Below are 56,525 nucleotides of genomic sequence, written 5' to 3'. Positions count from 1 at the left end.
TGCGCCTAAAGCTCTGGCTGGGCATCGCCGACGGCTGGCTTTCGGCTGATGGCGAGATTATCTATCGCGCCAAGGATTTGAGGGTGGGACTCTTGAAGCAGGGTGCCGCACTGCCGGGAGCGTAGGTCCGGCGAATCGGACGGCGTTCGGTTTTGACGCCGGCCATCACAAAAGAACGTAACGACAAGAACGTAACGACAAGGCGAGGCGATCATGAGGCGGGTTGTCATCACGGGGATGGGCATCGTCTCGTCCATCGGAAACAACACCCAGGAAGTACTTGCGAGCCTCCACGAGGCGAAGTCCGGAATCACGCGCGCGGATAAATATGCCGAGCTCGGCTTCCGCTCCCAGGTGCAGGGCGCCCCCACGCTCGATCCGGCCGGCGTCATCGATCGCCGCGCGATGCGCTTCCTCGGCGAGGGGGCGGCGTGGAATCACATCGCGATGGAGCAGGCGATCCAGGATTCCGGCCTCGAGCCCACCGAAGTTTCCAACATTCGCACCGGCATCATCATGGGCTCCGGCGGACCGTCGGCGCGCACCATCGTGGAGGCCGCCGACATCACCCGCACCAAGGGACCGAAGCGGGTCGGGCCGTTCGCGGTGCCGAAAGCGATGTCGTCGACGGCGTCGGCAACGCTCGCCACCTGGTTCAAGATCAAGGGCGTCAACTATTCGATCTCATCGGCCTGCGCGACGTCGAACCATTGCATCGGTAACGCCTACGAAACCATCCAGATCGGCAAGCAGGACATTATCTTCGCCGGCGGCTGCGAGGAACTCGACTGGTCGCTGTCGGTGCTGTTCGACGCGATGGGCGCGATGTCGTCGAAATACAACGATACGCCCGCGACCGCCTCGCGCCCCTATGACGTCAGCCGCGACGGTTTTGTTATCGCCGGCGGCGCCGGCGTGGTCGTGCTCGAGGAACTCGAGCATGCCAAGGCGCGCGGCGCGAAAATCTACGGCGAAATCGTCGGCTATGGCGCCACCTCGGACGGTTACGACATGGTGGCGCCGTCGGGCGAGGGCGCCGAGCGCTGCATGAGAATGGCGATGGCGACCGTCGACACCAGGATCGACTACATCAACCCGCACGCGACCTCGACGCCGGCGGGCGATCCGCCGGAGATCGAGGCGATCCGCAAGGTGTTCGGCACCGGCGACAAGTGCCCGCCGATTTCGGCGACCAAGGCGCTGACCGGACATTCGCTCGGCGCCACCGGCGTGCAGGAGGCGATCTATTCGCTCTTGATGATGCAAAACGGCTTCATCTGCGAAAGCGCCAACATCACCGAGCTCGATCCCGTGTTCGCCGACATGCCGATCGTGCGCAAGCGCATCGACAATGCCAGGCTCGGCACCGTGCTGTCGAATTCCTTCGGCTTCGGCGGCACCAACGCCACGCTGGTGTTCAAGCGGATGGATGCGTAATCTTGTCATGCCCCGCGCAGGCGGGGCATCCAGTACGCCGCAGCCTCTCAATTCAACTGCTGACGCCTCTGGAATACTGGATCACCCGCATTCGCGGGTGATGACGGTTGAGGGTGAGTGGAGCACTAAACGATGCAGGACCTGATGAAGGGCAAGCGCGGGCTGATCATGGGCGTCGCCAATGATCATTCGATTGCCTGGGGCATTGCCAAGGCGGTGGCGGCGCAGGGCGCCGAGCTTGCCTTCACTTTTCAGGGCGAGGCGCAAGCCAAGCGCGTCAAGCCGCTGGCGCAGTCGCTTGGCGTCGACACCGTGCTGCCTTGCGATGTCGAGGACATTGCCAGCGTCGATTCGGTGTTCGAGGCGCTGCGGGCGAAATGGGGACGGCTGGATTTCCTGGTTCACGCCATCGGCTTCTCGGACAAGAATGAGCTGAAGGGCCGCTACGCCGACACCAGCCGCGAGAATTTTTCGCGTACCATGCTGATCTCCTGCTTTTCATTCACCGAGATTGCCAGGCGCGCCGCCGAGCTGATGCCGGAATCCGGCGGCAGCATGATCACGCTGACCTTCGGGGCCTCGATGCGGGCAATGCCGAACTACAACGTGATGGGCGTGGCGAAAGCCGCGCTGGAATCCTCCGTGCGCTATCTCGCTTTCGATTTCGGCGCACGCGGCATCCGCGTCAACGCGATTTCCGCCGGTCCGATCCGCACGCTCGCCGGCTCCGGCATCGGCGAGGCGCGCGCGATGTTCGGCTTCATGCAAAAGCATTCGCCGCTCGGCCGCGGCGTGACGCTGGATGAGCTCGGCGGCTCGGCGCTCTATTTGTTGTCGGATCTGTCCGGCGGCGTCACCGGCGAAATTCATTACGTCGATTCCGGCTACAACATCGTCCTGATGCCGCGGCCGGACGAATTGAAGGCGGAGTAGCGCCGTCACCCCGCCGCGAGCTTCTCGGCCCGCTGGAACGCCGGGCGCTCCACGCACCGGGCGATATAGGCGTCGAACGACGGCCGCGACGGCACCATCTTGAACAGCCGCACCGCGAAATTCAGCCCCGAGCCGATCATGATATCCGCGGCCGAGAAGGTTTCGCCGAGGATCCAGGGGCCCTTGGCGAGCGCGGCATCGAGCACGTCGAAGACCTGCGCGGCGCTTCCCCACGCGGCGGTGCTGGTCGGCACCTCGATCTTGGTGAAGATCTGGATCAGCGCCGGCTCGATGCAAGCAGGCGAAAAGAACAGCCATTGCAGGTATTTCGCACGCAGCGGATCGGCCGGGCCGGGGGCCAGCCCGGTCTCCGGATAGCGGTCGGCGACATAGGCGCAGATCGCCGCGGCTTCCCCGAGCGCGGCCTCACCGTCCTGCAGCGCCGGCACCTTGCCCATCGGGTTGATGGCAAGGAATTCGGGCGACTTCTGCGCGCCGGTCGTGATGTCGGTCAGCACCCGCTGATACGGCAGCCCGCTTTCCTCCAGCAGCCATATCCCGGAAAACGAACGCGAGCGCGGCGACCAATAGAGTTTTATCACCTGGCGTTTTCCTCTTTCTTCCATCGGTAATACTTCATCATGAAGCCGGTCATCGGTTCGACCGCTTCCTTTTCGAACACGAAACCCTCGCGCTCATACCAGCGCCACGCCTTTTCATTTTCGCGCACGCAGCGCAGCCAGATTTCATCCGGCAGATGCTGGCGCGTGAATGCGAGCAGTCTCCGTCCGAGATTCCGGCCCTGATATTCCGGCGCCACGAACAGCTGGTCGAGATACCTGTCGGGCAGATGCAGCGCCAGCATGGCCGCAAGATGACCGTCATCGTCGGCGACGAACAGGCTCCAGCCCTTCTCGATTTCCATCGGGATGCGCGCGCGCAATTGCGCCAGCAGAAAATTGCTGGCTTCCGCGAGCCCGGTCGAGACCCAGCTGTTCATCCACACGCGACCGATCTCGTCATATTCGTCGGGGCGAGCGGGTCGGATGATGGGCGTCGGCATTTCGATTGGACTGCTACGGCTCTGGAATACTGGATCGCCCGCTTTCGTGGGCGATGACAGTCATTGCGGCGGAGAAGCGCCCCCGCGCATTCAGGAAGGCGGCACTCACACTCCCAGCGTGCCGGCCTTCGCGGCGGCGTAACGCTCGGCGATCTTGCTCCAGTTCACCGTGTTCCACCACGCCTTGAGGTAATCGGCGCGGCGGTTCTGGTAGTTGAGATAATAGGCGTGCTCCCAGACATCGTTGCCCATCAGGACGCGCCGGCCGTCCATGATCGGGCTGTCCTGGTTCGGACGGGTCTCGATCGCGAGCTTGCCGTCCTTGGTGACGGTCACGAACACCCAGCCTGAGCCGAACTGGCGCCCGCCCGCGGCGTTGAAGTCGTTCTGGAATTTTTCCAGGCCGCCGAGGTCCTTGTCGATCGCGGCCAGCACCTCGCCCTCCGGCTTGCCGCCGTTCGGTCCCATGATCTCCCAGAACATGGTGTGGTTGGCGTGGCCGCCGAGATTGTTGCGCACCGCGAATTTGATGTCGTCGTTCAGGGCGTTCAGGTTGCCGAGCACGTCGGTAATGGCGCGGGTGCCGAGCTGCGGATTGGCCTTGGCGAGATTGTTGAGGTTGCCGACATAGGCGGCATGATGCCGGTCATGGTGGATTTCCATGGTCCTGGCGTCGATGTGGGGTTCGAACGCATTGAAGGCATAGCCGAGCGGCGGAACCGCGAATGGTCCGGCCGCGGCGGGTGCTGCGGCTTGCGCGAATACGAGGCGCGGCATGGCCGCGACGGCGGCGGCGCCCGCGGCAGCACTGAAGAAACGACGGCGCGATAATGACGGCATGAAAACCCTCCCTGGCGTGAGACGAGCCCTGCATCGCTCGATTCGGATGGATCGTAGCGGCACCGGCCCGAAACTTAAATGCGAATTCAAACCGGTCCTGGTTTCATTTTTTTCGGCCGGGGCGCTGCGGCGTATGCGCGCATCGCCGCATCTCGCGGCAAACAAAAAGGGCGGCTGAAAAGCCGCCCTTTCGTTATTGGCAATGGATGATCCGATCCTACTCGGCGGCGCTGACGCCCTCGGCTTTCTGCTTGGCCTCGAGGTCCTCGCCGGTCGCCTGGTCGACCGCCTTCATCGACAGCCGCGTCTTGCCGCGGTCGTCGAAGCCGAGCAGCTTGACCTTGACCTTGTCGCCTTCCTTGACGACGTCGGAGGTCTTCTGGACGCGGCTGGCCGCGAGCTGGCTGATGTGGACGAGGCCGTCCTTGGCGCCGAAGAAGTTCACGAACGCGCCGAACTCCATCACCTTGACCACGGTACCGTCATAGATCTGGCCGATCTCCGGGTCGGAGGCGATCGACTTGATCCACTTGATTGCGGCCTTGATCGATTCGCCGTCGGCGGAAGCGACCTTCACGGTGCCGTCGTCGTCGATGTTGACCTTGGCGCCGGTCTTCTCGACGATCTCGCGGATCACCTTGCCGCCGGTGCCGATCACTTCGCGGATCTTATCGGTCGGGATCTTGAAGGTCTCGATGCGCGGCGCGTACTCGCCGAGTTCGGCGCGCGCAGCGGTCAGGGCCTTCGACATTTCGCCGAGGATGTGGATGCGTCCGTCCCGGGCCTGGCCGAGCGCGACCTTCATGATCTCCTCGGTGATGCCGGCGATCTTGATGTCCATCTGCAGCGAGGTGATGCCCGCCTCGGTGCCGGCCACCTTGAAGTCCATGTCGCCGAGATGATCCTCGTCGCCGAGGATGTCGGACAGCACGGCAAAGCGCGAGCCTTCCAGAATGAGGCCCATGGCGATGCCCGCCGTCGGCCGCTTCAGCGGAACGCCGGCATCCATCAGCGACAGCGAGGCGCCGCAGACCGACGCCATCGAAGACGATCCGTTCGACTCGGTGATCTCGGAGACCACGCGCACGGTGTAGGGGAACTCGTGATGCGGCGGCAGGACGGGATGGATCGCGCGCCAGGCCAGCTTGCCGTGGCCGATTTCACGCCGCTTGGTGCCGCCCATGCGCCCGGTTTCACCGACCGAGTAGGGAGGGAAGTTGTAGTGCAGCAGGAACTGTTCCTTGTAGGTCCCCGACAGCGAGTCGATGTACTGCTCGTCCTCGCCGGTGCCGAGCGTGGTCACCACCATCGCCTGGGTTTCGCCGCGGGTGAACAGCGCCGAACCATGGGCGCGGGGCAGCACGCCGACTTCGGCAATGATCTGGCGCACGGTCTTGGAATCGCGGCCGTCGATGCGCTTGCCGGTGTCGAGGATGTTCCAGCGCACGATCTTGGCCTCGAGCTCCTTGAAGACGCCGGCGATACGCAGCTTGTCGTATTTCGGCTCCTGGCCTTCCGGGAAGTAATAGGCCATGACCTTTTCCTTGGCCTTGCCGACCGCGGCGTAGCGATCCTGCTTGACCGGAATGGCGTAGGCGGCGCGCAGATCGGTTTCGATCAGCCCCAGGATTTCCTTCTCCAGCACGCTCTCGTCGACGATCTTGACTTCGCGCGGCTCCTTGGCGGCCTTCTCGGCGAGCTCGATGATCGCGTTGACCACCGGCTGGAAATGCCGGTGTCCGAACATCACGGCGCCGAGCATGATGTCTTCATTGAGTTCCTTGGCTTCCGATTCCACCATCAGCACGGCGTCGGCGGTGCCGGCGACCACGAGGTCGAGCTGGGTTTCGACCATTTCGTCGAGCGTCGGGTTGAGCACGTATTCGTCGTTGATGAAGCCGACCCGGGCGGCGCCGATCGGACCCTTGAACGGCGCGCCGGAAATGGTCAGTGCCGCGGAGGCGGCAACCAGCGCCAGAATGTCGGGATCGTTCTCCATGTCATGCGACAGCACGGTGACGATGACCTGGGTCTCGTTGCGCCAGCCGTCGACGAACAGCGGACGGATCGGGCGATCGATCAGGCGGGAGACCAGCGTCTCCTTCTCGGTCGGCCGGCCCTCGCGCTTGAAATAGCCGCCGGGAATGCGGCCCGCGGCGTAGGTCTTCTCGATGTAATCGACGGTCAGCGGCAGGAAGTCGACGCCCTCGCGGGCCGTCTTCGCCGCGACGACGGTGGCGAGCACGACGGTCTCGCCATAGGTGGCGACGACGGCGCCGTCGGCCTGACGGGCGATCTTGCCGGTTTCCAGCCTGAGGGGACGGCCACCCCAGTCGATTTCGACTGAATGAATATTGAACATCTTATTCGTCTTTCATGGTTTCACGAAAGCACGGACGCCGAAACGAAAAGACCATGCGCAAGATTGCGGGACGCTGATCGCGAAAGCTTCGCGGTCCCAGCGCCCGGCGATCCTGCCATGGTCTTCATGTTTCGAATGGCGTCCATCCTTCCGATGGTACGGGCGTCTTACCCGTTATCGCCCAGCTGCCGGATTGCGGCTGGACACGCCGCGCGGACATTTCAAGGTCCGCGCGCTTAGGCACATGATCTGATCGGAAAACCGGAACGATGCTTTTCCGGACCATGCGAAAACGCGCGCGAGATGCGCGCGTGAACTGTACTCAGCGGCGAATGTTGTGCTTTTCGAGCAGCGCCTTGTAACGCGCCTCGTCCTTCTTCTTGATGTAATCGAGAAGCGAACGGCGCGTCGACACGAGCTTCAGGAGGCCGCGCCGCGAATGGTTGTCCTTCACGTGGGTCTTGAAGTGCCCGGTGAGGTTATTGATGCGTTCCGACAGGATCGCGACCTGAACCTCGGGCGAGCCGGTGTCGCCGGCCTTGTTGGCATTCGTCTTGATGACTTCCGCTTTGCGTTCGGCGGTAATCGACATCGTCAAACTCTCTCATTGCTGCGAGCCGGACTGGCAGTCAGTCCGGTCAGGTTGAACACGCGCTTGGGGATGAGTTCGCCATTGCCAATTTCGGCGAGGGCCAGAAGCCGGCCTGCCACCGTGACATAGACTGTGCCGCTACAATTGGGCGCATCCCGTCCGCGCAACAAAACGGCCTGGCCCCTGTGGAGCCTTGCCGCATCAGCCCGTGTGACGGCCAGTGCCGGGATGTCGTCCAGCGCGGTCTCAACGGGCAAAAGCGCGTCGGCGAGGCTGCCCTCGCCAGACGCGGCTCTATCGCACAAAGCCTCCAACTGTTCCAGCGGAATCATGTCTTTCTCGCCGAACGGACCGACCAGGGTCCGCCGCAGCGCGCAGATATGGCCGTAACAGCCCAAAATTCTTCCGATATCGCGGGCCAGCGCCCGCACATAGGTTCCCTTGCCGCATTCGGCCTCGAATACCGAATGGCTGCTATCCGGTTGTTCTACAAGGGTTAAATGGTGAATCTCGACCGGCCGCGGCTTCAGTTCGACGGTCTCGCCGTCGCGGGCGAGGTCATAGGCGCGCTCGCCCTGGACCTTGATGGCGGAGTATTGCGGCGGGATCTGCTCGATCAGGCCGGTAAACTGCGGCAGCAGGTCCTGAATCGCCTCGACGGAGGGCCTGAGATCGCTGGTCCGGGTCACCCGGCCCTCGGTATCGTCGGTGTCGCGTTCCTCGCCCCAGGCGACGGTAAAGCGATAGCGCTTGCGGCCGTCCATCACGAACGGAACCGTCTTGGTGGCTTCCCCGAGCGCGATCGGCAGGCCGCCGGAGGCGAGCGGATCGAGCGTGCCGGCGTGGCCGGCCCGCTTGGCCTGGAACAGCCGCTTCACCACCGCGACGGCTTGCGTCGAGGTCATGCCGATCGGCTTGTCGAGCACCACCCAGCCGTGGACGTCGCGCTTGTCGCGCCGGGGCTGGTTGTTCTGGCGCGGCTGCTTGCCCGAGCGCGGGCGATTCTCGTCGCGCTGCGGAGCCGGAGAAATATTTTTTTCCGTAGCGTTCGAATCGCCGGCCGGCGGCTCGATAACGCTGTTGGCGGTGGTCTCGATCATCAGTTCACTCTTCCGTATCTTGCGAATCGGCTGCGAGGTCTCTTTGCACCGCAGGTGTTCGCAGTAATTTCTCTATTCGTTCCGCTTCGTCGAATCGTTCGTCAACGCGGAAGCGAAGATCAGGCGCAAATTTTAAGTTAACGCGGTGCGCGATCTCGCCGCGCAGGAACTTCTTGTTGCGCTCCAGCGCCGCAACCACGACGGCGGTGTCGCGTCCGCCGAGCGGCATCACATAGACGGTCGCGAGCTTGAGGTCCGGCGACATCCGCACCTCGGGCACGGTGACGATGTGGCCCTCGAGGTCCGGATCATGCACGCTGCCCTGCGAAAGAATGTCCGCGACGGCGTGACGCACCACCTCGCCGACGCGCAACTGACGCTGCGAGCCGCCGGAGGCGGAGCTTTTCTTCTGGTGTTGGCGAGGCATTGCGGTCTCTCGAAAACGATTCGCCATGGCCGGGATTGTCCCGGCCATTGACGTCCTTATTGCGGCTGAATTCCTGAAGACGTGGATGCCCGGCACATCCGGTGCGAAGACGCGCTTCGCACTTTTGGCCGGGCAGGACGTCGAACTACTTCATGATCCTTCTGACGAAGCCGTAAGGTTCAGACTTACAGGCTGCGCTGGATGGTTTCCACGCGGTAACATTCGATAACGTCGCCGACACGCATGTCGCCGTAGTTCTCGAATGCCATGCCGCATTCCTGGCCGGACTGCACTTCCTTCACTTCGTCCTTGAAGCGTTTCAAGGTCGACAGCTTGCCTTCATGCACGACGACGTTGTCGCGAATCAGGCGGACATTGGCGCCGCGTTCCACGGTGCCGTCGGTGACGCGGCAACCTGCGACCTTGCCGACCTTGGAGATGTTGAACACTTCCAGGATCTGGGCGTTGCCGAGCATGGTTTCGCGCAGCGTCGGCGCCAGCAGGCCGGACATCGCCTTCTTCACGTCATCCACGAGGTCGTAGATGATGTTGTAGTAGCGGATTTCGATGCCGTTGCGCTTGGCGGCGGCGGCCGCTTCCTTGTTGGCGCGAACGCTGAAGCCGATGATGGCGGCATTGAAGCCTTCCGCCAGCGTCACGTCGGATTCCGAGATGCCGCCGACGCCGGCATGCAGGATGCGGGCGGCGACTTCCTCGGTGCCGAGCTTCTCCAGCGAGCCGAGAATCGCTTCCAGCGAGCCCTGCACGTCGGCCTTGATGATGAGCGGAAAATCCTTGCGGCCCGAAGTCTTGAGCTGCGACATCATCTGTTCAAGCGAGCCGCGCATGCCGGAAATCGAGGCAGCCGCGTTTTCGCGCTTCTGATGCGCGCGGTAGCTCGTGATCTGGCGGGCGCGGGCTTCGTTCTCGACGACGGCGAGGCGGTCGCCCGCTTCCGGCGGCCCGTTGAAGCCCAATACTTCGACCGGCACCGACGGACCCGCCTCCTCGACGGTTTCGCCCTGGTCGTTGATCAGCGCGCGGACGCGGCCCATCTCGGCGCCGGCGACGATGATGTCGCCCACGCGCAGGGTTCCGCGCTGCACCAGCACGGTCGCGACCGGACCGCGGCCGCGGTCGAGCTTGGCTTCGATCACGGTGCCTTCGGCGGGACGCGCGGCATTGGTCTTGAGGTCGAGCAATTCGGCCTGCAGCGCGATCATTTCCAGGAGCTTGTCGAGGTTGGTCTTGTTCTTGGCGGAGACCTCGACATCGACGACTTCGCCGCCGAGCGATTCGACCTGAACCTCGTACTGCAGCAGCTCGGTGCGGACCCGTTCCGGCTTGGCGTCGGGCTTGTCGATCTTGTTGATCGCCACGATCATCGGAACCTTGGCCGCCTTGGCGTGATTGATCGCCTCTACGGTCTGCGGCATGACGCCGTCGTCGGCTGCGACCACCAGCACCACGATATCGGTGACCTTGGCGCCGCGCGCGCGCATCGCGGTGAAGGCGGCGTGGCCCGGGGTGTCGATGAAGGTGATCTTCTTGCCGCTTTCCGGCGAGGTCACCTGGTAGGCGCCGATATGCTGGGTGATGCCGCCGGCTTCGCCCGAAACCACATTGGCGTGACGAAGCGCGTCGAGCAGCGAGGTCTTGCCGTGGTCGACGTGGCCCATCACGGTCACCACAGGCGAACGCGGCTCGGTGTCGGTCGAATCGTCGACGATGTCGAACAGGCCTTCCTCGACGTCGGAGGCGGCCACGCGCTTGACGGTGTGGCCGAGTTCCTCGGCGATCAGTTGCGCGGTGTCGGCGTCGATCACGTCGGTGATCTTGTGCATCGCGCCCTGCTTCATCAGAAGCCGGATCACGTCGACCGCGCGTTCGGACATGCGGTTGGCGAGTTCCTGGATGTTGATGGCTTCCGGAATGACCACTTCGCGGACCAGCTTTTCCTTCGGCTCGTTCGAGGCATGGCCCTTCAGGCGCTGGGTGCGGCGGCGGAACGAGGCGATCGAACGCTCGCGCACGTCATCGGCAGTGAGTGCGGTGACCAGCGTCAGGCGGCCGCGCTGCTTCTGCGGCGCCGGCTTGGCGGTGGTCTTGGGCGCAGCGGCGGGGCGGACGGCGCCGCCGGGACCGCGACGGATCTGGCGCGGACCTTCATCCTCGTCGGTGGCGTCGGCGGCGACACCGGGGGCGCGTGCGGGAGGCACCGCAGCGGTCTTGGCCGCGGCAGCCGCGGTCTTGGCCTCGGCTTCGCCAAAGCGGCGCTTGGCCTCGAGTTCGGCCTTGCGCTTGGCTTCTTCTTCCTGGCGGTGACGCTCTTCCTCGGCCTTGCGGCGGGCCTCGGCGGCTTCGCGCTCGGCCTGCTCGATGCCTTCCTTGCTGTTGCGGCGCTTGGCTTCCTCTTCCGCCAGCCGCCGCTCTTCCATGTCGCGGACTTTGGCGTCGGCCAGCGCGCTGGCGCGCGCGGAACGCTCGTCCTCGGTCAGGGTGCGCAGCACCACGCCACCGCCGCGCGGCGGAGCCGGCGGGGCGGCGGGACGGGCGAGCGGCGCGGGCTTGGCGGGCGCCGCCTTGGCAGCGGCCGGCTCCGGCGCATGCGGCGCTTCGGTCGCTTCACCGCCGACCCGGCGCTTGCCGCGCTTCTCGACCACCACCTGTTTGGTCCGGCCATGGCTGAAGCTCTGGCGCACGGTGCCCGTCTCGACGCGCGGCTTGAGCGTCAAGGTCTTGGTCGGGACACTCAGTGTCTTGTCGCCAGGCGTTTTCGTATCAACCATTCAGCAGTCCTAATCTTGTTTAAGTCGTGCGTGTCCGCACGGTCTGTTTCGGCGAATTCTTGGCCGCATAGCCGGCTGTCTTGTCGTCATCAGCCATCCGGTATCGGACCAGGGTCTGGCTGCGCGACAGGAACGTGTTGCTCGCCGGGCCCGCGAGCAGCGCAGCATGTATCACATTTGACCGGCCCAGTGCCAAATCCAATTGTTCGGAGGTCAGCGCCGCGACCACCGGGAATTCGTGCGATTCATCGTTAATCCCGGCATTTTGCCTGGCGACGGCGTCCAATTTGCGGATTCCGTCCGCCGCGCCGTCCGAAGCATGGATCAGGGCCTTGACCGAATCCCGGGCCTGCCGCGATTTGAGGGCGTCCTCGACCTTGCCGAAGCCGGAAACGACCTGGCCGGCCTTGGCGGCCATGGCGAGCGCTTCGATCACGCCGCGCACCAGCAGGGCCTCGGTATCGGCCGCGAGCGCCGGGGCAACGCGGACGTCGCGCTTGAAGCCCTTGCTGAACTGGTTACGCCGGACGGCTTCCGCAACCGTCTGACGCGAAGCCGAGACCCAAAGCCCCCGGCCGGGGAGCTTGCGCTTCAGGTCCGGGACCACCCAGCCCTCGGGGGAGACGACGAACCGGATCAGTTCGTCGATCGGCCGCACCTCGCGGCTGACCGCGCACATCCGCGTCGTCGCGGACCTGTTGGTCCGCGGTCCGTCGTCGAGATCGGGGTCAGCGACAGCAAGCATGCGAGCGACATCTCTCCTTATACCGGCTGGTCTGCGGCGGCTTCGGTCTCGTCGGCCTTCTTGGCGAGATCGGCCTCGGTGATCCAGCCGGCGATGACGCGCGCCTGCATGATCATGTTCTCCGCATCGTCGCGCGAGATTTCGTTGGCGTCGAGAATGCCGGGATGCTTGGTCGGCTCGCCGCCTTCCTTGCGCTCGGTCCAGCCCACCAGATCGTCGGTGGCGCAACCGGCGAGGTCCTCGACGGTCTTGATGTCGTTCTCGCCGAACTTCACCAGCATCTTCGATGTCACGCCGGGCACCGTCTTCAGAGCGTCTTCCACACCAAGTTCCTTACGTTTGTTTTCGAGCTCGCCTTCGAGCTGTTCCAGATATTCGCGGGCTCGGCTCTGCAGCTCGTTGGCGGTTTCGTCGTCGAAGCCCTCGATGCCGGCCAGTTCCTTGACGTCGACCAGCGCCAGTTCCTCCACCGAGGTGAAGCCTTCGGACGCCAGCAATTGGCCGACCACTTCGTCGACGTTCAGCGCTTCCATGAAGACTCGCGTGGAGTTCTCGAAATCGGCCTGGCGGCGCTCGGATTCTTCCTGTTCGGTCAGGATGTCGATGTCCCAGCCGGTCAGCTGGGAGGCGAGACGCACGTTCTGTCCGCGCCGGCCGATCGCCAGCGACAGCTGGTTGTTGGTGTCGGGCACCACGACCTCGATCCGCTCGCGGTCCTCGTCGATCACGACCTTGGCGACTTCGGCGGGCGCCAGCGCGTTGACGACGAAGGTCGCGATGTCGGGCGACCACGGGATGATGTCGATCTTTTCGCCCTGCAGTTCATTGACCACGGCCTGCACGCGCGAGCCGCGCATGCCGACGCAGGCGCCGACCGGATCGACCGAGGAATCCCGCGAAATCACCCCGATTTTCGCGCGCGAGCCGGGATCGCGGGCCACCGCCTTGATCTCGACGATGCCGTCATAGATCTCGGGCACTTCCTGCGCGAACAGCTTCGCCATGAACTGCGGATGGGTGCGGGACAGGAAGATCTGCGGTCCGCGGGTCTCGCGGCGGACGTCGAAAATATAGGCGCGGACGCGGTCGCCGTTGCGGAACACCTCGCGCGGCAGCATTTCGTCGCGGCGGATGATGGCTTCGCCGCGGCCGAGATCGACGATCACACTGCCATATTCGACGCGCTTGACGATGCCGTTGACGATGTCGCCGATGCGGTCCTTGAATTCCTGATATTGCCGGTCGCGCTCGGCCTCGCGCACCTTCTGCACGATCACCTGCTTGGCGGATTGCGCGGCGATGCGGCCATATTCCAGCGGCGGCAGGGTGTCGGCGATGGTGTCGCCGATCTGGGCGCCCGGATTGGCGCGCTGCGCGTCGACCAGCGACGTCTGGTTGGCGGAATTCTCGACCTGCTCGACCACCAGCATGTGGCGGGTCAGCTGCAGTTGCCCGGTCTTGGGATTGATTTCGGCGTGAACGTCGGTCTCGGAGCCGTAGCGGGCCCGCGCCGCCTTGGCGATGGCGTCTTCCATGGCCGCGATCACGATTCCGCGGTCGATCGATTTTTCGCGCGCAACCGCGTCTGCGATCTGCAGCAGTTCAAGTTTGTTGGCGCTGACAGCTGCCATGGCTCAGTCTCCTTCAGTGGGATCGATTTCGCCGCCGGGCAATCCTTGCGCGGCGAGGCGGTGTTTCTTGGTATTCTTCGGAACGGGCTTCTTTAATTTCGGCTTCGGCTTGTTGCTTTTCGCAGGGTCGCTCTTCTTCGCGTGCGGCGGCGGCGGTGGCGCCAGCCCAAGATTCTGCTTGAGCTCGCGTTCCGCGGCCTTGCCGCGCCGCATCGATTCCGCGATCAGTTCGTCGGTCAGCACCAGCCGCGCGTCGGCGATGTCTTCCATGACCAGCAGGACCTCGGCATCTTCGTCCGCGCGTATGTCATCGCGATGTAGCCGCACCGCATCGCCCTCTACGCCCTCGAGCGTACCGCGAAACCGCTTGCGGCCGGCATGCGCGACCGCCATCTCGATCTTGACGAGATGGCCGGCATAGCGCTCGAAGTCGGAGCGGCGCACCAGCGGCCGGTCGATGCCGGGCGACGAAATCTCCAGCCGGTAGGCCCGGTCGATCGGGTCGGCGACATCCAGCACCGGGGACAGCGCCCGCGAAATCGCCTCGCAATCCTCGATCAGCATGGTTCCGTCGGGCCGTTCCGCCATGATCTGGACGGTGCAGCCGGATTCCCCCGAGATCTTGATCCGAACCAGCCGGTAGCCCATCCCCTGCAGCACCGGGCCGGCCACCGCCGACACCCGCGCCGCCGCACCCGGCTCGACCACGAGGCGCGGCTCGGCAAGCAGATCGGCATCCACGGAACCAGCAGTCGGATCGGTCATGTCAAGGGTCAAAATCTGTGTACTTGCAGTGAGTTAGCCGGGCTTCAAGCGGTCCGGCGGTGCTACCCGAGGGGAGCCCGCGCCGGCATCCGCGTCAGGCCCATTCAGGTAATAAAAAAGAGCGGGTCCGGAAGGGGCCCACTCTCAATACGCGATCGTATGAGAACCATAAGTTGCGGCTGATATAGCGGTTTTTCCACGATCCGGCAAGGCCCGCGAGGCCGGGAAGCCAGCGATTCCAGCCCGTTTTCGTCCGGGGTCGGAATCTAACCCTTCCTTCACGAACCCCACCTACGTTCCGGAAAACCCGCCAATCCGGCGGGTTTTGAGTGCATTTTTCGATGAACGCCGCCACATCGCTGATCCCCGGGCTTGATGAGATCGTCAGACATGGCGATCCCAAACGCCGCGCCGACGCCGCGCGGCGGATCGCGGATCTGTTCCTGGAGGGGGCGGCGAAATTCCGGCCCGACCACGTCGAGCTGTTCGATGGCGTCCTCACCGGTCTCGTTCCGCATACCGGGCTCGCCGTGCGTGCCGATCTGGCCGAACGGCTGTCGATCCTCGCCAATGCGCCGCGCGGGCTGGTCGGACAACTCGCGCGCGACGACGAGATCTCGATCGCGGGCCCGCTGTTGCGCCGGTCGCCGGTCATCGACGAGCCGGCGCTGGTCGAAATCGCACGCATCAAGGGCCAGGGTCACCTGCTGGCGATGTCGGAGCGGCGGATGCTTTCGCCCGATCTCACCGATGTCATCGTGCAGCGCGGCGATCGCGATGTCGTCAGGCGCGCCGCCGGCAATGCCGGGGCGCTGTTTTCGCATGACGGATATTCCAGCCTGATCAGGCGCGCCGGCCAGGACGCGGTGCTGACGCTCGCGGTCGGCCAGCGCGCCGACCTTTCGGGGCCGCAGTTGAAGGATCTGCTGGCAGGGTCGATCGACGTGATCCGCCGCCGCCTGCTCGAAGTGGCGAGGCCCGACCGCCGGGCCGAAATCAAGCAGGCGATGAGCGATATCTCCGGCATGACCGAACGGGTCGAGAGCCGCCGCGACTTCGCGCCGGCGCAGCGTACGATCCTCGCGCTGCATGGCGCCGGCGAGCTGAACGAAACCGCGCTGCTCGGCTTTGCCAAGGACCACAAATACGAGGAATCGGTTGCTGCATTGTCGGCGATGGCGGCGGTGAAGATCGCGACCCTCGACCGCCTGATTTCGGGCGACCGTTACGATCCGATCCTGATCGTCGGCAAGACCATCGGTCTTGAATGGGCCACCGTGCGCGCGTTGATCCTGCTTCGGCTGGGCAAGAACCGGGTAGCCTCGCCGGCGGACATCGAGGGGGCGCGCGTGAATTTCGCGCGGCTGATGCCGTCGACCGCCGAAGGGGTGGTGAGGTTCTGGCAGACCCGCCAATCGGCCTGAAACGCAACCGTCATTCCGGGGCGAAGCACTTTCCCTCTCTCGAACGGGCACGCTATGCTGCCGTTTCAGGCGCGGCACAGCGCCATCGGGAGAAAACGAGATGCTTGATGAAGCCGACGTTCAATTGCATGCCGACAGGATCCGCGACGACGGATATACCGTGATCGAGGGCGCCGCCGCTCCCTCGCTGGTCGAGGGGTTGAAGCAGGCGCTGGAGCGCATCGAGCGGGAGCACAATCTCGGCCCCGCCAAGACGTCGTTCGAGGGATTCAAGACCGTCCGCATCAATAATCTGCTGACCTATGACGACATCTTCTGGGAAGTGCCGCTGCACGAGAATGTGCTGCCGGTGGTCGAGCGGGTGCTCGACAGGGAATGTCTGCTGTCGTCGTTCTGCTCGCTGGTACTCGGTCCCGGCCAGGAGGCGCAGCCGATCCACGAGGACACGCAGTTGATTCCGCTGCCGCGGCCGCACATCCCGATCACGCTCAATGCGATCTGGGCGCTGTCGGACTTTACCAGCAACAACGGCGCCACGCGGATCCTGCCGGGCAGCCACAAATACGCATCCTCGCCGGAATACGGCAAGGATTACGACGCCGTCACCGCGACCATGCCGGCCGGCAGCGTGATGCTGTTCGACAGCGCGCTCTGGCACGGCGGCGGCGCCAACACCAGCGATGGCAGGCGCTTTGCGTTTTCCTGCGCCTATTGCTGGGGCTGGATGCGGCAGCAGGAAAACCTGCAGCTCGGCATTCCCCATGAGACCGCGCGGCGGTTTCCGCGGCGCCTGCAGGAACTGTGCGGCTACAGCGTCTACAAGGGGCAGTTCGGACACATCGACAATCACGACCCGATCGAGCTTCTGGGCCGCGAGCGCGGCAAGCGCATGGTGTGGGAAGCGACCGATGTCCGCAAGGCGCGGATGGCCGAAGCGGCGAAGCAGTAGCGACGATTCTCGAGTCGGATCGCATGTGACTTCCTCATGGTGAGGAGGCGCTCTTGCGCCTTCTCGAACCATGAGAGCCTCGATGCCTCCTCATCCTTCGAGACGCGGCCAACGGGTCCGCGCGAAGCGCGGCCCGATGATAAACTCCGCCGCCGCTCCTCAGGATGAGGTCTTTCGAAACCGCAAATACGCCGCCTGGCGGCCTTCGCGCTCGGCCTTAACGCCGTAGCGCGTCATGGTGTAGCCGGGCCACGGCAGCCGCCAGTCGGAAGCCTTCTCCGCGGTCCAGACGAAATCGGTCGAGCGCGCAAGGTGTGCCAGCGTCCAGGCGCAGTAATCCGCAATATCGCTGACGAATCGGAATTCGCCGCCCGGCTTCAGCACGCGCGCCATGGCGGCGACGGTTGCGTCCTGCACGAAGCGCCGCTTCCAGTGCCGCCGCTTCGGCCAGGGATCGGGATGGATCAGGTCGATTCGATCGAGCGAGCGCGGTGGCGCCCAGGCCACCAGTTCGGCGGCGTCGCCGGCGAACAGCCGGATGTTGCCGATATCATGCGCCTCGATCTGGGTCAGGATCTTCGCCATGCCGTTGACGTAGGGCTCGCAGCCGATGAAGCCGGTATCCGGAAAGGCGCGGGCTTCCGCAATCAGATGCTCGCCGCCGCCGAAACCGATTTCGAGCCTGACCTCGTCGGCCGGCGGATCGAACAGCCCGGCGAGGCTGAGCGGGCCCGGACCGGCGATGTCGAGCGCAAGGCGCGGCAGCAAGTGCTCGATCAGATCGGCCTGATGGATGCGGAGCTTGTGACCCTTGCGCCGTCCGAAAAACGATCGGGGCGAATGGGCGTCGGCGCCATCGCCGGGCGACGGATCGTGGTCGGCCGGATCGCGGGGGGCGATACTCATCGCAGCGTCTGGTACAGCCGATGCAGCAACCGGGTTCGCGGTTCGATCGATGAAATGTACATCTGCTCAAAGTGGGTATGCGCGCCCTGGCCATCGACGCCGAGGCCGTCGAGCGTCGCGGTATTGGGCGCGGTGAAGTTGCCGTCGGAGCCGCCGCCGGTGAAGGTATCGACCAGGTCGAAGCCGATTTCCGCGGCGAGCGCCTTGGCATGTTCGTAGAGCGCGGCGCCGGCATTGCCCTTCTCGTAGGGCGGACGATTCAGTTCGCCTGACACCTTGACGCTCACCCCTTCGGTCCGCGATCTCAGGTTGAGGATCTTGGCAACGAGATCGTCGGCATCCGCCATGCTGGGAACGCGCAGGTCGACCTCGGCATAGGCCTCTTCCGCAACGACGTTGGGCCTGGTGCCGCCTCGGATGACGCCGACATTGACGGTCACGCCGCGCTTCAGGTCGTTCATGGCTTCCAGCGTCTGAATGACATTGGCGAGTTCGCGGATCGCGCTGCGGCCGTCCTCGGGGCGTGTGCCGGCATGGGCCGGGACGCCCTTGACGAAGACATCGAAGCGCCCGACGCCCTTGCGCCCGGTGACGATCTTGCCGCCGTCGCGGGCAGGCTCGGTCACCAGCACGTATTTTGCCTTGCGTCCCTCGGCCTCGATCAGCGCGCGCGAGGTCGGGCTGCCGATCTCTTCGTCGGAAACATAGAGCTGGGTCACGCCGAGCGGCGAACGCTCGCCACTCACGGCAATCTGCCTGAACGCGTGATAGGCCAGATAGGCGCCGCCCTTCATGTCGTAGATGCCGGGACCGAAGGCGCTGTCGCCCTCGATCCTGAACGGCAGGCGTTCGATGAATCCCATCGGATGGACCGTGTCGAGATGGCTCAGCACCAGGATTCCCGGCGCGTCCTGGCCCCATGACGAGCGCGCCACGACATGATCGCCGCAGCCGGAATGTCCGGCGATGCGCTCGATGGTGGCGGGCAAGTCGCGATAGCCCTCGGCGACCAGGGTCGCGAGCCTGTTCACCTGTTCGGGCGCTTCCGTCGGCGTCTCGATTTCAACCCAGCGGCGGATGCCGTCGAGGATGGTTTTCGAATCGAAGGGATTGGCTGTCGTCAGCATGGCGCTCGTCACAAGGTGGGATCAATGAAAATGGCCCGGCGAACGCTAGCGCGTTTTCGCCCGCAACGGTATCGGCCAATCAGGGTTCAACGCTTGTCGGGTGCTTCGCGCGTGGCGATCTGTTCGACCAGTTCGACGATGCTGCGCCGAAGCTTGGCATCGGTGATCCGCGTGAACGCACGGGTCAGCGCCAAGCCTTCCGAGGTCGCCAGGAAATCGGAAATGTAGGCCGGCGAGGTGCCCTCGCCGAAGCCTCCGGCGCTCGCGATACCGCTCGGGCCTCCCTCGAACAGGAACGACACCGGCACCTGAAGAATTTCGGAGATCTGCTGAATGCGGCTGGCCCCGACCCGGTTGGTGCCCTTCTCGTATTTCTGAACCTGCTGGAACGTCAGGCCCAATGCTTCGCCGAGCTTTTCCTGGCTCATGCCGAGCATGATACGGCGCATGCGCACACGACTGCCGACATATTTGTCAACAGGGTTGGGCGCTTTGGTCGACATGTCCAACACTCCTTGGGATTGCGCCTGCAGGATGAGGCAAGCGAACTAAGCCTCAGGCGCCGGTACCGTCAAATCCTGCTCGAGATGCGTCGGCGCGAATGCAGACAATTTGAGCGTTGAACTGACCGGGTCCGGGCTCGATTGGCGGGCGCAGAATGCGAATGGCATAGTCGATCTGTCAACTGTGGATTTCTGAGCGCCTGACCAGTTTGCCGGCAATCGAATCGACCAAAGTTATGCAGGCGTCAGGACGCTCGCCTGGCGACGCGCCGCCGAAGCACCACAAGCAAGCCGGCAGCGACCAGGATCGCGGCGGGAATATCGCCGATGCGTGCGTAAATCGTCGGCGCAATGGCGGCGGGCAGGGCGGAATCCAGCACGCCCTCGACGCCGAGACCGAGCCGCGCGACGATCCGCCCCGAGGGATCGATGACGGCCGAGATCCCGGTGTTTGCCGCACGCACCATCGGCAAGCCCTGTTCGATCGCGCGAATGCGAGCCTGTTGCAGGTGCTGATAGGGGCCGGTCGAGATTCCGAACCAGCCGTCATTGGTCAGGTTGATCATCCAGCCGGGTCGGTCCTCGCGCGACGCAACATCTCCGGGAAATATCGCTTCATAGCAAATCAGGGGTAGCATGCGCGGCGCGTTCGGTATCTCCATCGGACGGCGTCGCGTGCCCGCAATGAACCCGCCCTGAACCCTGGTGAGCTGTACGAAGCCGAGCCTTTCCATCCAGTCCTGGAACGGCAGATATTCGCCGAACGGCACCAGATGCAGCTTGTCGTAGACCGACAGCACGCTGCCGTCGTGATCGATGGTGTAGATCGAATTATAGGCCCGCGTGATCCTGACGCCGGGCGGCAAATCGGGCGCCCGCACCGAACCGGTGATCAGGATCGTGCCCTTGGGCAGGAGCTCGGCGATCTGCGCCATCGCATCGGCTTCGCGGGTCAGGAAAAACGGAAACGCCGATTCCGGCCAGATCAGGATGCTGGCGTCGCGCACGCCGGTGGATTGCGGCCCCGAGGCGCGGTCGGAGAGCGTCAGGTATTTCTGCATCACCTCCGCCTTGGCGCCGTAATTGAATTTGACGTCCTGCTGCAGGTTGGGCTGCATGATCCGCAGCTTCACCTTGGCGACCATGGCGGTCGGCTGCAGCGACAAGCGCGCGATGCCGAAAATTCCCATCGCGACCAGCAGCAACAATGCCAGCGCGGGCGCGATCCACGGCCGCCGGCCGGCCGAAGCTCCATCGATCAGAACGGCGGGGCTTGCGAAGATCGCCACGCTCAGGAACGTCAGGCCCCACAGTCCGATCAGCGAGGCCGTCTGCGCCAGCGCCAAGGGCTCGGTCAGCGCATAGCCGAACGCATTCCACGGAAAGCCGGACAGCGCATGGCCGCGCAGCCATTCGCTCGCCGTCAGGCTTGCCGCGAGCGCGATCACGCGCGAAGCGTCGGCGGTCCAGATCAGCCGCGCCAGTGCGAAGCCCAGCGCGGTGAACAGCGCCAGGTAAGCGGGCAGGCCGAGGACGGCGAAGGGCAGCAGCCAGGCGAAGGTGGAGGCATCGACCAGGAACGCGTAGCCGATCCAGTACAGGCCCGGCACGAAATAGCCGAGGCCGAACCACCAGCCGGCCATGGCCGCCGCCGGCACGCCGCGCCAGCGTCCGGCGCCCGCGCCATCGATCAGCCAGACCATGGCCGGAAAAGTCACGAACAGCACCGGCCAGGCATTGAACGGCGCCATCGCCAGGGCCGACAATGTGCCCGCGACCAGCGCAATGGCGGCGCGCTTCCAGCCCCATGACAGGATGATCGCAAGACCGGCGGCGCGGAGTTTGTCTGTTGGCTTCACTGCGAGCCGGCTCCGTCGCCGGATGTCGGGTTCGTATTGTCGTTGGCCTGCGGTGAACCGGCCTCCGGCGTCGCGTCGCGGCGGCGGCTTTCGCGCGTAGCGCGCGCCGCGGGACGTTCCTTGCGGGTGGCGATGCGCAGCCGCTTGACGCGCCTCGGATCGGCGTCGAGCACCTCGATTTCGAAATTGCCGGGGCCGGAAATCACCTCGCCGCGCACCGGCAGGCGGCCGACATGGGTCACCAGATAGCCGCCGAGCGTTTCGACCTCCTCGCCGGCCTCGCCGGTGACGAATTCCTCGCCGATCACGGTGCGGACATCGTCGAGGCTGGCGCGCGCATCCGCGATGAAGGAATTGTCCGCCTGCCGCACGATGGCCGGCGGCTCGTCGCTGTCATGCTCGTCGTCGATCTCGCCGACGATCTGCTCGACGATATCCTCGATCGAGACCAGTCCGTCGGTTCCGCCATATTCGTCCACCACCAGCGCCAGGTGAATGCGCGAAGCCTGCATCTGCGCCAACAGATCGATCGCCCGCATCGACGGCGGCACGAACAGCAATTTGCGGATGATACCCGCGTCCGCCAGCGGCATCGCAAGATCGATCGCGCGCAGGTCGAGCCCCGCCGGCGGCGGCTTCTTGCGCTTGGCCTTGCTGGTGTCGGGCACCCGCGCTTTCGCGGTCATGTACGCCAGGAGGTCGCGGATGTGAACGATGCCCTCGGGGTCGTCGAGGGTTTCGTTGTAGACCACCAGCCGCGAATGCGCCGCGCTTTCGAACAGGCCCATCAATTCGCCGAGCGGAATGTCGCGCTTGACCGCGACGATGTCGGCGCGAGGAACCATCACGTCGGCGATGCGCCGCTCGTGCAGGCCGAGGATGTTGCGCAGCATGGTGCGCTCGATGGCGGAAAACCCCACCTCGTCCGGGGTGGAGGCATCGAGCACGACCTGCAGGTCGTCGCGGACCGATCCCGGCTTCCAGCCGAACAGCGTGCGGATCGCCCGCATCAGCCAGTTGTCGGCAACGGGACGCAGCACCTCGCCGTCCTGCACCACCGCCGGCAGGTTGCGCGTGTCGCGCGGATTGTCCCTGGTGTTGTCCTGGGTCGGTTCGGAGTCCGGCATCTCAGTCCATCCGCTCCCGGTCCGCATCGGGATCGCGATCCGCATACGGATTGGGAATGCCGAGTTGCGCCAGGATCCGCTGCTCCAGCGTCTCCATGGCTTCGGCATCGTCGTCTTTCTCGTGATCGTAGCCGATCAGATGCAGAAAGCCATGGACCGCCAGATGGCTGAGGTGATGATCGAACGGCTTTTGTTCGTCGTCGGCCTCCTTGCGCGTCGTCTCGTAGGCGATGGCGATGTCGCCGAGCATGCGCGGCGCATCGTCGGGGCCGCCTGCGCCGGTCGGCTGCAGCGCCGGAAACGACAGCACGTTGGTCGGCTTGTCGATGCCGCGCCAGTTGCTGTTCAGCGTGCGGATGCCGGCATCGTCGGTCAGCATGACCGCGAGTTCGGCGTCGCCGGTATCGGCATCGACGGTCTCGGCCGCCGCCGCGATGGCGCGATGGACGACGGCTTCGGCGTCGGGCTCGGCCTGCCAGCAATCGGCGACGACGAGAACCTCGGTCATGGGCAGTGCAATCGGCGGCATCGGTCCGGAATTTCTGTTGCGGCCGGGATTGGCTTCCGGCGCGCGATCGGCGGTCAATTCTCGCATCACTGCTTGCTGGCTGCCGGCCGCTGCGGCAATCCTTCGTAGGCGGCGACGATCCGCGCCACCAGTTCGTGGCGGATCACGTCTTCGGCGGTGAACTTCACCTGCGCGATGCCCTCGACACCGTCGAGCAGTCTCACGGCTTCCGCAAGTCCCGAGGTCTGGCCGTTCGGCAGATCGACCTGGGAGGGATCGCCGGTGATGATCATGCGGCTGTTTTCGCCGAGCCGCGTCAGGAACATCTTCATCTGCATCGAGGTGGTGTTCTGGGCTTCGTCGAGGATGATGGCGGCGTTGGTCAGGGTGCGGCCGCGCATGAAGGCGAGGGGCGCGATCTCGATTTCGCCGGCCTGCAGCGCGCGTTCGACGATCCGCGCATCCATCAGGTCGTACAGCGCGTCGTAGATCGGCCGCAGGTAGGGATCGACCTTCTCCCGGAGGTCGCCGGGCAGAAAGCCGAGCCGCTCGCCGGCCTCGACCGCGGGCCGCGACAGGATGATGCGATCGACTTCCTTGCGCTCGAACAATTGCGCGGCGTGCGCCACCGCGAGCCAGGTCTTGCCGGTGCCGGCGGGGCCGATGCCGAACACCAGTTCGTGGCGCTTGAGCGCGCGGATATAGGAATCCTGGGCGGCGGTGCGCGCCCGCACCGGACGCTTGCGCAGGTTGATGGTCTCGAACGCCGATTTTGCCGTCTTGGCGTCGAATTCGAACAGCGAACCCTGCGCGATCACGGCGCGGATCGCGCCCTCGACGTCGCCCTGCGCCAGATCGTGGCCTTGGGTGGCCTGCGCATACAGCGTCTCCAGCACGCGCCGCGCGGCGTCGCAGCCATCGCGCGATCCGGCGATGGTGATGTGATTGCCGCGCGAATCGACCACGACGCCGAGCCGCCGCTCGACCAGCGCCAGGTTCTGTCCGTAGGGCCCGACCAGGGCGGAGGCCGCGCGGTTGTCGTCGAAATCGATGACGACTTGCGTCTCGGGCGGGATTTGCATGTCGCGGTCAAATTTGCGGCTGGGAGCGAGTGAAGGCGAATCCGATGCGCTTTTTGGCAAGGGTTCAGGCTCCCATGGTAGTTTGAGAAGAATCGGTCGGTTGAGAAGAATCGGCCGTTCGAGCAGAAGCAGCGAGCTCGCCGAGCAGGCTGTAGCGCTCGAGGCTGGCGATGGTCACCGGCAGCACCTGTCCGATGATGTCGGGGGACGCCATCACATGCGCCGGCTGCAGATAGGCGGTACGGCCGACGATCTGGCCGGGGTTGCGGGCGGCGCGTTCGAACAGCACATCGACGGTGTTGCCAATCGCAGCCGCATTGAAGGCCGATTGCTGGCTGTCGATCAATTCCTGTAGCCGCACCAATCGCTCGTCCATTTCTGCCGCTGACACCGTCTCCCGCATGTCCGCCGCCGGCGTTCCGGGCCGCGGCGAATATTTGAACGAATAAGCGCCAGCGTATCCGATTTGCCGGACCAGCGCGAGGGTCGCCGAAAAATCTTCCTCGGTCTCGGTGGGGAAACCCACGATAAAATCCGATGAAAATGCAATATCTTGCCGGACGGCGCGGAACCGGTCGATGACAGCCCGGTAATCGTCGGCGGTGTGCTTGCGGTTCATGGCCGCCAGAATCCGGTCGGAGCCGGACTGGACCGGCAGGTGCACGAACGGCATCAGCCCGGGCAGATCGCGATGCGCCGCGATCAGGGTGTCGTCGACGTCGCGGGGATGGCTGGTGGAGTAGCGCAGGCGCGCGATGCCCGGGATCTCGGCGAGGCGACGCAGCAGCGCGCCGAGCGGCCAGGTCCGCCCCCCAGGCCCCTCGCCGTGATAGGCATTGACGTTCTGGCCGATCAAAGTGATTTCGCGCACGCCGTTGTCGGCGAGTCTGAGCACGTCATCGACGATTTTTGCCACGGGGCGCGAGACTTCCGTGCCGCGCGTATAGGGCACGACGCAGAACGTGCAGAACTTGTCGCAGCCTTCCTGCACCGTGACGAAGGCGGAGATGCCGCGTGCGCGGATCGCATCGGGCTTCGGCGGCGGCAGAAAGCCGAACTTGTCCTCGACCGGGAATTCGGTTTCCAGCGCGCGGCCGTGGCTCTTCGCCCGCGCCAGCAATTGCGGCAGATGATGATAGCTCTGCGGGCCGACCACGACATCGACGGCAGGCGCGCGGCGAATGATCTCGTCGCCTTCCGCCTGCGCGACGCAGCCGGCCACCGCGATGCTCATCTGCCGGCCATTGCGCGCGGCTTCATCCTTGACGACGCGCAGCCGTCCGAGCTCGGAGTAGACCTTCTCGGAGGCCTTTTCGCGGATGTGGCAGGTGTTGAGAATCACCAGGTCGGCGTCATCCACGTCAGCGGTCTCGACAAAGCCTTCCGGCGCCAGCGTATCCACCATGCGTTGCGCATCGTAGACGTTCATCTGACAACCGTATGACTTGATATGCAGCTTGCGCGGCGGACCCATGGAACCTGACTGATGTGCTGAGGTGGCGCCAGTGCGGCGCAAGGCTCAGATATAGGCTAAAGCGCTGGAAATCCAGCTTTTGCCGCCATTCCGGGGCGACGCGTCAGCATCGAACCCGGAATCTCGAGATTCCCCGATGTGCAATGGCACATCTGAGGTTCGGCTCCGCGAGCCGCCCCGGGATGACGGGTTCTAAATTGTCCCAATCCGCCCGATTAGCCCCGGCAATTGCCGCATATCGTCAAAGGTCGTGACGGCCCCAGCCGCGCGCAGCGTTTCACCGTAACCGGGCCGGCAATGGCTGCCGCCGTGAAAACCCAGCACGGTCATCCCGGCGGCGACCGCGCCGGCGATACCGGGAAGGCTGTCCTCGATCACCAGGCATCGCGCCGGCGGCGTCCGCATCTGCTCGGCCGCGAACAGAAACAGGTCCGGCGCCGGCTTGCCGCGCTTGACCTGGCCGGCCGAGAAAATATGCGGCGCGAGCCGCTCGTAGAGTCCGGCGCAGGTGAGGCCGTGGCGGATTTTTTCCGGCGTGCCGCTCGATGCCACGCATTTGGGCAAGCCGATGGCGTCGATCGCGTCGCCGACATCGGGAATCGCCCGCAGCTCATGCGCATAGGATTGCAGAGTGGCCGCCTTGACCTCAGCCTCGAAATCGCCGGGGAGCTTGCGGCCGATCTCGCTCTCGATCGTCTGCCGCGCTTCGCGATCCGACACGCCGAGAAAGCGATTCAGCACCTGATCGGCCGTGATCGGGTAGCCGTGGCGCGTCAGGGTTTCCGCGTGGGCGCGGCAGGAAATGACTTCGCTGTCGACCAGCACGCCGTCGCAGTCGAAGATGACGAGATCGAACGGGTCTTTGTCGTGACGCGTTTTCTTCACGCGAACCGGTATCCACTTCGCTTGAAAACGCTATGGCTCAGGATTTCCCGTCGTCCAGCGGGACGCAATATAGTTCGAGGCGGTGATCGACCAGCTTGTAGCCGAGCTTGCGGGCGATTTCGGCCTGCAGCTTCTCGATTTCCTCGGAGGTGAATTCGATCACCTTGCCGTCGCGCAGATTGATCAGGTGGTCGTGATGGCTGTCGCGCATCTGCTCGTAGCGGGCGCGGCCCTCGCGGAAATCGTGACGCTCGATGATGCCGGCGTCCTCGAACAGCTTGACGGTGCGATACACCGTCGAGATCGAGATCTTGTCGTCGACGGCGACACAGCGGCGGTACAGTTCCTCGACGTCGGGATGATCGGCAGCCTCCGCCAGCACGCGCGCGATGACGCGGCGCTGTTCGGTCATGCGCATTCCGGTGGCGGCGCAGCGGGCTTCGATACCGGTGGCCTTGAGTACAGAGGTGGGTTTCAGTGCGGTCATGACTAGCCTGCCTTCGGCAAAGCCGCATGATTCGCCATAAGCATGCCCCAGGACCTGCCCCGAGGGGGCAAGCGGGTGGCAATCAGATCATGCGCCCTTTATGTGCCCCTTCTGCCACTCCGCGCGGGTTACGACAAGTCGCGGCGCATCAGAAGGGCGTTCAATTGTTGCCCGTCGGCCTCCCGGTAATAGCGTTCCCGGCGTCCCACGACGGCAAATCCGGCCCGTTCGTAGAGCCGCCGCGCCGGCTGATTATTTTCCTCGACTTCGAGGAATACCGTGCGCACGCCGCGGCCGGCGAGATGGCCGAGATGGGTCAGCAGCAGGTTCCGGGACAGGCCGCGGCCGCGATGATCGGCGGCAACGGCGATCGACAGGATTTCGGCCTCGTCCGCCGCCAGGCGCGATACCGCGAAGCCGATGATCTTGCGACCGAGTCTCAGGCGATGCACCAGCGTGTTGCGCTCGGTCAGCATCGTCTCGAATTCGCCTTCGCCCCAGCCGCGGTGAAACGAAGCGCCGTGCAATTGCGCCAGACGGGCCGCGTCGCGCTGGGTCGCGGGTTCGACCATCGCGGCGCCGCCGCTCCACCAATCGGACAGCCAGGAGCTCATTTGACCCATCATGACGCCGGCGGCTGCGAGGCTCGCTGCAGCGGGTTGGGCGAAGGCCTGGCGTCGGGCGCGCGCAGGTAATAGGGCCGCGCCGGTGCGGTGTCCGGACTGACGGCGGCCGCCAGCCACGCCACCCAGGCGATATCAGGCGCCGGTTGCGCATCGACCCGGAAAGGCGGCGGCGCATCCGCCGGCCAGCGATCGGCGAGGATTCTGGCGGCATTGCCGACCAGATGCGGCGCGCCGAATCGCGCCGCGTTGAGCGCCTCCTCGATCGGGGCGACCTGCGGCCGGATCAGCGAGCCGCCGTCGCCGCTCACGACCTGAAAATACACATGGTCGTGCCGCGCATCGATCGCCGAGATCACCGGATGCTCGCCGTTCTGGGCCACCACGGGCGCGGCATAGGCGGTCAGCGTGGTCAGTCCGACCACCGGCTTGTTGGCGGCGAGCGCAATGCCGCGCGCCGCCGACAGCCCGACCCGCAAGCCGGTAAAGCTGCCGGGACCGGTGGTCGCCGCGATCCGGTCGAGCGCTGCAAAGCCGATGCCGGACGCCGTCATGACGCGCCCGATCAGCGGCATCAGGGCTTCGGCATGGCCGCGCTTCATCGCCTGCGATTCCTGCGCGATCAGCCGGCCGGCGTCGGTGTCCAGCACGCCGGCGGCGCAGGCGTCCAGTGCGGTGTCGATGGCGAGGATCAGCATGGGAAGCGGGCGAATGGCGAGTGGCGAGTAGCGAATAGAAGTTCACAGCCAATCGTTACTCGCCATTCGCCACTCGCCATTCGCTTCTTCCAATCACATCGGCCGCACTTCGACCACGTCGGGCACGAAATGCTTCAGGAGGTTCTGGATGCCGTGCTGCAGCGTCGCGGTGGATGACGGGCAGCCCGCGCAAGCGCCCTTCATGTTGAGATAGACGATGCCGTCCCTGAAGCCGCGGAAGGTGATGTCGCCGCCGTCATTGGCGACCGCCGGGCGCACCCGGGTCTCGATCAGGTCCTTGATGGTCGCAACCGTCTCGGCGTCGGCCTCGTTGAAGAACTCGTCCTCCTCGTCGGCGGCCTCGTCGCTCCCTGCACTGCCGTCGGCCAGCAGCGGCGCGCCGGACATGTAGTGCTCCATGATGGCGCCGAGGATCGCCGGCTTGAGGTGCTGCCAGTCGCCGTCGGCCTTGGTCACGGTGACGAAGTCGGAGCCGTAGAACACGCTGGTGACGCCGGGGACGCCGAACAGCCTCTCGGCCAGCGGCGAGCGCGCGGCGGCCTCGCGGTTGGTGAATTCCATGGTGCCGCCGTCGAGCACAATGCGGCCGGGAATGAATTTCAGGGTGGCGGGATTCGGCGTGGCTTCGGTCTGAATGAACATGGTTTTCTCCGGCGTCGCCGGTTCAAGGCCGGCGCGTAAGCTTCCTTAGCAGATGGCCACCGCAAACGCACGGTCAAGGGGCGCAAGGCAGCAGTTCCGCAGCCGCATCAGGGGTCTAGGGCCCCCCGGGGGGCTACGAAAGCCCGTCGATGTCAGCGTCGCTGAGGTCGCCGGGCACGATCACGACGGGAATCGGGAACGAGCCGACCGTCTTGGCCATGGTGGTGATGATCGGGCCGGGGCCTTCCGGGCCGGGATTGGCGGCCAGCACCAGCATCGAGATATCGACGTCCTTGTCGATCACGTCGAGGATCTGGTCGGTCGGGTCGCCCTCGCGGATCACGCGCTCGGGCGTGATCGCGGCGATGCCATTGGCGCGTCCGGCGGCGCGATCGAGCGCGGCATTGGCGTCGTCCTGGGCCTCGGCGCGCATGATGTCGGCAACCCCCAGCCATTGCTGGTTCTGGTCCTCGGTCTCGATCACGCGCAGCATCACCACGCCGCCGCCGACGCGTATTGCCCAGCGGCTGGCATAGTAGACCGCGCGGTCCCATTCCGCGGTGTCGTCAACGATAACCAGACATTTCGGCTTGTGACCCGTTTCGTAGCTTCGTCGCTGGGTGGTCATGCATGTCCCGATGCTGCGCCAAACCGGTGTATGCTGCCACGGCGCAGCCATGCTCCACAAGCCGCCGCAGGAGCGCGTATTCCGCAAAAGTGGATACCGGTTTTGCGATCAGAATACGCGCAAATACAGAGTGCGCTGCGTCAATTAGGGCAACGGCGTGGAAACCGAGCGCCGGCTGACGAAACCGACGATGTCTTTGGTCGCCTGCATGGTTTCGGCGGCGATGGCGCGGGCGCGGTCTGCGCCGTCGACCAGGATCGAATCGACATGGCCGGGGTCCGCCACCAGCCGCTTCATCTCGGAGGCGATCGGCGACAGCCTGGATACGCAGAGTTCCACCAGCGAATTCTTGAAGCTCGAGAACTGCCCGCCGCCGAATTCGCGGAGCACCTCGGACTTGGTGCGGCCGGAAAGCGCGGCATAGATACCGACCAGATTGTCGGCTTCGGGACGCGCCTCGAGGCCTTTTTCCTCCGACGGCAACGGCTCCGGATCGGTCTTCGCCTTGCGGATCTTCTGCGCGATGGTGTCGGCGTCGTCGGTGAGATTGATCCGCGAATTGTCGGACGAATCGGATTTCGACATCTTCTTGGTGCCGTCGCGCAGGCTCATCACCCGCGTCGCCGGGCCGGTGATCAGCGGTTCCGGCGGCGGAAAGAACAGGCCGTCGTTGAACCCATGGCGGCGGATCGATTCGCCGAAGTCATTGTTGAATTTCTGCGCGATGTCGCGCGACAGTTCGAGGTGCTGCTTCTGGTCCTCGCCGACCGGCACGTGGGTGGCGCGGTACACCAGGATGTCGGCCGCCATCAGCACCGGGTAGTCGTAGAGGCCGACCGAGGCGTTCTCGCGATCCTTGCCGGCCTTGTCCTTGAACTGGGTCATGCGGTTGAGCCAGCCGACCCGCGCCACGCAATTGAAGATCCAGGCCAGTTCCGCGTGTTCGTAGACCTGACTCTGGTTGAAGACGATGTGCTTGTTCGGGTCGATCCCGGAGGCGATGAAGGCTGCGGTTACTTCGCGGGTGTTGCGCGCAAGCTCGGCCGGGCCGCCCCACACTGCCACCGGCTGCGTGATGGCGTGCAGATCGACGACGCAATACAGGCAGTTGTGGGTTTCCTGCAGCTTCACGAAATTGACGATCGCGCCGAGGTAATTGCCGAGATGCAGATTCCCCGTCGGCTGGACGCCCGAAAATACCCGTTCAACCATCGCCATTGTCAGCTTCCCGCCGGTATCCCTGTTTCGCGCCGTCGTTTGCCAATAGGCGCGACGCGCCGTCGTTTGCCATGCGGGCCTCAGTCGCGCAAGCCGGGAGCCTTGGTTTGCCGGATCGCGGTCACTGCTTCGGCCCAGCTGGTGACGCCGAACAGGGCCAGAAACAGGCCGTAAATCGCTACTCCGGCCGAGATCAGCACGCCCAGGAGAGCGGCCTGCGCGAGGCCATGCGCGTTCGCGGCCAGCGGCAACGCCTGCGCCGCCGTCAGCCACAACAGCCCGCCCATCGCAAAAGCCGCCGCCACGATGCGCGGCAGCCGCCGGCGCGCTTCGGCGTCGATCGAGAACCCGAATGTTGCGGCCCCGCGCCGGATCAGGCTGAACGCGCTGCTCCAGGCCCCCAGCGCGATGCTGGCCGCGATGCCGCCGGCGCCGAATATCCGGCCGAGCACCACGGCCAGCACGATCGCGACCGCCATCCCCTTGAGCGCTGCGAAGAGCGGCGAAAGCGTATCCCCGCGCGCGAAGAACGCCGGCGACAGCGCCTTCACCAGCACCTGCGCCGGCAGGCCGAGCGCCAGCCACATCAGCGCCTGCGCGGTAGAAGCGGTGTCGGCTGGTGTGAATGCGCCGTGCTGGAACAGCATCCGCACGATCGGTTCGCCGAGTGCGATCAATCCCAGCATCGCCGGCAACGCCAGCCCGACCGATAGTTCGAGCCCGCGCGATTCGGCGTGCGCGATGGCGCTGCTTTTCTCCCCTTGCACGTTGCGCGTCAGCTCGGGGATCAGCACGGTGCCCATGGCGACGCCGACAAGCCCGAGCGGCAGCTCGATCAGGCGGTTGGCGAAATAGAGCCACGACACCGAAGACGGAGACGACGACGCGACCACCGCGCCGGCGACCACCAGCAATTGCGGCGAGGCGCTGGCGATCATGCCGGGGATCGCCTTGCCGAGAAACCCGCGCATCTGCGGGTCGAACGCGATCCGCAGCGGCGTTGCGACGCCGCCGCCACGGCGCAGCAGCAGGATCATCAATTGCAGTAGCCCGGCGATGCCGACCGTGGCGGCCACGATCAGCGCGGCATCGACGGCATGCTGCCGCCAGCCGAGCAGCGCCGCCATGATCGCGATCAGCGCGATGTTGAAGAGTAGCGGCGAAAACGCCATCAGCGCGAAGCGGCCTTGCGCGTTCATCAGCGCCATCATGACCGTGACAGGCCCCGCGAAGGCCAGATACGGCAGCATCAGGCGGGCGTCATCGACGGCGAGTTGCAGCGTCGCGGTTCCGGTAAAGCCCGGCGCCAGCGCGGTCATGACCAGCGGCATCGACAGGCCGATCAGCGCCGTCGCCGCCACCAATGCAGCGCTGACGGTGCCGAGCACGCGGCCTGCGAAGGCGGCGGCCGCTTTCGCGCCCTCGGCCTCGCGGACGCGCAGCCAGGCCGGCACCAATGCCGCGTTCAATGCCCCCTCGGTCAGCAGCCGCCTGATGACATTGACCCCCTGGAACGCCACCAGGAAGGCGTCCGCAACGGGACCGGCGCCGAGCAGCGCCGCAATCATCGAATCGCGCGCGAATCCGAGCAGCCGCGAGGCCAGCGTTCCCGAGGATACCGTGAGGAAGGAGCGGATCATGAGGGCCTGTATAGCAGCGTCGCTTGCTGGCGCAGGGGCTAACGTGATAGGCCGCAGCACCTTTTCAACGCCGATTTGCGCGGGATTTCCGCAAGCAATCGCAATTGCCGCAACAGGACTGATCGATGACTTCAGCGAAATACGACGTGCTCGGGATCGGCAATGCGATTTTCGACATCCTGGTGCAGACCGACGAGGGTTTTTTGGCCGCGCACGGCATGACCAAGGGCGGCATGGCGCTGATCGACGAGGCCCGCGCCGCATCGATCTACCGCGATATGGGTCCGGCCACCGAAATGTCCGGCGGCTCGGCGGCCAACACCATTGTCGGCCTCGCCAATCTCGGCGCCCGGGCGGCCTATGTCGGCAAGGTCAAGGACGACCAGATCGGCCGTCTTTATACCCACGACATCCGCGCCGCCGGGGTGGCGTTCGAGACCATGCCTGCGGCCGACGGCCCGGCCACCGGCTGCTCCTATATCCTGGTGACGCCGGACGGCGAGCGCACCATGAACACCTATCTCGGCGCCGCGCAGGAACTGACGCCTGATGATATCGACGCCGCAGAGATCGCCGCATCCGGTGTCATCTACCTCGAAGGCTATCTCTGGGATCCGAAGAACGCCAAGGAAGCCTTCGTCAAGGCCTCGACCATCGCCCACGACGCCGGCCGCCAGGTCGCGCTGACGCTGTCGGATTCGTTCTGCGTCGATCGCTACCGCGACGAATTTCTCGATCTGATGCGCAAGGGCACCGTCGACCTGATTTTCGCCAACGAGGCCGAACTGCACTCGCTGTACCAGACCTCGGATTTCGACACCGCGCTGACGCAGCTGCGCAGCGACACCAAACTCGGAATCGTCACCCGCAGCGAGAAAGGCTGCGTGGTGGCCTCGAAGGACGGCGTCGTGGCAGTGCCGGCATTCCCGATCGACCGCATGGTCGACACCACAGGCGCCGGCGACCTGTTCGCCGCCGGATTCCTGTTCGGCCTGGCGCGGAACGCCGGCTTTGAGGCCGCCGGCCGGCTCGGCGCGCTCGCCGCCGCCGAGATCATCCAGCACATCGGCGCCCGGCCGCAGGCCTCGCTCAGGGAATTGGCGCAGCAGAACGGGCTGCCGGTGTAATAAGAACCCTCATGCATTTGCGCGACCCGGTGGCTTTGCCTCCCACGCCTAAAGTAACCGCAAGATGGTATCAGGGTAGGTATCGCGAACCCCAAATCTTACTATGCATGGGGTTGTTTTCGCTTTTTTGCCGAGGCCCCGCGGCGGGCGCTGCGCCGCGTCCGGGATACCGGATCGTTACCCATCGTGCGCGTAGCGCAACGCCCCTTACGCCGTCTTCGCCGCCTTCAACCCGAGCTTCGCCTCGACCGCGTCGCGCATCAGGAATTTCTGGATCTTGCCGGTCACGGTCATCGGAAATTCGTCGACGAATTCGACGTAGCGCGGGATCTTGTTGTGGGCGATCTGGCCCTGGCAGAAGGCGCGGACCTCGTCGGCGGTCAGCGCCTCGCCGGACCGCACCCTGATCCAGGCGCAAAGCTCCTCGCCGTAGCGATCGTCGGCGACGCCGAAGATCTGGACGTCCTGGATCTTGGGATGGCGATAGAGGAACTCCTCGATCTCGCGCGGGTAGAGGTTTTCGCCGCCGCGGATCACCATGTCCTTGATGCGGCCGACGATGTTGCAGTAACCCTCCGCGTCGATGATCGCGATGTCGCCGGTGTGCATCCAGCCCGAGGCGTCGAGCACGTCGGCGGTTTTTTCCGGCTCGTCCCAATAGCCCAGCATCACGCTGTAGCCGCGGGTGCAGAGTTCGCCGCGTTCGCCGCGCGGCACGACGCGCCCCTCCTGATCGACGACCTTGACCTCGACATGCGGATGGATCCGCCCGACGGTGGAGACCCGGCGTTCCAGCGGATCGTCGGTGGCGCTCTGGAAACTGACCGGGCTGGTTTCGGTCATGCCGTAGGCGATGGTCACCTCGCGCATGTTCATCTGCTCGTTGACCCGCCGCATCACCTCGATCGGGCAGGGCGCGCCGGCCATGATGCCGGTGCGCAGCGATGACAGATCGAACTTGGCGAAGTCGGGATGGTCGAGTTCGGCGATGAACATGGTGGGGACGCCGTAGAGCGTCGTGCATCTTTCCCGCTCGATGGTCTGCAGCGTCACCAGCGGATCGAAGCCTTCGCCGGGATAGACCATGGCGGCGCCCGAGGTGACCGAGGCGAGGTTGCCCATCACCATGCCGAAGCAGTGATAGAGCGGCACCGGAATGCAGATGCGGTCGGCTTCCGTGAGGCGCATCGCGCGGCCGACGAAATAGCCGTTGTTGAGGATGTTGTGATGCGTCAGCGTGACGCCCTTCGGCGATCCGGTGGTGCCGCTGGTGAACTGGATGTTGACGGCATCGTCGAACTGCAGGGTCTTGGCCAGGGTTGCGAGCGCCTCGCGGTGACGCGCGCCGCCCATGCCCGCAACCTGTTCGAATGGAATCGTGCCTGGACATGCCGGGCCGCCGACCTGGATCACCATGCGCAGTTGCGGCAGCCGCGCCGCATGCAATTCGCCCGGCTGGGCCGTTGCCAGTTCGGGCATCAGCGTGTTCAGCATCCCCATGTAGTCAGAGGTCTTGAACGCGGTCGCCGTGACGATCGCGGCGCAGCCTACCTTGGCCAGGGCGAATTCGAGTTCGCTGAGACGGTAGGCGGGATTGATGGTGACCAGAATGAGCCCGGCCTTGGCGGCGGCAAATTGCGTCAGCGTCCATTCCGGCCGGTTCAGCGACCAGACGCCGATCCGTGCGCCGCGCTCGAGGCCGAGCGCGACAAAGCCCGCCGCCAGCGCATCGACGCGCTGCGCCAGTTCCCGCCACGTCCACCTGACGTCATGGCTCGGCGAAACCAGCGCCTCACGATCCGCCCAGCGCCGGACGGCCTTGTCCAGGCTGTGTCCGATGGTCTCGCCGAGCAGCGGCGCATCGGCGACGCCGCAAACATAGCTATCCGCCAGATCTGACATGTTCGTCCCTCCATGCGTCGAGCGACGCGCCGGCAAAGTCAAAACGCTATGCCGCCTTCTGCGCGGCTTCGAGCCCGGCATAGACGCCGCGCTCGAAGCCCGCAAACGCTTCCAGGCATTTTCCGTCGGCGAACGGCAATACCTGCATCAGGATCACGCCGGTGATGTCGCGCGACGGATCGATCCAGTAATAGGTGTTGGCGAGGCCGGCCCAGGCGAGGCTGCCGGGGCTGCGGCCCTCCGGCGTCCTGGCGGTGTTGATCAGGAAGCTGAGGCCCCATTTCTTCACGATATCCGGGAAGAAATCGACGTCGTTGGTCAGCGGGGCCATGTAAGACGTCAATCCGGTCATGTTGAGTTCGCCGATGTGGTTCTCCCCCATCGCCGCGATCGTTTCGGGTTTGAGCACCTGATTGCCGTTGCCGCGGCCCTTGTTGAGGATCATCTGGGTGAATTTGATGTAATCGGCCGCGGTGGCATAAAGCCCGCCGCCACCGGCGTGAAATTCCGGATTCTGTTCGACCTCGAACGGAATCGTCGTCAGCGATCCATCCGCGCCCCGGGCATGCACGCCGACCAGGCGCTGACGTTGCGCATCGCCGATCTTGAACGCGGTGTCGGTCATGCCGAGCGGGGCAAACAGATGATCGCGCAGGTAAGCGTCGAGCCGCTGGCCGCTGGCGGCCTCCACGGCTTTGCCGGCCCAATCGATGTTGATGCCATATTCCCAGCGCGTACCGGGGTCGGTCATGAGCGGAACTCTCAGCGAGGCATTCAGGCCGGTTCGGGCGGACGGCGTTGCCGTCTTCTCCAGATATTGCAGCATGTCGCCATTCCACATCGGATAGCTGAAGCCCGCGGTGTGGGTCAGGAGCTGACGCAGTGAAATCGGATTTTTCGCCGCGCGCAGTCTGGGCATGCCGTCGGCGCCGAACCCTTCCAGCACCTGGGGCGACGCCAGATCCGGCAGTACCTTGCCGATCGGCGCGTCGAGCGAGAGCTTGCCTTGCTCGACCAGCTGCATCGCCGCGGCTGCGGTGATCGCCTTGGTCATCGAGGCGATCCAGAACACGCTGTCGAGGCTCATCGCGATGTCCCTGGACAGGTCGCGCTGGCCGAACGCGCCCTGGTAGATGACCTCCTTGCTGTTTGCGGCCATGGCAACGACGCCGGGAATCTCCCTGGCGTCGCTGGCCCGGCGCAGGATGTGATCGATTTGTGCCCGGCCATGCATGTGCTTCTCCCATCCTGATTTTTTTGACGTCGCCGATCTTCCACCTCGGGGCTGCCTCCTGCAAGCGAGGGCCGCCCGCGCTGGTGGCTGCCGGCGGGATGCGCACATGACAGCGCGACCGAAGTGCAACACCCGGTCAGATTTTGCGGTGGATGGATTGCAATTCCCATGACCGCCCCGGATATCCGCGATATGTTCGCAAATCGATCCCGCGCCGGGGAACCATTTTTGGCAGTAAAGCGTTTGAAATGCGGCAGAATTTGACGCCGCCGGACGGCAAGTTTTAGTGCAAATGGTAGTGACTTTTTGGGTTGCGGGGGGACGAAGATGATCTCGACCTGGAGCGAATGGAAGCGGTATCCCCGGGCCGGGCGCGGCGACAACATCGAAGCGCCGATCACCCCGGGCATCTATGAAGTTCGCATTGCCGGCACCGGTGCGCTGCACTCGTTCGGCGCGGTCGACAATGTGGCGCAGGCATTGGCGCTGCTGCCGGTCGGGTCCAAGTCCTGGTTCGGACGACGCGAGCCCGAAATCACGACCGAGCTCGAATACCGTACCTGCGCGACGTCTTCCAAGGCCGCCGCCAAGGCCGCCGCGGAGCGCATGATCGGCCGCCGCGAAACCTATATGAGCGGCGCGGCCTGAGTCGGACGCGGTCAGCCGAGAAATCTGCAAACCTCGAATTTCGTCGAGACGGCCGCCGTTTGGCGGCCGATGCATTATGGCTGGTTTCGGCCTATACTCCAATCCAATCCAGAAAATCCGGGGAGTGACGCCATGACGACCGCTGCCGCACGTACACCGCAAGCCTCCGCCCCATCGCTGCGCGACCGCCTGAAGGACCCGTCGCTGCTGCGCGAGCACTGCTATATCGACGGCGCCTGGGTCGGCACGCCGGTCCATCCCGTCAACAACCCGGCCACCGGCGCAGCCCTTGCGAAAGTGCCGCAGATGACCGCCGCGGATGCTGCGCACACGGTCGAAGCCGCCCAGCGCGCATTTCCGGCCTGGGCGAAATTCACCGCCAAGCAGCGCTCCAATATCCTGCGCAAATGGTTCGAGCTGATCATCGCCAACCGCGAGGACCTGGCGCTGATCCTGACCTCCGAGCAGGGCAAGCCGCTCGCCGAAGCGCTCGGCGAGGTCGATATCGGCGGCGCCTATGTTGAATTTTTCGCCGAGGAGGCCCGTCGCGTCTATGGCGAAACCATTCCGGCGCAGCGGCCGGATGCGCGGCTCTTGGCGATCAAGCAGCCGATCGGCGTCTGCGGCGCAATCACGCCGTGGAATTTCCCGTCTTCGATGATCACCCGCAAGGTATCGCCGGCGCTGGCCGCCGGCTGCACCGTGGTGCTCAAGCCCGCCAACGAAACGCCGCTCAGCGCATTGGCGCTCGCAGCGCTGGCCGAGAAGGCCGGCGTGCCCAAGGGCGTGTTCAACATCATCACCGGCGACGCGCCGCCGATCGGCAAGGTCTTGTGCGAACATCCCGCGGTGCGCTTCGTCGGCTTCACCGGTTCGACCGAGGTTGGGAAAATCCTGTACCGGCAGGCTTCAGTCGGGGTCAAGAAGCTGGGGCTCGAGCTCGGCGGCAACGCGCCGTTCGTGGTGTTCGACGACGCCGATATCGACGCCGCCGTCGAAGGCGCCATGGTCTCGAAATACCGCAACATGGGCCAGACCTGCGTCTGCGCCAATCGCCTCTATGCCCAGGACGGCATCTACGACCAGTTCGTCGAGAAGCTGTCGAAGAAGGTCGCCGCGATGAAGGTCGGCGACGGCACCGAGCAAGGCGTGACGCAGGGACCGCTGATCAACATGGAAGCGATCGACAAGGTCGAGAGGCACATCGCCAATGCGGTCAAGGGCGGCGCAAAGATCGTCATCGGCGGCAAGCGCCATGCGCTCGGCGGCACTTTCTTCGAGCCGACGGTGCTGGCGAATGTCGCACCCGACGCGCTGGTGGCGCAGGAAGAAACCTTCGGCCCCATGGCGCCGGTGTTCCGGTTCAAGGACGAAGCCGACGTGATCGCGATGTGCAACAACTCGCCGTTCGGTCTGGCGTCGTATTTCTATTCGCGCGATCTCGGCAGGGTCTGGCGGGTCGCCGAAGCGCTGGAGTCCGGCATGGTCGGCGTCAACACCGGCCTGATCACCACCGAGGTCGCCCCGTTCGGCGGCGTCAAGGAATCGGGCCTGGGGCGCGAAGGCTCGCATCACGGCATCGAAGAATATGTCGAGATCAAATACGTGATGATGGCGGGGATTTAACCTGCCGTCGCCCCGGCGAACGCCGGGGCCCATAATCCCGGTCGTCTATTGCAGGAGCGGGGGGCTTCAACAAGGCCGCTTGCACTTCCCGTAACCGTCAACGGCACGGCGTATGGGTCCCGGCGTTCGCCGGGACGACGGCGGGTGAAGTTTGCTCTATTCAAGCGATGTCACAGCCCGTCCATAAACTCCCGCAGCCGCGGCGCCCATTTGTGCGCGTCGAGGCCGGATGCCGAATGGCCGTATTCGCTGTCGAGCAGGAAATAATCGGCATCGACGCCGGCGGCCTTGAGCGCCTGCATCACGCCGGGCGCGAGTTCCGGCGGAAACAGTTTGTCGGTGCGGGACAACACGTAAAGCACCTTCGACCTGATGCTGCCGAATTGCGCGGTCACATCAAAACCCCTCAGCGCCTTCGCCAGGATGATCAGCGAATTGGCATCGAACCCTCGCGCCCATTGCGCCGACTCGTCGCGGATCGCCGCCTCGATCGCTTGCGGATCGGACATCGTATCGCGCAGGCGGGTCTCGATGCCTTAGTTTTTCAGCGTGGCGATCCGGATCTGGGTCATGGTCTCCAGCACGCCGCCGCGATCGTAATAGTCGCCGCCGTTCCAGTTCGGATCCTGCGACAGCGTGGCGAGCAGGCGCGCCACATTTCCTTCCGACCGCTCGCGCGGCACCACGGGCGAGGTGACGATGGCGGCAATCCCCTTCATCATGCCGGGATAGTTCACCGCCCACTGGAAGGCCTGGAAGCCGCCATAGGACGGGCCGACGATCGCAACCAGGCTTCCGATGCCGAGATGATCGAGCAGCGCGCGCTGGGTGGCGACGATGTCGCTCACGGTGATATCGGGAAACCGCGGCCCGTAGGGTTTGCCGGTTGCGGGATCGATGCTCGCCGCATTGGTCGATCCGTAGGACGACCCCAGCATGTTCGGACAGATCGCAAAGAAGCGGTTGGTGTCGACCGCCTTGCCGGGGCTGACGATCTCGTTCCAGCTTCCCTCGCCGGTCGATCCCAGGGGATCGATCATCTGCGGACCGCTGGTGTTGCCATGGGTGACCAGCACCGCGTTGCCGCGGTCGGGCGCAAGGACCCCCAGCGTCCGGTAGGCGATGGTAACGGTCGGCATGACGATGCCGCTTTGCAGGCGGAAATCGCGGGTGACGAAAGTTTGCACGTCGTTGGAGAGAGGTTGCAGCATCGTCACTTCCTGCCACCTCCACCGAACGCGCCGTGACGTCCTATGCCCGACGCAAAGCGCGCTGCGCCGGACAATGTCTCGCCTGACGCAATGACTTCAAGCCCGCCGCGCATTTCGTTGGCGATGGCGTCTTCCTCTTCAAGGTCCCACTGCCGCAGCGCCGACAACCGGTCGGCGCGCATACAGGTTTGCGGGAAGGCCGCGATCTGTTTTGCCAGCGCGATCGCCTGAGCGCGGGTCTCGCCCCTGGGCACCAAGCGGTTGGCGAGCCCCATGCGCAGCGCCTCCGGGCCGCCGACGGGACGTCCGGTCAGGATGAGATCGATCGCCTGCGAATGCCCGATCAGTCGCGGCAGCCGGATGGTGCCGAGATCGATCAAGGGCACGCCGAAGCGGCGGCAGAAGATGCCGAAGGTGGCGTCCTCGGCGACCACGCGCATGTCGGCCCACAGCGCCAGTTCCATGCCGCCGGCCACTGCATAGCCTTCGACTGCCGCGATCACCGGTTTCGACAGCCGCAGCCGGCTTGGTCCCATCGGCGCGATCGAATCGTGGCCGCCGATCTCGCGCTTCTTGTTGGGATCGCCAGAAGCCACCGCCTTGAGGTCGGCGCCGGCGCAGAAATGGCCGCCGGTGCCGGTGAACACCGCGACCGACGCCTCGGCATCGGCGTCGAAGGCCCGGAACGCGTCGAACAGCTTGCGCGCGGTCGCGCCGTCGACGGCGTTGCGGCAATGCGGGCGGTCGATGGAGACGATGGTCACCGGTCCATCGCGTTCGATCAGAACTGTGTCGGTCTCGGTCATGCGGCGCTCCCCTGTCGTTTTTATGCCGGGGAGCTTGGCATCAGAGGTCCGACTTAAGCAATCCTGAGATCGCTTCCGGTAATCCTGCGATAGGCTTCGAGATAGCGCTTGCTGGTGGCGTCCACCACGCTGGCCGGCAGCGGCGGCGGCGGGGCGTCGCCGTTCCAGCGGCCGGCGCGGCGCTCGGCGTCGAGATAATCGCGCAACGGCTGCTTGTCGAAGCTCGGCTGCGGCTGGCCGGGCCTGTAGGCATCGGCTGCCCAGAACCGCGAACTGTCGGGAGTCATCACCTCGTCGATCAGGATGATGTGGCCGTTCTTGTCGCGTCCGAATTCGAACTTGGTGTCGGCAATGATGATGCCCTGCTCGCGGGCGATTTTTTCGCCGAGCGTGTAGACGGCGCGGCTCATGCTCTCCAGCTCGTAGGCCACCTCGTCGCCGAGCACCTCGCGCATCCGCGCGATCGTGATGTTCTCGTCGTGGCCGGTTTCGGCCTTGGTCGCCGGGCTGAAGATCGCAGGCTCCAGTTTGGCGCTTTCCAAGAGGCCCGGCGGCAGCTTCTCGCCCGCCAGCGTGCCCTGGGCTGCGTATTCCTTCCAGGCCGAGCCGGAGAGATAGCCGCGGACCACGCATTCGATCGGAAACACCTTGGTGCGCTTGCACAGCATCGCGCGGCCGGCGAGCGAGGCGCGATGGCCCTGCAGCGCCGGCACCTCGGACATGATGGTGTCGGCATCGGCGCTGATCATGTGATGATGCACCACGCCTTCGAGCTGGTCGAACCACCAGGCGCTGATCTGCGTCAGCACCGCGCCCTTCATCGGGATGGTCTCGGCCATGACGACATCGAATGCGCTGATGCGGTCGGTGGTCAGCAGCAGCACGCGGTCGTCGCCGACGGCGTAGATATCGCGGACCTTGCCGCGCCCGATCCGGGGAAGGGGCAGGTCGCTGGCGAGCATGGTGGTCATCGGGTTACTTTCGAATGCAGAACGATCCCGCGCGGCGCGCGGGAGAAGCGAGCATAGGGGATAGCTCACTCCGGCAGCGGAATGAACTCGTGTTCGTCGGGAACGTGGGCGAAACGCCCGGTTTTCCAGTCCTGTTTGGCCTGTTCGATCCGTTCCCTGGAGGAGGAGACGAAATTCCACCAGATATGGCGCGGCCCTTCCAGCGCATCGCCGCCGAGGAACATCATCCGGGTCGGCCCGACGGTCTTGACCGCGATGCGGTCGCCGGGCCGGAAGATCAGCAGCCGTGGTCCCTGATAGCGATCGCCGGCGATTTCGATCTCACCGTCGACGAGGTAGATCGCGCGTTCCTCGTGGTCGGGATCGAGCGGCAGGGTCGTGTCCTGTCCTGCGGTTACCTCGGTATAGAACCACGGCGACACCATGCCGACCGGCGATGTTGCGCCGAACGCGGTGCCTGCGATAATGCGCGCGGTGAAGCCGCGATCGATGACCGTGGGCAGGTCCGTAGCCGCGTAATGCTGGAACGACGGCGCGATCTCCTCGGATGCTGCCGGCAAGGCGATCCAGCTCTGCAGGCCCAGCATTTTCTGGCCGCTGGCGCGCTGCACGTCCGGCGTCCGCTCGGAATGGGCGATGCCGCGGCCGGCCGTCATCAGGTTCATCGCGCCCGGCTGGATTTCCTGGATGTTGCCCTCGCTGTCGCGGTGCATGATCGAGCCGTCGAACAGATAGGTGACGGTAGCGAGCCCGATATGCGGATGCGGGCGAACGTCCATGCCCTTGCCGGACATGAACTGCACCGGTCCGAAATGATCGAAGAAGATGAAGGGCCCGACCATCTGGCGCCCGCCGTGCGGCAGCGCGCGGCGCACCTCGAATCCGTCGCCGAGGTCGCGGGTACGCGGCACGATGACAAGCTCGAGCGCGTCGCAGGACAGGGGATCGCCGAGCACGGGATCGTTGGAGGGGAGCCAGCTCATGGGAACTCCGTGATCTTTGTGGCGATCATAGCAGGAAATCTCCGGCGTCGTCCAAGTGCGGGATGGCTTCGTCGCTTGCGTTCTCCGCAATCGCAGGGGTAAGCATCTCACAAGGGCTTCGCGGCGACGAGCCAACGATGAGATGTTTGGGGGAAAACCGATGCTCTCTCCGCTGAAACCCGGCGTTACGCTCGCCCCACCCAACGGCCCCGTCATTGAAACGCCGCGGCTGATACTGCGGCAATGGCGCAGCGCCGATATCGCGCCCTACACGGCAATGCTGGCCGATCCCCCTACCGCGCGGTTCATCACCGTCGATGGCAAGCCGGTGCTGGATGAAATGACCGGCTGGCGTCACACTGTCGTGATGGCCGGGCACTGGACGTTGCACGGCGCCGGCATGTTCGCGGTCGAGGAAAAATCCTCAGGCAGATTCGCCGGACGGGTCGGGCCGTGGTTTCCGCCGGCCTGGCCGGGCTTTGAAGTCGGCTGGGGCATCGCCAGCGAATTTCGCGGCAAGGGCTATGCCGCCGAAGCGGCGCGGGCCTCGATCGACTGGGCGTTCGCGACATTCGAACTCGACCGGATCATCCACTGCATCGACCGCGAGAACGTCGCGTCGCAGGGCGTGGCCAAACGGCTCGGCGCGGCGCCGGAGCGCGAGATCGAACTGTTCGGCCATCTTGCGGATGTATGGGTCACCCGGCGCGAGACGTGGGCGGGTTGACCAGCGCTATTGCCGGCCGAGCTGCGTGGCTTTCTCGACGCGATCGAATCGTTCCAGCGACAGGATCGCATCCGCAAGCTGGTCGGCGCGGCCGTTCAGCACCGGGCGGGCGAGGGTGAGAAACTTCTGCTGCATCGCCTGCGCATCCGGGAACGAATTCGGCTCGCCGGAGGGGTCGGCATAGAGCCGTTCGTGCACGCCGTCGTCGGTGGTGATCGAGACGCGGGCGCCGAACGGGTGGCTGCGGCCGACCTCAAGGCGATCGTCCTGCACCACGTCGAACTTGTCGGCCAGCGCACCCACCGCCTTGTCGCCGAGCCGTTCGTAATCGTCCCAGCCGAAGCGGCCCTGGTCGAGCGCGACCGCGCCGGTGAAGAACATCGAGAACTGTCCGCCGACGATCGAGGTCGGATGCCGCTTGGTGGCGGCGTCGCCGGTCAGCGTGATGCCGTTGCGGTGCAGCCCGATCTCGACGCGCTTGATCTGGTCCGGCGTCAGGTTGTGCTCCCTGCGCATCGCGATCAGCGCATCAAGGGCTGCGTGGGTATAGCGGCAGCTCGGATAGGGTTTTACGCCGATCTTCATGGTCTCGTAGATCTTGCCGAGGTCGGCGACCGCCTTTTCGGGATGCGGGTTGTCGCTGTAGCCGACCAACAGGCCATGCTTGCCTTCGACCGATTCGGAGGAGCCGACGAAATCGTTGCGCGCCAGCGTGGCCGCGATCACGCCGTTCATCGCGGCGGCGCCGACCTGATAGCGCTTGTTCCAGGCGCCGTTGACCAGGAATTGCAGCGAGCCGGCCGCCTGGCTGCCGGAAACGCCGAATGCGGAGATGATTTGCTCCTTCGACAATCCAAACAGTTTTGCCGCCGCCGCAGCGGCGCCGTAGGTACCGGCCGTCGCCGTGGGGTGAAAGCCGCGCGCGTAATGCGAGGTCGGATCGAGCGCGTTGCCGAGCCGGCAGCACACCTCATAGCCGGCGACGATGGCGGTGAGCACGTCGCGACCGGAAGCGCCGACGAGTTCGCCGACCGCGAACGCGGCCGGTACCACCGGCGCGCTCGGATGCAGCGAGGAATCCGCATGGGTGTCGTCGAAGTCGAGCGAATGGCCGAGCGCGCCGTTGAGCAGCGCCGCCACTGCCGGCGTCCAGGTCTTGGCATCTCCGAACACGGTGGATTCGCCCTTGCCGTCGAGCGCCAGCGCCTCGAGCATTTTCAGCAGCGAAGGCGTCGATTCCGCGTCGCGCCGCGCCCGGATGGCGCTGCCGAGGAAATCCAGCGTCAGCACCTTGGCGCGCGCCAGCACTTCCTGCGGGATATCGGCGAATTTCAGGTTGGCGACATAAGCGGCCAGCGTCGCGGTTTCATGGGCCATGGCGTTGCCTCGTTTGTTCTTGCGCGTTCCTGTATCCGGACTTTTGGTACGGCTGCCGTGGCGTGCCGTCAACATCAGCTGCGGCGGGTCAGACCCTTGCTTTCCATGCGCCAGATCAGGAGGTCGATGCGGTCCTGTCCGAAGAACGGCTCGTTCTCGAACGCGAAAGTCGGCACGCCCCAGTGGCCGGAGGCGGCGTGGGCCTGTTCATTGCCCGATATCACCTGCTCGAAGCGGTCGGGATCGGCCGTAACAGCTGCCTCCATCGCGGCCAGGTCGAAGCCCGCGGCGCCTGCGGCCCGGGCGAGGTGATCGCCCTCGTTCCACCCGCTGACCGTGCCGTCCCACAGTACCCGGCTGATCGCATCGGTGAATTCGAGCGAGCGGCCCTCGAGTTGCGCCGCGGCGCCGAGTCGCGTCAGGCGGTGGATGTAGGGCTGGTTCTCGGCGACATCGAGCGTCGCCATGTCCTGCACGATCGGGTCGGGGCGGGGAAAGCGGAACGGGATGTTCTCGTGCCTGGCGACGCGGCTGGAATCCAGCACCACGTAACGGGCGAATTGCGGATTGGCGCGCTTGAAGAAGCCGGGAACGCGCACCGCCAGCGGATAGACCGGGCGCAGGTTCACCGTGACGTCGTAATCGGCGACCATCTTCCGCGTCTTCGGCAGCGCGAGGTAGCTGTAGGGACTGCGAAACGAAAAGAACAGATCGACTGATAATGTCACGGCAAACCCGGTCAGCGTGGGCGTTTTCGAGCGAAGTGGATACCGGTTCGCGTGAAGAAAACGCATCAAGACAAAAGACTTCGGGCGGGAACAAAGCACGCGCCGCGCAATGCGTCCACGCCGGTCCGCCGATGTGCCGGGCTCAGACTGCAACCTGCCGCAGCATGGCGCGGACGACGAGCCGGTGAAACGGCAGGACGGTCGCGAGATAGACCCGGCCGAGCAGGTTGTGCGTCAGCACCAGAGTGGTCGCGGTGACATTCCGGCTGGCGCCGGAGCCTGCGACATCGACCACGACGCGGAAATCCAGGTGCTTGTCGTCGAAGCCCGCAACCAGGCGATCCGGCGTCTGGCTCACGACCGGAAACAGCCCGATGATGTCGGCGGTGCGGCTCTGGTTCGGCGCCGAGGTTTTCAGGCCGAACGGCGCCACGATGAGATTGCGCAGGCTCAGCAGGGCGTCGATCCAGCGCGGCCCGCGCCCCAGCATTCTTTCCGCCGCTTGCCGCGCGTCGAGCGCGGCATCCTCAACCGCAATGCGGTAGGCATCGACGAACTGCGCGCCCGGCAGCAACGCGCCGGGATCAACGTCGGGATCGACCTCGCGGACTTTCATGTCCAGCCTCTGCGGTTCGCTTCAATTCACGGCAACCATTCTTGCGCGTTCCAGATGCCCCGCAAGCCGCCGGAAACGCAAGACCAGAAGCAGGGCATAGAGCGCGGTGCCGCAGGACAGCCCGATCCAGACGCCGACCGCGCCGAGCCCGGTCCAGAAGGCGAGCCCGTAGGCGGCGCTGAATCCGATCAGCCAGTAGCTGATCGCGGCAAACAACAGCGGGATCCGCGTGTCGTTCATGCCGCGCAGCGCGCCCGCCGCGACGGTCTGGATGCCGTCGGCGACGAAGAATGTCGCGCCGACCATCAGCAGAACAGCGGTGAGCTCGATCACGACACCCCCGCTTTCCGTCCCCTCGCCGAGAAAGAATCGCGCGATCGCGAACCGGGCGAGGATCACGGCCAGCGTCAGGCTGGATACCAGGACGATGCCGAGCGTGGTCGCGACCAGGCCCGCCCGCTTGACCGCCGGCGCGTCGCCGCGGCCGACGGCATGCCCGACCCGCACGGTCGCCGCTATTCCGATGCCGAACGGCACCATGAACAGGATGGCGGTGACCTGCAGCGCGATCTGATGCGCCGCCAGCGCGGTGGTGCTGATCAGGCCCATCAGCAGCGCCGCGGCGGCGAACAGGCCATACTCCAGCAGGAACGCGATCGAGATCGGCGCGCCGATCACGACCAGCTGCCGCATCAGCAGCCAGTCGACGCGCCAGATCCGGCCCAGCACGTGATATTTCCTGAACGGCCGGCGGCCATGCGCGAACCAGAGGCCGGCCAGAAACATGCCGAAACTGATCATCGTGGTGGCAAGCCCGGCGCCGAACAATCCCAGCCGCGGCAGTCCCCATTCGCCATGGATCAGGAGATAGACCAGCACGGCATTGGCGGGGATCGCCGCCAGCGTGATCCACAGTCCCGGCTCCGGACGGTTGACCGCGCCCATGAAGCCGCGGATCGCCAGGAACCACAGCGCCGGCGCAATGCCCCAGGCGAGGCCCAGCAGATATTCCTGCGCGCGCCGCGCGGTCGCCGGCGCCTGACCCAGGGTCAACAGGATCTGCTCGCCGTAGAGCGGCAGGGCCATCAACGGCAGGGAAATCAGCAGCGCCGCCCAAAGCCCGACGCGAAGCGATCGCCGCACCATCCGCGGATTGCGGGCGCCGAACGCCTGCGCGGCCAACGGTGCCACCGCGGACACCAGCCCCATGCCGAAGGTGAAGGTGATGAAGAACACCGAACTTGCCAGCGCCGCGGCGGCCACCGCCTCGTCGCCGAGGCGTCCGATCAGGGCCAGATCGGTCGTCATCATCGCGATCTGCCCGAGCTGCGTCAGCGCGATCGGAACCGCCAGCTTCAGCGTCTCGGTCAGTTCGACGGCGAGGTGATGGCCGGAAGCTGCCGTGGCGACCGGCGCTCGCCGGATTTCATCGAGGGATGTCATAGCGCGACATTAGCATTCCCGCTGGACGAAAGCGTGGCGGCGCGGTCCCAATGTTTTGATCAGGTGTCGCGCGCCCGCTCCGGCACCCGCGTGATTTTGGCGCCGAGCGCGTTGAGGCGTTCGTCGATGCGTTCATAGCCGCGCTCGATCTGGTCGGCGTTGTTGATGGTGCTGACGCCCTCGGCGCATACCGCGGCCAGCAGCATCGCCATGCCGGCGCGGATGTCCGGCGAGGTCATCAGCGCGCCGCGCAGCCGGCTCGGCCCCGCCACGATCGCCCGGTGCGGGTCGCACAGCACGATGCGCCCGCCCATCGCAATCAGCTTGTCGACGAAAAACATCCGCGATTCGAACATCTTCTCGAACATCAGGATCACGCCGTCGCACTGGGTGGCGGTGACGATGGCGATCGACATCAGGTCCGCCGGGAAAGCCGGCCACGGCTGATCCTCGAGCTTCGGAACGTGACCGCCGAAATCATCGTGGATCTTCATGGTCTGTCCGGACGGCACCACGAGATCGTCGCCCTCGACGCCGCAGACGATGCCGAGCCGCTCGAAGCCCATCCGGATCGAACGCAGGTGCTCGACGCCGGCCCGCGCGATGCGCAGCGGCGAGCGGGTCACAGCGGCCAGGCCGATCAGCGAGCCGACCTCGATGTGATCTGGCTGGATCGAATAGGTGGCGCCGCCGAGCGTCGCCGGTCCGTGGACGATGATGGTGTTGGTGCCGATGCCTTCGATCTGCGCGCCGAGCGCGACCAGGAAATGCGCGAGGTCCTGCACATGCGGCTCGGAAGCGGCGTTGCGCAGGTAGGTGGTGCCATGAGCGCCGACAGCGGCGATCAGCGCGTTCTCGGTGGCCGTTACGCTGGGCTCGTCGAGAAAGACATCCGCGCCCTTCAGGCGGGTGGCGCGGAATTCCAGCCGGTGGGTCGCGGTAACCGTGGCGCCGAGCTGCTCGAAGGCCAGAAGATGGGTATCGAGGCGCCGCCGGCCGATGACGTCTCCGCCGGGCGGCGGCAGCATGACCTCGCCGCAGCGGGCCAGCAGCGGCCCCGCCAGCAGGATCGAGGCACGGATTCGCGCGCATAGTTCCGGGTCGAGGTCTGCAGCGCGGATGCTCCTGGCATGGATCGCCAGCGTATTGCGCTCCCGCCATTCGGCGGACGCGCCGACCGAGCGGATCAGCTCCACCAGCGTCTCGGTGTCGCGAATGCGGGGGACGTTCTCGAGCGTGACCGGGTGCTCGGTCAGCAATGCCGCGGCGATGATCGGCAGCGCGGCATTCTTGTTGCCGGCGGGCGCAATGGTGCCCGCCAGCCGGTGGCCGCCTTCAACGATGTATTGAAGGGGTGGCACCTGATTTCTGCTCACACGTCGACATTGGCGCTGAGTGAATTGTCCTGGATGAATTCGCGGCGCGGCTCGACGACGTCGCCCATCAGCTTGGTGAAGATGTCGTCGGCCTCGTCGACCTCCTTGATCTTGACCTGCAGCAGCGAGCGTTCGTTGGTGTCGAGCGTGGTTTCCCAGAGCTGGCTCGGGTTCATCTCGCCGAGGCCTTTGTAGCGCTGCAGCGCCACGCCCTTGCGGCCGGCGTCGGTCACCGCCTCGAACAGGCTGACCGGCCCGTGGATCGCGGTCTCGGTGTCCTTGCGGCGCAGCAGGCCCGGCTTCGGATAGGCTTCCTGCAGCTTGGCGGCGTAATCGTCGAGCTTGCGTGCGTCAGCCGAGCCGAGCAGCGCGTCGTCGATCATGGCGACGTCCTTGACGCCGCGCACGGTGCGCTCGAACTGGAAACCCTGGCCTTCGACGAAGCGCCCGGCCCAGCCGCGCTCGACCTCGTCGGCCAGCGCATCGAGCCGCCGCGCGATATAGTCCGCAGCGGCGTTGGCGGTGGCGATGTCGCCGGTGACCTTCGGGCTCAGCACCCCGGCGATCGCCGCCTGCTCGATCACCTTGCGGTTATAGCGGCTGTGCAGATTGTGCAGCGTGGCGCGGATGACGCGGGCATCCTCCACCAGCGCCAGCAGGTCGCGGCCCTTGCGGTCTTCGCCCGACGCCAGCTTGAAGACGCAGTCGTCAAGGCCGGTTTCGATCAGGTAATCTTCCAGCGCGCGCTCGTCCTTGAGGTACTGCTCGGACTTGCCGCGCGTCACCTTGTAGAGCGGCGGCTGCGCGATATAGAGGTAGCCGCCCTCGATCAGCGCCGGCATCTGGCGGAAGAAGAAGGTCAGCAGCAGGGTCCGGATGTGCGCGCCGTCGACGTCGGCGTCGGTCATCAGGATGATCTTGTGATAGCGCAGCTTGGAGAGATCGAAATCGTCGCGGCCGATGCCGGTGCCGAGCGCGGTGATCAGCGTGCCGATCTGCTCGGAACCCAGCATCTTGTCGAAGCGCGCGCGCTCGACGTTCAGGATCTTGCCGCGCAGCGGCAGCACCGCCTGGAATTCGCGGTTGCGGCCCATCTTGGCGCTGCCGCCGGCCGAGTCGCCCTCGACGATGAACAGTTCCGATTTGGCGGGGTCCTTTTCCTGGCAGTCGGCGAGCTTGCCGGGCAGCGAGGCGACATCGAGCGCGCCCTTGCGCCGGGTCAGCTCGCGGGCCTTGCGCGCGGCCTCGCGGGCGGCGGCGGCTTCCACCACCTTGCCGACGATGGTCTTGGCTTCCGCGGGATGTTCCTCGAACCAGGCGGCCAGCGCCTCGTTGAGCACGTTTTCGACAACGGGGCGCACTTCCGAGGACACCAGCTTGTCCTTGGTCTGCGAGGAGAATTTCGGATCGGGCACCTTCACCGAGAGCACCGCGGTCAGGCCCTCGCGGCAGTCGTCGCCGGTCAGCGCGATCTTTTCGCGCTTGGCGATGGCGTCGGCATAGCCGTTGACCTGGCGCGTCAGCGCGCCGCGGAAACCGGCCAGATGGGTGCCGCCGTCGCGCTGCGGGATGTTGTTGGTGAAGCACAGCACGTTCTCATGATAGCTGTCGTTCCACCACAGCGCCGCCTCGACGCCGATGCCGTTCATGTCGGCATTGATCATGATCGGTGCCGGCACCATCGGCTTCTTGTTGCGGTCGAGATATTTCACGAACTCGATGACGCCGCCGTCGTAGCGCATCTCCTCGCGCTTCTCGACCGCGTGGCGCATGTCGGACAGCACGATGTTGACGCCGGAATTCAGGAACGCCAGTTCGCGCAGCCGGTGCTCCAGCGTCGCGAAGTCGTATTCGACGTTGGTGAAGGTCTCCTTGGAGGCGAGGAAGGTCACCTCGGTGCCGCGCTTGCCGTGGGCGTCGCCGACCACCTTCAGCGGCGCCACCGCATCGCCGTGGGCGAACTCGATGAAGTGCTCCTTGCCGTCGCGCCAGACCCGCAGCTGCAGCTTCTCCGACAGCGCGTTGACGACGGAGACGCCGACGCCGTGCAGACCGCCGGAAACCTTGTAGGAATTCTGGTCGAATTTTCCGCCGGCATGCAGCTGGGTCATGATGACCTCGGCCGCGGAAATGCCTTCGCCCTTGTGGATGTCGACGGGAATGCCGCGGCCGTCGTCGCGCACGGTGACGGAACCGTCGGCGTTGAGTACGACTTCCACCGCGGTGGCGTGGCCGGCGAGCGCTTCGTCGATGGCGTTGTCGACGACTTCGTAGACCATGTGGTGCAGGCCGGAACCGTCGTCGGTGTCGCCGATATACATGCCCGGCCGCTTGCGCACGGCGTCGAGGCCCTTCAATACCCGGATCGATTCCGCACCGTATTCGATGGGAACGGAATGCTCAGTGTCGGCGATCGATTGCCGGGCAGGTTCTGTCATGTGAGGCCTTCGAGGATGTCCCGAATCAGCGGCGCAAAATAGGCGCTGATCGGCCTATTTGTGCCATGAAAGGCGCACTGCGCCTAGCGCAAAGTCTCTATCAGCAAGCTGTTGAATAAATGGGATTTTTTGAGGGTTTTTCAAGGCGTCCGAACGTTGATTCCGGGCGTCGGCAAAAGCGCGATTCGAAAGGCGATTCCCGGTCCCGAATCCCGGGATTTTTCTGGCCGTCGAGCCGGCGGGATGGCCGCCTGCATCGTCAGGCCCGGCGCGCGATCCGGCCGGAATCGACGTCGAAAATCTCGCCGGACGGACCGATGTCGGCGAAGGCCGCGGGGTCGGCGCCGGTCATCCAGACCTGCGCGCCGAGTTTCGCCAGTTCGTCGAACAGCGACTTGCGGCGGCCGGGATCGAGATGCGCCACGACCTCGTCGAGCAGCAACAGCGGCGTGATGCCGGTCATCTCGGCGACCAGACTGGCATGCGCCAGCACCAGCCCGATCAGCAGCGCCTTCTGCTCGCCGGTCGAGGCGTCGCGCGCCGGCATGCTCTTCGGCGCGTAGATCACCTGCAGATCGGTGAGGTGCGGTCCGTCGAGGGTGCGGCCGGCGGCGGCGTCACGGGCGCGGCTGGCGCGCAGGATCTCGCGGTAGCGGTCTTCCACCGAGGTCGCGGGCTCGCTGACCAGCGCGTTTTCCATCCAGCCGTCGAGCATGATCTGCGCGGACGGGAACGCGGAGGCCTCGCCGCGGGCGCGCAGCATCGCCGCCAGCCGCGTCACGGTCTGGCCGCGCATCGCCGCCACCGCGACGGCGAGTTCCGCGGTTTCGCGCTCGATCGCGTCGCACCAGTGGTCGTCGTAATTGCGCACTTCCAAGAGCCGGTTGCGCGAGCGCAAGGAACGGTCGAGCGCCGATACCCGGCTCGAATGCTCGGAGTCGATCGCCAGCACGAGGCGGTCGAAGAACCGCCGCCGTTCCGAAGCTGCCCCGAGAAACAGTCCGTCCATCGAGGGCGTCAGCCACACCATGCGCAGATGGTCGCCGAAGGCGGTGGCCGAGCCGACCGGCTCGCGGTCGATCCGGCAGCGCCGGCTGGTGGCCGCACCCTCGCTGCCGGGCGGGTCGATGCCGGTGCCGAGCGTCGCCAGCCCGAGCGCGCCCTCGACCTCGGCAGACACCGCCCAGGAGCCGTCGCCCTGGATATCGGCGACATCGTCGAGCGTGGCGCGGCGCAGGCCGCGGCCGGGTGACAGAAACGAGATCGCCTCGATGCAGTTGGTCTTGCCGGCGCCGTTGGGACCGACCAGCACCACCATGTCGCCGCGCGTCTCAAGGCTCGCCGCGCGATAGTTGCGGAAATGCGTCAGGCTGAGGCGGCGGATGCGGGAGGCGGTCATGGATGAAAAATGTCGGTCTCTCTTCCCTCTCCCCTTGTGGGAGAGGGTGGCGCCTCACGAAGTGAGGCGACGGGTGAGGGGTTCTTACAGCTCGGCGAGCTTCGCGAGAATATCCTCCAATACTGATGACGGTCGCTGCAGCACGTCGTTATTCCAGTAGCGCGCGATTCTGAAACCTTCGGTCATCAGGACGGCTTCTCTCGTCGTGTCACGCTCGGAGTCGGCGTGCTGCCCGCCGTCAATCTCGATGACGATTCTCTTTTCGAAGCACACGAAGTCGAGAATAAAGCTCTGAAAGGGGGCTTGCCGGCGAAATTTGACGAACTGAAACCGGCGATCCCGGAGCAATCGCCACATAGCCGCTTCCGCGTCGGTGGGTTCGCGGCGCATCTTCCTTGCGAAATTGCGGATACGCTTGGCGGTCGGTCGGTGGTGTGGTGTCTGCGGCACGAACCCCTCACCCGTCGCCTCACTCCGTGAGGCGCCACCCTCTCCCACAAGGGGAGAGGGAAGATTCAGATGCGGTTTGTCAGAAATTTCCTACACCCGCATCGGCATCAGCACGTAGAGCGCGCCCTTGGAATCCTTGTCCTGCACCAGCGTCGGCGAACCGGGATCGGCCAGTTTCAGCACCGCGACCTCGCCCTCGATCTGGGCGGCGATATCCAGCAGATAGCGCGAATTGAAACCGATATCGAGCGCGTCGGAGGCGTATTCGACCTCGAGCTCTTCGGTCGCACTTCCGGAATCCGGATTGGTCACCGACAGCACCAGCTTGCCCGCGGACAGCGCCAGTTTCACCGCGCGGCCGCGCTCGCTCGAAATCGTCGAGACGCGATCAACCGCGGCTTCGAAATCCTTCTTGTCGACGATCAGCTCCTTGTCGTTGTTCTGCGGAATGACGCGGCCGTAGTCCGGAAAGGTGCCGTCGATCAGTTTCGAGGTCAGCACCACATTGCCGATGGTGAAGCGGATCTTGCCCGGCGACAGTTCGATCCCGACCTCGGCCTCGTTGTCCTCGATCAGCCGCTGCACTTCGCCCACGGTCTTGCGCGGTATGATCACCCCGGGCATGCCGTCCGCCCCCTTGGGCAGCGGCAGATCGATCTGCGCCAGCCGATGCCCGTCGGTCGCGACCGCGCGCAAGGTCGCGGCCTTGGCGCTGCCGGCGGTGTGCAGATAGATGCCATTGAGATAGTAGCGGGTCTCCTCGGTCGAGATCGCAAACTGCGTGCGGTCGATCAGCCGCTTCACGTCGGCGGCGGCCAGCGTGAACGAATGCGTCATCTCGCCGGCGGCGAGATCCGGAAAATCGTTTTCGGGCAGGGTCTGCAGCGTGAAGCGCGAGCGGCCGGCGCGGATCGCCAGCATCGAGCGGTCGCCGTCGCCTTCCAGCACGATCTGGGCGCCGTCGGGCAGTTTGCGCACGATGTCGTAGAACATGTGCGCCGGCACCGTGGTGGAGCCGCCGGTCGCGGTTTCTGCCGGAAGCGTCTCGGTGACTTCGAGGTCGAGGTCGGTGGCCTTCAGCGACAGCCGCCCGCTTTCGGCGCGGACCAGCACGTTGCCCAGGATCGGAATGGTGTTGCGGCGCTCGACCACGCGATGGACGTGGCCCAGCGATTTCAGGAGTTGCGCGCGCTCGACGGTAACCTTCATTGCAATACCCGCCTGATCCCTAAGATGGAAAAGCCGGGCGGCCCAAAAGGCGCGCCGCGGCATTTGAAACCCGAAAAGCCTGATCGGAGCTGGATTTGACCAAACCCGCGGGGGGACCGCAAGGTGGCGCGGATGGCCCTTGAGCGCAAGAGAAAGGCGGGGCCGTTCCCCACGTTTTGCCGGGAAATCCGCGCGCCGGGGCCGATAAGCCACCGGCGCTTGTTGTGGTGCAGAAGCCGTCGACGACCGTTGCTGCAAAGACCCGGCCGCGGCGCAGGGTCCCGGCGTGCCGGGACGACGGTAGGAAGCGCCTCCGTCACGGAACGGAGAAAATTCTACTCCTGCAATTGACGCTTCAGCGATTCCACCTCTTCGGAGAGCGACACGTCCTTGGCGACCAGGGCCTCGATCTTGCGAACGGCATGCAGCACCGTGGTGTGGTCGCGTCCGCCGAAGCGGCGGCCGATTTCGGGCAGCGAGCGCAGCGTCAGGGTTTTCGCCAGATACATCGCGACCTGGCGCGGGCGGACCACATTCGCGGTACGCCGCGAAGACAACAGGTCGGAGCGGCTGACATTGTATTGCCGGGCCACTACCCGCTGGATGTCCTCGATCTTGATGCGCTTGGGCTCCTGCGGCCGGATCAGGTCGCGCACCTCGCGCTCGGCCATTTCCAGGGTCACCGGCTGGGCGTTGAGCTTGCTGTGTGCCAGCAGGCGGTTGATGGCGCCCTCGAGGTCGCGGCCGTTATGGGTAATGGTGCGCGCGAGATAGTCCAGCACCGGCGCCGGCACGTCGAAGCTCGCATGATGCGCGCGGGCGGCGGCGACGCGCGATTTGAGGATTCCGAGCCGCAGTTCCTCGCCGAGCGAGCCCATCTCGACGACGAGACCGCCGGCCAGGCGCGAGCGCACGCGGTCGTCGAGGCTCTCGAGATCCGACGGCGGACGGTCCGCCGCGATCACGACCTGGCGGCCGGCATCGATCAGCGCGTTCAGGGTGTGACAGAATTCGGCCTGGGTCGATTTGCCCTGCAGGAACTGCAGATCGTCGATCACCAGCACGTCGATGCCGCGCAGGGCTTCCTTGAATGCCAGCGCAGTCTGCGTTTTCAGCGCCGCGACGAAGCCGTACATGAACTTCTCAGCGGTGAGATAGAGCACCTTGCGCTCGCTGCCGGAATTGCCGGCCCATGTCACCGCCTGCAGCAGATGGGTCTTGCCGAGCCCGACGCCGGCATGGATGTAGAGCGGGTTGAACATCACGCTGTCGCCGCGCCGTCCCTCCGCAACCTGACGCGCCGCCGCATGCGCCAGCGTGTTGGAGCGGCCGACGACAAAGCTTCCGAAGGTCAGGCGTGGATCGAGCGGCGAGCCGCCGAGGGCGTCATGGCTGGCTGATACCGGCGCGGTCGCGGTGGCGCGCAATTCGGGCGCGGGACGGCCGTCGGACCGCTCGGAACGGCGCGCGTCGAGCGGGGCGGAAGCGGCCTCCTTGACGGGCGCCACGCAGCGCATCGCGGTGCGCACGGTGAGATCGATCCGGTGCACCTCCGGCATCTCGGCCTGCCAGCAGGTGAGAACGCGTTCGGCGTAATGGGCCTGGATCCAGCTCTTGAGAAACCGCGTCGGCACCGAAAGCCGGACGCTTTCATCCTGCACGCCTTCCAGGTCCATGCGCGCAAACCAGCTTGTGTAGACGTCTTCTCCCACGCTCGAGCGCAGCCGACCCTTCACGCGTGACCAGCGATCTTGTTCCGTATTTGTCAT

General features: G+C 65.3%; 53 protein-coding genes (1 of these 53 running past the window's edge). 9 read left to right on the top strand and 44 right to left on the bottom strand.

Annotated elements, in window-relative coordinates; all coding sequences use genetic code 11:
- From fabA to fabI, 3 genes are all read left to right on the top strand, one after another.
- Positions 1-125, top strand: the end of a protein-coding gene (gene fabA / locus KMZ68_RS00265) for a bifunctional 3-hydroxydecanoyl-ACP dehydratase/trans-2-decenoyl-ACP isomerase (protein ID WP_215613965.1). It extends 403 nt beyond the left edge of the window; the window shows 125 of its 528 coding nt (coding positions 404-528); the start codon falls outside the window, past its left edge; the stop codon is at positions 123-125.
- Between the two features lie 88 nt (positions 126-213).
- Positions 214-1,437, top strand: a complete 1,224-nt coding sequence (gene fabB, locus KMZ68_RS00260) for a beta-ketoacyl-ACP synthase I (RefSeq protein ID WP_215613964.1) — start codon at positions 214-216, stop codon at positions 1,435-1,437.
- Between the two features lie 132 nt (positions 1,438-1,569).
- Positions 1,570-2,370: an enoyl-ACP reductase FabI gene (fabI, locus tag KMZ68_RS00255; RefSeq protein ID WP_215613963.1), complete on the top strand. Its 801-nt coding sequence runs from the start codon at positions 1,570-1,572 to the stop codon at positions 2,368-2,370.
- 5 nt (positions 2,371-2,375) lie between these two features.
- Here fabI and KMZ68_RS00250 read toward each other — a convergent pair whose 3' ends face one another.
- The 11 genes from KMZ68_RS00250 to rimP all read right to left on the bottom strand — a co-directional run bounded on the left by KMZ68_RS00250 (position 2,376) and on the right by rimP (position 14,684).
- Complete coding sequence (locus KMZ68_RS00250; RefSeq protein ID WP_215613962.1) at positions 2,376-2,972, bottom strand: glutathione S-transferase family protein; 597 nt, start codon at positions 2,970-2,972, stop codon at positions 2,376-2,378.
- Positions 2,969-3,433 (bottom strand): GNAT family N-acetyltransferase, encoded by a 465-nt coding sequence (locus KMZ68_RS00245; RefSeq protein WP_215613961.1) that lies wholly within the window; start codon positions 3,431-3,433, stop codon positions 2,969-2,971. The genes KMZ68_RS00250 and KMZ68_RS00245 overlap by 4 nt, the downstream gene beginning before the upstream one ends.
- Positions 3,434-3,538: 105 nt before the next feature.
- Positions 3,539-4,273 carry a superoxide dismutase gene (locus KMZ68_RS00240; RefSeq protein ID WP_215613960.1) on the bottom strand — a complete coding sequence of 245 codons (735 nt, stop codon included), beginning with the start codon at positions 4,271-4,273 and terminating at the stop codon, positions 3,539-3,541.
- A 217-nt stretch (positions 4,274-4,490) separates the two neighbouring features.
- Positions 4,491-6,635, bottom strand: coding sequence for a polyribonucleotide nucleotidyltransferase (gene pnp, locus KMZ68_RS00235; RefSeq protein ID WP_215613959.1), 2,145 nt, complete (start codon positions 6,633-6,635; stop codon positions 4,491-4,493).
- Positions 6,636-6,957: 322 nt separating this feature from the next.
- Complete coding sequence (gene rpsO, locus KMZ68_RS00230; RefSeq protein ID WP_079540211.1) at positions 6,958-7,227, bottom strand: 30S ribosomal protein S15; 270 nt, start codon at positions 7,225-7,227, stop codon at positions 6,958-6,960.
- Positions 7,228-7,229: 2 nt separating this feature from the next.
- Positions 7,230-8,327 (bottom strand): tRNA pseudouridine(55) synthase TruB, encoded by a 1,098-nt coding sequence (truB, locus tag KMZ68_RS00225; RefSeq protein ID WP_215613958.1) that lies wholly within the window; start codon positions 8,325-8,327, stop codon positions 7,230-7,232.
- 4 nt (positions 8,328-8,331) lie between these two features.
- Positions 8,332-8,754 (bottom strand): 30S ribosome-binding factor RbfA, encoded by a 423-nt coding sequence (rbfA, locus tag KMZ68_RS00220; protein ID WP_215616128.1) that lies wholly within the window; start codon positions 8,752-8,754, stop codon positions 8,332-8,334.
- Positions 8,755-8,939: 185 nt separating this feature from the next.
- Entirely contained in the window at positions 8,940-11,543 is a 2,604-nt protein-coding gene (gene infB / locus KMZ68_RS00215; protein WP_215613957.1) for a translation initiation factor IF-2, read from the bottom strand.
- Between the two features lie 19 nt (positions 11,544-11,562).
- On the bottom strand, positions 11,563-12,288 hold the full coding sequence (locus KMZ68_RS00210; RefSeq protein ID WP_215613956.1) for an RNA-binding protein: 726 nt from the start codon (positions 12,286-12,288) through the stop codon (positions 11,563-11,565).
- Between the two features lie 17 nt (positions 12,289-12,305).
- Positions 12,306-13,919 carry a transcription termination factor NusA gene (gene nusA, locus KMZ68_RS00205; RefSeq protein WP_215613955.1) on the bottom strand — a complete coding sequence of 538 codons (1,614 nt, stop codon included), beginning with the start codon at positions 13,917-13,919 and terminating at the stop codon, positions 12,306-12,308.
- A 3-nt stretch (positions 13,920-13,922) separates the two neighbouring features.
- Positions 13,923-14,684, bottom strand: coding sequence for a ribosome maturation factor RimP (gene rimP / locus KMZ68_RS00200; protein WP_215613954.1), 762 nt, complete (start codon positions 14,682-14,684; stop codon positions 13,923-13,925).
- Between the two features lie 341 nt (positions 14,685-15,025).
- Here rimP and KMZ68_RS00195 point away from each other — a divergent pair, with 341 nt between their 5' ends.
- Together KMZ68_RS00195 and KMZ68_RS00190 are read left to right on the top strand one after the other, a co-directional pair.
- A complete protein-coding gene (locus KMZ68_RS00195) occupies positions 15,026-16,108 on the top strand; it encodes a DUF2336 domain-containing protein (protein ID WP_215613953.1) in 1,083 nt (360 codons plus the stop codon).
- 100 nt (positions 16,109-16,208) lie between these two features.
- Positions 16,209-17,057: a phytanoyl-CoA dioxygenase family protein gene (locus KMZ68_RS00190; RefSeq protein WP_215613952.1), complete on the top strand. Its 849-nt coding sequence runs from the start codon at positions 16,209-16,211 to the stop codon at positions 17,055-17,057.
- A 159-nt stretch (positions 17,058-17,216) separates the two neighbouring features.
- Here KMZ68_RS00190 and trmB read toward each other — a convergent pair whose 3' ends face one another.
- The 16 genes from trmB to murJ all read right to left on the bottom strand — a co-directional run bounded on the left by trmB (position 17,217) and on the right by murJ (position 32,485).
- Positions 17,217-17,963, bottom strand: coding sequence for a tRNA (guanosine(46)-N7)-methyltransferase TrmB (gene trmB / locus KMZ68_RS00185; protein ID WP_215613951.1), 747 nt, complete (start codon positions 17,961-17,963; stop codon positions 17,217-17,219).
- On the bottom strand, positions 17,960-19,090 hold the full coding sequence (locus tag KMZ68_RS00180; RefSeq protein WP_215613950.1) for a M20 family metallopeptidase: 1,131 nt from the start codon (positions 19,088-19,090) through the stop codon (positions 17,960-17,962). The genes trmB and KMZ68_RS00180 overlap by 4 nt, the downstream gene beginning before the upstream one ends.
- Before the next feature lie 86 nt (positions 19,091-19,176).
- Positions 19,177-19,593: a helix-turn-helix domain-containing protein gene (locus tag KMZ68_RS00175; RefSeq protein ID WP_215613949.1), complete on the bottom strand. Its 417-nt coding sequence runs from the start codon at positions 19,591-19,593 to the stop codon at positions 19,177-19,179.
- A 245-nt stretch (positions 19,594-19,838) separates the two neighbouring features.
- Positions 19,839-21,452 (bottom strand): apolipoprotein N-acyltransferase, encoded by a 1,614-nt coding sequence (gene lnt, locus KMZ68_RS00170; protein ID WP_215613948.1) that lies wholly within the window; start codon positions 21,450-21,452, stop codon positions 19,839-19,841.
- Positions 21,449-22,579, bottom strand: a complete 1,131-nt coding sequence (locus KMZ68_RS00165) for a hemolysin family protein (RefSeq protein ID WP_249779483.1) — start codon at positions 22,577-22,579, stop codon at positions 21,449-21,451. The genes lnt and KMZ68_RS00165 overlap by 4 nt, the downstream gene beginning before the upstream one ends.
- 1 nt (position 22,580) lies before the next feature.
- On the bottom strand, positions 22,581-23,108 hold the full coding sequence (ybeY, locus tag KMZ68_RS00160) for an rRNA maturation RNase YbeY (RefSeq protein WP_215616127.1): 528 nt from the start codon (positions 23,106-23,108) through the stop codon (positions 22,581-22,583).
- Positions 23,109-23,173: 65 nt separating this feature from the next.
- A complete protein-coding gene (locus KMZ68_RS00155) occupies positions 23,174-24,229 on the bottom strand; it encodes a PhoH family protein (protein ID WP_215613946.1) in 1,056 nt (351 codons plus the stop codon).
- A 4-nt stretch (positions 24,230-24,233) separates the two neighbouring features.
- Positions 24,234-25,643, bottom strand: coding sequence for a tRNA (N6-isopentenyl adenosine(37)-C2)-methylthiotransferase MiaB (gene miaB, locus KMZ68_RS00150; RefSeq protein ID WP_215613945.1), 1,410 nt, complete (start codon positions 25,641-25,643; stop codon positions 24,234-24,236).
- A gap of 192 nt (positions 25,644-25,835) precedes the next feature.
- Positions 25,836-26,528 (bottom strand): HAD family hydrolase, encoded by a 693-nt coding sequence (locus KMZ68_RS00145; RefSeq protein WP_215613944.1) that lies wholly within the window; start codon positions 26,526-26,528, stop codon positions 25,836-25,838.
- A gap of 37 nt (positions 26,529-26,565) precedes the next feature.
- Entirely contained in the window at positions 26,566-27,015 is a 450-nt protein-coding gene (locus KMZ68_RS00140) for a Fur family transcriptional regulator (protein WP_215613943.1), read from the bottom strand.
- A gap of 128 nt (positions 27,016-27,143) precedes the next feature.
- Positions 27,144-27,629: a ribosomal protein S18-alanine N-acetyltransferase gene (gene rimI / locus KMZ68_RS00135; RefSeq protein WP_215613942.1), complete on the bottom strand. Its 486-nt coding sequence runs from the start codon at positions 27,627-27,629 to the stop codon at positions 27,144-27,146.
- Positions 27,630-27,637: 8 nt separating this feature from the next.
- Positions 27,638-28,336 carry a tRNA (adenosine(37)-N6)-threonylcarbamoyltransferase complex dimerization subunit type 1 TsaB gene (tsaB, locus tag KMZ68_RS00130; protein ID WP_215613941.1) on the bottom strand — a complete coding sequence of 233 codons (699 nt, stop codon included), beginning with the start codon at positions 28,334-28,336 and terminating at the stop codon, positions 27,638-27,640.
- Between the two features lie 93 nt (positions 28,337-28,429).
- Positions 28,430-28,999, bottom strand: coding sequence for a NifU family protein (locus tag KMZ68_RS00125; RefSeq protein WP_215613940.1), 570 nt, complete (start codon positions 28,997-28,999; stop codon positions 28,430-28,432).
- A gap of 133 nt (positions 29,000-29,132) precedes the next feature.
- Entirely contained in the window at positions 29,133-29,627 is a 495-nt protein-coding gene (locus KMZ68_RS00120; protein ID WP_215604157.1) for a universal stress protein, read from the bottom strand.
- 144 nt (positions 29,628-29,771) lie between these two features.
- The gene (trpS, locus tag KMZ68_RS00115) at positions 29,772-30,845 is read right to left on the bottom strand and encodes a tryptophan--tRNA ligase (protein ID WP_215613939.1); all 1,074 of its coding nucleotides are present in this window, start codon (positions 30,843-30,845) and stop codon (positions 29,772-29,774) included.
- Between the two features lie 80 nt (positions 30,846-30,925).
- A complete protein-coding gene (gene murJ, locus KMZ68_RS00110; RefSeq protein WP_215613938.1) occupies positions 30,926-32,485 on the bottom strand; it encodes a murein biosynthesis integral membrane protein MurJ in 1,560 nt (519 codons plus the stop codon).
- A gap of 125 nt (positions 32,486-32,610) precedes the next feature.
- Between murJ and KMZ68_RS00105 the strand changes: the two genes are divergently transcribed.
- Entirely contained in the window at positions 32,611-33,612 is a 1,002-nt protein-coding gene (locus KMZ68_RS00105; protein ID WP_215613937.1) for an adenosine kinase, read from the top strand.
- Between the two features lie 207 nt (positions 33,613-33,819).
- Here the strand turns inward: KMZ68_RS00105 and KMZ68_RS00100 are convergent, their stop codons facing one another.
- Positions 33,820-35,514 (bottom strand): AMP-binding protein, encoded by a 1,695-nt coding sequence (locus tag KMZ68_RS00100; protein ID WP_215613936.1) that lies wholly within the window; start codon positions 35,512-35,514, stop codon positions 33,820-33,822.
- 46 nt (positions 35,515-35,560) lie between these two features.
- Positions 35,561-36,748 carry a serine hydrolase domain-containing protein gene (locus tag KMZ68_RS00095; protein ID WP_215613935.1) on the bottom strand — a complete coding sequence of 396 codons (1,188 nt, stop codon included), beginning with the start codon at positions 36,746-36,748 and terminating at the stop codon, positions 35,561-35,563.
- 327 nt (positions 36,749-37,075) lie between these two features.
- Here KMZ68_RS00095 and KMZ68_RS00090 point away from each other — a divergent pair, with 327 nt between their 5' ends.
- Both KMZ68_RS00090 and KMZ68_RS00085 read left to right on the top strand, forming a co-directional pair.
- On the top strand, positions 37,076-37,396 hold the full coding sequence (locus tag KMZ68_RS00090; protein ID WP_215613934.1) for a hypothetical protein: 321 nt from the start codon (positions 37,076-37,078) through the stop codon (positions 37,394-37,396).
- Between the two features lie 132 nt (positions 37,397-37,528).
- Positions 37,529-39,022 (top strand): NAD-dependent succinate-semialdehyde dehydrogenase, encoded by a 1,494-nt coding sequence (locus KMZ68_RS00085; protein WP_215613933.1) that lies wholly within the window; start codon positions 37,529-37,531, stop codon positions 39,020-39,022.
- A 170-nt stretch (positions 39,023-39,192) separates the two neighbouring features.
- Here the strand turns inward: KMZ68_RS00085 and KMZ68_RS00080 are convergent, their stop codons facing one another.
- The 5 genes from KMZ68_RS00080 to KMZ68_RS00060 all read right to left on the bottom strand — a co-directional run bounded on the left by KMZ68_RS00080 (position 39,193) and on the right by KMZ68_RS00060 (position 42,993).
- On the bottom strand, positions 39,193-39,531 hold the full coding sequence (locus tag KMZ68_RS00080) for a hypothetical protein (RefSeq protein WP_215613932.1): 339 nt from the start codon (positions 39,529-39,531) through the stop codon (positions 39,193-39,195).
- Positions 39,532-39,558: 27 nt separating this feature from the next.
- Entirely contained in the window at positions 39,559-40,233 is a 675-nt protein-coding gene (locus KMZ68_RS00075; protein ID WP_215613931.1) for an alpha/beta fold hydrolase, read from the bottom strand.
- Between the two features lie 2 nt (positions 40,234-40,235).
- Positions 40,236-41,039, bottom strand: a complete 804-nt coding sequence (locus KMZ68_RS00070) for a crotonase/enoyl-CoA hydratase family protein (RefSeq protein WP_215613930.1) — start codon at positions 41,037-41,039, stop codon at positions 40,236-40,238.
- Positions 41,040-41,092: 53 nt separating this feature from the next.
- Positions 41,093-42,010: a phosphoribosylaminoimidazolesuccinocarboxamide synthase gene (locus KMZ68_RS00065; RefSeq protein ID WP_215613929.1), complete on the bottom strand. Its 918-nt coding sequence runs from the start codon at positions 42,008-42,010 to the stop codon at positions 41,093-41,095.
- 65 nt (positions 42,011-42,075) lie between these two features.
- Positions 42,076-42,993: a pirin family protein gene (locus tag KMZ68_RS00060; RefSeq protein ID WP_215613928.1), complete on the bottom strand. Its 918-nt coding sequence runs from the start codon at positions 42,991-42,993 to the stop codon at positions 42,076-42,078.
- 160 nt (positions 42,994-43,153) lie between these two features.
- Here KMZ68_RS00060 and KMZ68_RS00055 point away from each other — a divergent pair, with 160 nt between their 5' ends.
- A complete protein-coding gene (locus KMZ68_RS00055; RefSeq protein WP_215613927.1) occupies positions 43,154-43,720 on the top strand; it encodes a GNAT family N-acetyltransferase in 567 nt (188 codons plus the stop codon).
- Positions 43,721-43,726: 6 nt separating this feature from the next.
- On the opposite strand, the gene KMZ68_RS00050 is transcribed toward KMZ68_RS00055, so the two are convergent.
- The 10 genes from KMZ68_RS00050 to dnaA form a co-directional block, all read right to left on the bottom strand.
- Entirely contained in the window at positions 43,727-45,097 is a 1,371-nt protein-coding gene (locus KMZ68_RS00050) for an MmgE/PrpD family protein (protein WP_215613926.1), read from the bottom strand.
- 74 nt (positions 45,098-45,171) lie between these two features.
- Positions 45,172-45,825 (bottom strand): 2-hydroxychromene-2-carboxylate isomerase, encoded by a 654-nt coding sequence (locus tag KMZ68_RS00045; RefSeq protein WP_215613925.1) that lies wholly within the window; start codon positions 45,823-45,825, stop codon positions 45,172-45,174.
- A gap of 142 nt (positions 45,826-45,967) precedes the next feature.
- Positions 45,968-46,441 carry a DUF2867 domain-containing protein gene (locus KMZ68_RS00040; protein ID WP_215613924.1) on the bottom strand — a complete coding sequence of 158 codons (474 nt, stop codon included), beginning with the start codon at positions 46,439-46,441 and terminating at the stop codon, positions 45,968-45,970.
- A 21-nt stretch (positions 46,442-46,462) separates the two neighbouring features.
- Complete coding sequence (locus KMZ68_RS00035; RefSeq protein WP_215613923.1) at positions 46,463-47,884, bottom strand: MATE family efflux transporter; 1,422 nt, start codon at positions 47,882-47,884, stop codon at positions 46,463-46,465.
- Between the two features lie 59 nt (positions 47,885-47,943).
- Positions 47,944-49,245, bottom strand: coding sequence for a UDP-N-acetylglucosamine 1-carboxyvinyltransferase (murA, locus tag KMZ68_RS00030; RefSeq protein WP_215613922.1), 1,302 nt, complete (start codon positions 49,243-49,245; stop codon positions 47,944-47,946).
- Between the two features lie 11 nt (positions 49,246-49,256).
- Positions 49,257-51,698, bottom strand: coding sequence for a DNA topoisomerase (ATP-hydrolyzing) subunit B (gene gyrB / locus KMZ68_RS00025; protein ID WP_215613921.1), 2,442 nt, complete (start codon positions 51,696-51,698; stop codon positions 49,257-49,259).
- A gap of 259 nt (positions 51,699-51,957) precedes the next feature.
- The gene (recF, locus tag KMZ68_RS00020; RefSeq protein WP_215613920.1) at positions 51,958-53,097 is read right to left on the bottom strand and encodes a DNA replication/repair protein RecF; all 1,140 of its coding nucleotides are present in this window, start codon (positions 53,095-53,097) and stop codon (positions 51,958-51,960) included.
- Between the two features lie 84 nt (positions 53,098-53,181).
- Entirely contained in the window at positions 53,182-53,547 is a 366-nt protein-coding gene (locus KMZ68_RS00015) for an endonuclease domain-containing protein (RefSeq protein WP_215613919.1), read from the bottom strand.
- Positions 53,548-53,637: 90 nt separating this feature from the next.
- Positions 53,638-54,756, bottom strand: a complete 1,119-nt coding sequence (gene dnaN / locus KMZ68_RS00010; RefSeq protein ID WP_215613918.1) for a DNA polymerase III subunit beta — start codon at positions 54,754-54,756, stop codon at positions 53,638-53,640.
- Between the two features lie 335 nt (positions 54,757-55,091).
- Positions 55,092-56,525: a chromosomal replication initiator protein DnaA gene (dnaA, locus tag KMZ68_RS00005; protein WP_215613917.1), complete on the bottom strand. Its 1,434-nt coding sequence runs from the start codon at positions 56,523-56,525 to the stop codon at positions 55,092-55,094.

Source organism: Bradyrhizobium sediminis, from assembly GCF_018736105.1.
In the GTDB taxonomy this organism is placed as follows: domain Bacteria; phylum Pseudomonadota; class Alphaproteobacteria; order Rhizobiales; family Xanthobacteraceae; genus Bradyrhizobium.
This window is presented reverse-complemented; position numbering and strand designations above follow the sequence as displayed.

What these genes read in the sequence shown, in the direction of transcription:
- gyrB (WP_215613921.1), bottom strand. Translation starts at nt 51,698, where the DNA reads ATGACAGAACCTGCCCGGCAATCGATCGCCGACACTGAGCATTCCGTT.
- KMZ68_RS00085 (WP_215613933.1), top strand. Translation starts at nt 37,529, where the DNA reads ATGACGACCGCTGCCGCACGTACACCGCAAGCCTCCGCCCCATCGCTG.
- KMZ68_RS00240 (WP_215613960.1), bottom strand. Translation starts at nt 4,273, where the DNA reads ATGCCGTCATTATCGCGCCGTCGTTTCTTCAGTGCTGCCGCGGGCGCC.
- tsaB (WP_215613941.1), bottom strand. Translation starts at nt 28,336, where the DNA reads ATGCTGATCCTCGCCATCGACACCGCACTGGACGCCTGCGCCGCCGGC.
- KMZ68_RS00245 (WP_215613961.1), bottom strand. Translation starts at nt 3,433, where the DNA reads ATGCCGACGCCCATCATCCGACCCGCTCGCCCCGACGAATATGACGAG.
- recF (WP_215613920.1), bottom strand. Translation starts at nt 53,097, where the DNA reads ATGACCGCCTCCCGCATCCGCCGCCTCAGCCTGACGCATTTCCGCAAC.
- pnp (WP_215613959.1), bottom strand. Translation starts at nt 6,635, where the DNA reads ATGTTCAATATTCATTCAGTCGAAATCGACTGGGGTGGCCGTCCCCTC.
- nusA (WP_215613955.1), bottom strand. Translation starts at nt 13,919, where the DNA reads ATGGCAGCTGTCAGCGCCAACAAACTTGAACTGCTGCAGATCGCAGAC.
- KMZ68_RS00165 (WP_249779483.1), bottom strand. Translation starts at nt 22,579, where the DNA reads ATGCCGGACTCCGAACCGACCCAGGACAACACCAGGGACAATCCGCGC.
- KMZ68_RS00075 (WP_215613931.1), bottom strand. Translation starts at nt 40,233, where the DNA reads ATGCTGCAACCTCTCTCCAACGACGTGCAAACTTTCGTCACCCGCGAT.
- KMZ68_RS00055 (WP_215613927.1), top strand. Translation starts at nt 43,154, where the DNA reads ATGCTCTCTCCGCTGAAACCCGGCGTTACGCTCGCCCCACCCAACGGC.
- KMZ68_RS00100 (WP_215613936.1), bottom strand. Translation starts at nt 35,514, where the DNA reads ATGTCAGATCTGGCGGATAGCTATGTTTGCGGCGTCGCCGATGCGCCG.
- rpsO (WP_079540211.1), bottom strand. Translation starts at nt 7,227, where the DNA reads ATGTCGATTACCGCCGAACGCAAAGCGGAAGTCATCAAGACGAATGCC.
- rimI (WP_215613942.1), bottom strand. Translation starts at nt 27,629, where the DNA reads ATGAGCTCCTGGCTGTCCGATTGGTGGAGCGGCGGCGCCGCGATGGTC.
- trmB (WP_215613951.1), bottom strand. Translation starts at nt 17,963, where the DNA reads ATGAGTATCGCCCCCCGCGATCCGGCCGACCACGATCCGTCGCCCGGC.
- fabI (WP_215613963.1), top strand. Translation starts at nt 1,570, where the DNA reads ATGCAGGACCTGATGAAGGGCAAGCGCGGGCTGATCATGGGCGTCGCC.
- KMZ68_RS00095 (WP_215613935.1), bottom strand. Translation starts at nt 36,748, where the DNA reads ATGCATGGCCGGGCACAAATCGATCACATCCTGCGCCGGGCCAGCGAC.
- KMZ68_RS00065 (WP_215613929.1), bottom strand. Translation starts at nt 42,010, where the DNA reads ATGACCACCATGCTCGCCAGCGACCTGCCCCTTCCCCGGATCGGGCGC.
- KMZ68_RS00120 (WP_215604157.1), bottom strand. Translation starts at nt 29,627, where the DNA reads ATGACCACCCAGCGACGAAGCTACGAAACGGGTCACAAGCCGAAATGT.
- KMZ68_RS00060 (WP_215613928.1), bottom strand. Translation starts at nt 42,993, where the DNA reads ATGAGCTGGCTCCCCTCCAACGATCCCGTGCTCGGCGATCCCCTGTCC.
- rbfA (WP_215616128.1), bottom strand. Translation starts at nt 8,754, where the DNA reads ATGCCTCGCCAACACCAGAAGAAAAGCTCCGCCTCCGGCGGCTCGCAG.
- KMZ68_RS00090 (WP_215613934.1), top strand. Translation starts at nt 37,076, where the DNA reads ATGATCTCGACCTGGAGCGAATGGAAGCGGTATCCCCGGGCCGGGCGC.
- KMZ68_RS00140 (WP_215613943.1), bottom strand. Translation starts at nt 27,015, where the DNA reads ATGACCGCACTGAAACCCACCTCTGTACTCAAGGCCACCGGTATCGAA.
- KMZ68_RS00125 (WP_215613940.1), bottom strand. Translation starts at nt 28,999, where the DNA reads ATGTTCATTCAGACCGAAGCCACGCCGAATCCCGCCACCCTGAAATTC.
- KMZ68_RS00105 (WP_215613937.1), top strand. Translation starts at nt 32,611, where the DNA reads ATGACTTCAGCGAAATACGACGTGCTCGGGATCGGCAATGCGATTTTC.
- ybeY (WP_215616127.1), bottom strand. Translation starts at nt 23,108, where the DNA reads ATGCCGCCGATTGCACTGCCCATGACCGAGGTTCTCGTCGTCGCCGAT.
- miaB (WP_215613945.1), bottom strand. Translation starts at nt 25,643, where the DNA reads ATGGGTCCGCCGCGCAAGCTGCATATCAAGTCATACGGTTGTCAGATG.
- KMZ68_RS00080 (WP_215613932.1), bottom strand. Translation starts at nt 39,531, where the DNA reads ATGTCCGATCCGCAAGCGATCGAGGCGGCGATCCGCGACGAGTCGGCG.
- KMZ68_RS00050 (WP_215613926.1), bottom strand. Translation starts at nt 45,097, where the DNA reads ATGGCCCATGAAACCGCGACGCTGGCCGCTTATGTCGCCAACCTGAAA.
- murJ (WP_215613938.1), bottom strand. Translation starts at nt 32,485, where the DNA reads ATGATCCGCTCCTTCCTCACGGTATCCTCGGGAACGCTGGCCTCGCGG.
- rimP (WP_215613954.1), bottom strand. Translation starts at nt 14,684, where the DNA reads ATGACCGATCCGACTGCTGGTTCCGTGGATGCCGATCTGCTTGCCGAG.
- KMZ68_RS00040 (WP_215613924.1), bottom strand. Translation starts at nt 46,441, where the DNA reads ATGAAAGTCCGCGAGGTCGATCCCGACGTTGATCCCGGCGCGTTGCTG.
- fabB (WP_215613964.1), top strand. Translation starts at nt 214, where the DNA reads ATGAGGCGGGTTGTCATCACGGGGATGGGCATCGTCTCGTCCATCGGA.
- trpS (WP_215613939.1), bottom strand. Translation starts at nt 30,845, where the DNA reads ATGGCGATGGTTGAACGGGTATTTTCGGGCGTCCAGCCGACGGGGAAT.
- KMZ68_RS00195 (WP_215613953.1), top strand. Translation starts at nt 15,026, where the DNA reads ATGAACGCCGCCACATCGCTGATCCCCGGGCTTGATGAGATCGTCAGA.
- KMZ68_RS00175 (WP_215613949.1), bottom strand. Translation starts at nt 19,593, where the DNA reads ATGTCGACCAAAGCGCCCAACCCTGTTGACAAATATGTCGGCAGTCGT.
- KMZ68_RS00035 (WP_215613923.1), bottom strand. Translation starts at nt 47,884, where the DNA reads ATGACATCCCTCGATGAAATCCGGCGAGCGCCGGTCGCCACGGCAGCT.
- KMZ68_RS00210 (WP_215613956.1), bottom strand. Translation starts at nt 12,288, where the DNA reads ATGCTTGCTGTCGCTGACCCCGATCTCGACGACGGACCGCGGACCAAC.
- infB (WP_215613957.1), bottom strand. Translation starts at nt 11,543, where the DNA reads ATGGTTGATACGAAAACGCCTGGCGACAAGACACTGAGTGTCCCGACC.
- KMZ68_RS00190 (WP_215613952.1), top strand. Translation starts at nt 16,209, where the DNA reads ATGCTTGATGAAGCCGACGTTCAATTGCATGCCGACAGGATCCGCGAC.
- KMZ68_RS00180 (WP_215613950.1), bottom strand. Translation starts at nt 19,090, where the DNA reads ATGCTGACGACAGCCAATCCCTTCGATTCGAAAACCATCCTCGACGGC.
- dnaA (WP_215613917.1), bottom strand. Translation starts at nt 56,525, where the DNA reads ATGACAAATACGGAACAAGATCGCTGGTCACGCGTGAAGGGTCGGCTG.
- truB (WP_215613958.1), bottom strand. Translation starts at nt 8,327, where the DNA reads ATGATCGAGACCACCGCCAACAGCGTTATCGAGCCGCCGGCCGGCGAT.
- dnaN (WP_215613918.1), bottom strand. Translation starts at nt 54,756, where the DNA reads ATGAAGGTTACCGTCGAGCGCGCGCAACTCCTGAAATCGCTGGGCCAC.
- KMZ68_RS00070 (WP_215613930.1), bottom strand. Translation starts at nt 41,039, where the DNA reads ATGACCGAGACCGACACAGTTCTGATCGAACGCGATGGACCGGTGACC.